The organism is Deltaproteobacteria bacterium, assembly GCA_016208165.1.
Classification (GTDB): Bacteria; Desulfobacterota; Desulfarculia; order JACQYL01; family JACQYL01; genus JACQYL01.
Genome location: JACQYL010000118.1, coordinates 1 through 52862 on the forward strand (window position 1 = coordinate 1; position 52862 = coordinate 52862).

At 54.6% G+C, this 52862-nt stretch carries 46 protein-coding genes and 1 pseudogene; 24 read left to right on the forward strand and 23 right to left on the reverse strand.

Going from position 1 to position 52862, the window contains the following annotated elements; genetic code table 11:
• Window positions 1-582: DegT/DnrJ/EryC1/StrS family aminotransferase (locus HY788_20920; protein ID MBI4776606.1), on the forward strand; the 582-nt coding region annotated here is incomplete at its 5' end.
• Between the two features lie 484 nt (window positions 583-1066).
• Here HY788_20920 and HY788_20925 read toward each other — a convergent pair.
• Window positions 1067-1681, reverse strand: a complete 615-nt coding sequence (locus tag HY788_20925; protein MBI4776607.1) for an isochorismatase family protein — start codon at window positions 1679-1681, stop codon at window positions 1067-1069.
• A gap of 133 nt (window positions 1682-1814) precedes the next feature.
• Between HY788_20925 and HY788_20930 the strand changes: the two genes are divergently transcribed.
• Window positions 1815-2480: a hypothetical protein gene (locus HY788_20930; protein ID MBI4776608.1), complete on the forward strand. Its 666-nt coding sequence runs from the start codon at window positions 1815-1817 to the stop codon at window positions 2478-2480.
• Between the two features lie 77 nt (window positions 2481-2557).
• On the opposite strand, the gene HY788_20935 is transcribed toward HY788_20930, so the two are convergent.
• On the reverse strand, window positions 2558-3523 hold the full coding sequence (locus HY788_20935; protein MBI4776609.1) for a cation transporter: 966 nt from the start codon (window positions 3521-3523) through the stop codon (window positions 2558-2560).
• A gap of 32 nt (window positions 3524-3555) precedes the next feature.
• Complete coding sequence (locus HY788_20940) at window positions 3556-4167, reverse strand: cytidylate kinase-like family protein (protein ID MBI4776610.1); 612 nt, start codon at window positions 4165-4167, stop codon at window positions 3556-3558.
• Between the two features lie 431 nt (window positions 4168-4598).
• Here HY788_20940 and HY788_20945 point away from each other — a divergent pair, with 431 nt between their 5' ends.
• Window positions 4599-5309: a hypothetical protein gene (locus HY788_20945; GenBank protein ID MBI4776611.1), complete on the forward strand. Its 711-nt coding sequence runs from the start codon at window positions 4599-4601 to the stop codon at window positions 5307-5309.
• A gap of 128 nt (window positions 5310-5437) precedes the next feature.
• On the opposite strand, the gene HY788_20950 is transcribed toward HY788_20945, so the two are convergent.
• The 7 genes and pseudogenes from HY788_20950 to der form a co-directional block, all read right to left on the reverse strand.
• Window positions 5438-6673 carry a (Fe-S)-binding protein gene (locus tag HY788_20950; protein MBI4776612.1) on the reverse strand — a complete coding sequence of 412 codons (1236 nt, stop codon included), beginning with the start codon at window positions 6671-6673 and terminating at the stop codon, window positions 5438-5440.
• A 236-nt stretch (window positions 6674-6909) separates the two neighbouring features.
• Entirely contained in the window at window positions 6910-7686 is a 777-nt protein-coding gene (locus HY788_20955; protein ID MBI4776613.1) for a hypothetical protein, read from the reverse strand.
• Between the two features lie 104 nt (window positions 7687-7790).
• Window positions 7791-7874, reverse strand: a pseudogene (locus HY788_20960) (SEC-C domain-containing protein).
• A 559-nt stretch (window positions 7875-8433) separates the two neighbouring features.
• Window positions 8434-8946: an archaeosortase/exosortase family protein gene (locus HY788_20965; protein MBI4776614.1), complete on the reverse strand. Its 513-nt coding sequence runs from the start codon at window positions 8944-8946 to the stop codon at window positions 8434-8436.
• Between the two features lie 76 nt (window positions 8947-9022).
• Window positions 9023-10201, reverse strand: coding sequence for a DUF11 domain-containing protein (locus tag HY788_20970; protein MBI4776615.1), 1179 nt, complete (start codon window positions 10199-10201; stop codon window positions 9023-9025).
• 392 nt (window positions 10202-10593) lie between these two features.
• Window positions 10594-11256, reverse strand: a complete 663-nt coding sequence (locus HY788_20975; protein ID MBI4776616.1) for a methyltransferase domain-containing protein — start codon at window positions 11254-11256, stop codon at window positions 10594-10596.
• A gap of 7 nt (window positions 11257-11263) precedes the next feature.
• Window positions 11264-12613, reverse strand: coding sequence for a ribosome biogenesis GTPase Der (der, locus tag HY788_20980; GenBank protein MBI4776617.1), 1350 nt, complete (start codon window positions 12611-12613; stop codon window positions 11264-11266).
• Between the two features lie 136 nt (window positions 12614-12749).
• Between der and HY788_20985 the strand changes: the two genes are divergently transcribed.
• From HY788_20985 to HY788_21020, 8 genes are all read left to right on the forward strand, one after another.
• Complete coding sequence (locus tag HY788_20985) at window positions 12750-13091, forward strand: ferredoxin family protein (GenBank protein MBI4776618.1); 342 nt, start codon at window positions 12750-12752, stop codon at window positions 13089-13091.
• A gap of 28 nt (window positions 13092-13119) precedes the next feature.
• Window positions 13120-14235, forward strand: a complete 1116-nt coding sequence (locus HY788_20990) for a 2-oxoacid:acceptor oxidoreductase subunit alpha (GenBank protein MBI4776619.1) — start codon at window positions 13120-13122, stop codon at window positions 14233-14235.
• A gap of 8 nt (window positions 14236-14243) precedes the next feature.
• Window positions 14244-15125, forward strand: coding sequence for a 2-oxoacid:ferredoxin oxidoreductase subunit beta (locus HY788_20995; protein ID MBI4776620.1), 882 nt, complete (start codon window positions 14244-14246; stop codon window positions 15123-15125).
• 32 nt (window positions 15126-15157) lie between these two features.
• The gene (locus HY788_21000; protein ID MBI4776621.1) at window positions 15158-15682 is read left to right on the forward strand and encodes a 2-oxoacid:acceptor oxidoreductase family protein; all 525 of its coding nucleotides are present in this window, start codon (window positions 15158-15160) and stop codon (window positions 15680-15682) included.
• Between the two features lie 45 nt (window positions 15683-15727).
• Window positions 15728-18175, forward strand: a complete 2448-nt coding sequence (locus tag HY788_21005) for a hydrogenase iron-sulfur subunit (protein ID MBI4776622.1) — start codon at window positions 15728-15730, stop codon at window positions 18173-18175.
• 2 nt (window positions 18176-18177) lie between these two features.
• Complete coding sequence (locus HY788_21010) at window positions 18178-18438, forward strand: 4Fe-4S dicluster domain-containing protein (protein MBI4776623.1); 261 nt, start codon at window positions 18178-18180, stop codon at window positions 18436-18438.
• Window positions 18439-18677: 239 nt separating this feature from the next.
• Window positions 18678-19601, forward strand: coding sequence for a CoB--CoM heterodisulfide reductase subunit B (locus HY788_21015; protein MBI4776624.1), 924 nt, complete (start codon window positions 18678-18680; stop codon window positions 19599-19601).
• Between the two features lie 76 nt (window positions 19602-19677).
• Complete coding sequence (locus tag HY788_21020; GenBank protein MBI4776625.1) at window positions 19678-20229, forward strand: cob(I)yrinic acid a,c-diamide adenosyltransferase; 552 nt, start codon at window positions 19678-19680, stop codon at window positions 20227-20229.
• A gap of 110 nt (window positions 20230-20339) precedes the next feature.
• Here the strand turns inward: HY788_21020 and HY788_21025 are convergent, their stop codons facing one another.
• From HY788_21025 to HY788_21040, 4 genes are all read right to left on the reverse strand, one after another.
• Window positions 20340-20972, reverse strand: a complete 633-nt coding sequence (locus tag HY788_21025) for a hypothetical protein (protein MBI4776626.1) — start codon at window positions 20970-20972, stop codon at window positions 20340-20342.
• A gap of 180 nt (window positions 20973-21152) precedes the next feature.
• On the reverse strand, window positions 21153-21437 hold the full coding sequence (locus tag HY788_21030; protein ID MBI4776627.1) for a hypothetical protein: 285 nt from the start codon (window positions 21435-21437) through the stop codon (window positions 21153-21155).
• A gap of 119 nt (window positions 21438-21556) precedes the next feature.
• On the reverse strand, window positions 21557-22924 hold the full coding sequence (locus HY788_21035) for a TrpB-like pyridoxal phosphate-dependent enzyme (protein MBI4776628.1): 1368 nt from the start codon (window positions 22922-22924) through the stop codon (window positions 21557-21559).
• A gap of 688 nt (window positions 22925-23612) precedes the next feature.
• Window positions 23613-24677 carry a hypothetical protein gene (locus HY788_21040; GenBank protein MBI4776629.1) on the reverse strand — a complete coding sequence of 355 codons (1065 nt, stop codon included), beginning with the start codon at window positions 24675-24677 and terminating at the stop codon, window positions 23613-23615.
• Window positions 24678-25285: 608 nt separating this feature from the next.
• Here HY788_21040 and dnaA point away from each other — a divergent pair.
• From dnaA to HY788_21070, 6 genes are all read left to right on the forward strand, one after another.
• Entirely contained in the window at window positions 25286-26686 is a 1401-nt protein-coding gene (gene dnaA / locus HY788_21045) for a chromosomal replication initiator protein DnaA (GenBank protein MBI4776630.1), read from the forward strand.
• A 256-nt stretch (window positions 26687-26942) separates the two neighbouring features.
• Window positions 26943-28373 (forward strand): FAD-binding protein, encoded by a 1431-nt coding sequence (locus HY788_21050; protein ID MBI4776631.1) that lies wholly within the window; start codon window positions 26943-26945, stop codon window positions 28371-28373.
• A 25-nt stretch (window positions 28374-28398) separates the two neighbouring features.
• A complete protein-coding gene (locus HY788_21055; protein MBI4776632.1) occupies window positions 28399-30426 on the forward strand; it encodes a tetratricopeptide repeat protein in 2028 nt (675 codons plus the stop codon).
• A 33-nt stretch (window positions 30427-30459) separates the two neighbouring features.
• The gene (locus HY788_21060; GenBank protein ID MBI4776633.1) at window positions 30460-31884 is read left to right on the forward strand and encodes an adenylosuccinate lyase; all 1425 of its coding nucleotides are present in this window, start codon (window positions 30460-30462) and stop codon (window positions 31882-31884) included.
• 84 nt (window positions 31885-31968) lie between these two features.
• Window positions 31969-32394 (forward strand): hypothetical protein, encoded by a 426-nt coding sequence (locus HY788_21065; protein ID MBI4776634.1) that lies wholly within the window; start codon window positions 31969-31971, stop codon window positions 32392-32394.
• 245 nt (window positions 32395-32639) lie between these two features.
• On the forward strand, window positions 32640-33731 hold the full coding sequence (locus HY788_21070; protein ID MBI4776635.1) for an SH3 domain-containing protein: 1092 nt from the start codon (window positions 32640-32642) through the stop codon (window positions 33729-33731).
• A 165-nt stretch (window positions 33732-33896) separates the two neighbouring features.
• Here the strand turns inward: HY788_21070 and HY788_21075 are convergent, their stop codons facing one another.
• The 9 genes from HY788_21075 to HY788_21115 form a co-directional block, all read right to left on the reverse strand.
• A complete protein-coding gene (locus tag HY788_21075; protein MBI4776636.1) occupies window positions 33897-34496 on the reverse strand; it encodes a Crp/Fnr family transcriptional regulator in 600 nt (199 codons plus the stop codon).
• On the reverse strand, window positions 34493-35434 hold the full coding sequence (locus tag HY788_21080; protein MBI4776637.1) for a YihY/virulence factor BrkB family protein: 942 nt from the start codon (window positions 35432-35434) through the stop codon (window positions 34493-34495). Before HY788_21080 ends, HY788_21075 begins: the two co-directional genes overlap by 4 nt.
• 129 nt (window positions 35435-35563) lie before the next feature.
• Entirely contained in the window at window positions 35564-36487 is a 924-nt protein-coding gene (locus tag HY788_21085; GenBank protein MBI4776638.1) for a tetratricopeptide repeat protein, read from the reverse strand.
• On the reverse strand, window positions 36484-37476 hold the full coding sequence (locus HY788_21090; GenBank protein MBI4776639.1) for an MCE family protein: 993 nt from the start codon (window positions 37474-37476) through the stop codon (window positions 36484-36486). Before HY788_21090 ends, HY788_21085 begins: the two co-directional genes overlap by 4 nt.
• The gene (locus HY788_21095) at window positions 37473-38168 is read right to left on the reverse strand and encodes a hypothetical protein (protein MBI4776640.1); all 696 of its coding nucleotides are present in this window, start codon (window positions 38166-38168) and stop codon (window positions 37473-37475) included. The genes HY788_21090 and HY788_21095 overlap by 4 nt, the downstream gene beginning before the upstream one ends.
• Window positions 38169-38194: 26 nt before the next feature.
• The gene (locus HY788_21100) at window positions 38195-38998 is read right to left on the reverse strand and encodes an ABC transporter permease (GenBank protein ID MBI4776641.1); all 804 of its coding nucleotides are present in this window, start codon (window positions 38996-38998) and stop codon (window positions 38195-38197) included.
• 79 nt (window positions 38999-39077) lie between these two features.
• Window positions 39078-40241, reverse strand: coding sequence for a hypothetical protein (locus tag HY788_21105; GenBank protein MBI4776642.1), 1164 nt, complete (start codon window positions 40239-40241; stop codon window positions 39078-39080).
• Window positions 40242-40373: 132 nt separating this feature from the next.
• Complete coding sequence (locus tag HY788_21110; GenBank protein MBI4776643.1) at window positions 40374-42119, reverse strand: hypothetical protein; 1746 nt, start codon at window positions 42117-42119, stop codon at window positions 40374-40376.
• Window positions 42120-42158: 39 nt separating this feature from the next.
• The gene (locus HY788_21115) at window positions 42159-42776 is read right to left on the reverse strand and encodes a penicillin-binding protein activator LpoB (GenBank protein MBI4776644.1); all 618 of its coding nucleotides are present in this window, start codon (window positions 42774-42776) and stop codon (window positions 42159-42161) included.
• Window positions 42777-43023: 247 nt separating this feature from the next.
• Here HY788_21115 and HY788_21120 point away from each other — a divergent pair, with 247 nt between their 5' ends.
• From HY788_21120 to HY788_21150, 7 genes are all read left to right on the forward strand, one after another.
• Window positions 43024-45279, forward strand: coding sequence for an adenylate/guanylate cyclase domain-containing protein (locus HY788_21120; GenBank protein ID MBI4776645.1), 2256 nt, complete (start codon window positions 43024-43026; stop codon window positions 45277-45279).
• A gap of 14 nt (window positions 45280-45293) precedes the next feature.
• A complete protein-coding gene (locus HY788_21125) occupies window positions 45294-46991 on the forward strand; it encodes a SpoIID/LytB domain-containing protein (GenBank protein ID MBI4776646.1) in 1698 nt (565 codons plus the stop codon).
• Between the two features lie 33 nt (window positions 46992-47024).
• Window positions 47025-49829: a DUF799 family lipoprotein gene (locus tag HY788_21130; GenBank protein MBI4776647.1), complete on the forward strand. Its 2805-nt coding sequence runs from the start codon at window positions 47025-47027 to the stop codon at window positions 49827-49829.
• Window positions 49830-49836: 7 nt separating this feature from the next.
• Window positions 49837-50157 carry a tetratricopeptide repeat protein gene (locus tag HY788_21135; GenBank protein MBI4776648.1) on the forward strand — a complete coding sequence of 107 codons (321 nt, stop codon included), beginning with the start codon at window positions 49837-49839 and terminating at the stop codon, window positions 50155-50157.
• Window positions 50129-50848: an N-acetylmuramoyl-L-alanine amidase gene (locus HY788_21140; GenBank protein MBI4776649.1), complete on the forward strand. Its 720-nt coding sequence runs from the start codon at window positions 50129-50131 to the stop codon at window positions 50846-50848. The genes HY788_21135 and HY788_21140 overlap by 29 nt, the downstream gene beginning before the upstream one ends.
• Window positions 50841-51704, forward strand: coding sequence for a tetratricopeptide repeat protein (locus HY788_21145; protein ID MBI4776650.1), 864 nt, complete (start codon window positions 50841-50843; stop codon window positions 51702-51704). Before HY788_21140 ends, HY788_21145 begins: the two co-directional genes overlap by 8 nt.
• A gap of 82 nt (window positions 51705-51786) precedes the next feature.
• Window positions 51787-52737, forward strand: coding sequence for an LPP20 family lipoprotein (locus HY788_21150; GenBank protein ID MBI4776651.1), 951 nt, complete (start codon window positions 51787-51789; stop codon window positions 52735-52737).
• Window positions 52738-52862: the final 125 nt, after the last annotated feature.

The window sequence follows — 52862 nt, forward strand, 5'->3', positions numbered from 1 at the left end:
AGATACGCGCGCACGGTTCCCTCAACCTGGATCAAAACACTACGCCGGCTGGTGTATCTCTTGACCAGCGTACCGGCGGTATACACTCGGCTGCATGGCATTGTGGGATGGCTGTCCGGCTGGAGAGCGCTCGAGGCCAAGCTGCTGGAAGAGGACGAAACGGTTCTCCATATGCCGCCGGATTATCTCACGGCCCTGTCCGGGCTCGAAGCCCGAGTGGGTGTGGCGAACCTGGCTCGGCTCGACCGAGCGCCGCGAAACTATGTTGATTCGGCCGGGTATTACTTCAGGCATATTCCGAAGCGGAGCGGTGTGAGGCTTCCTCCGGAAATGCCCGGCGCCACGTATTCGCACTTCGTCCTGAGGGTAAGGAACCGGGACGAATGGGTACTACATGGTCTCCGAGCGGGAATCCAACTTGGAACCCTGTACGAATACAGCATGCCGGAGTTGCCCGATTATGGGAGTTCTTCCCCCGACGCCTTTCCGGAGGCCGGAAAGCTCGCAAGACACACCCTGCATCTTCCGGTATGGGGAGGGGCGCGCCTGGCTTCCGAGGTCGTCGGGAGGCTGTTTCTGTAATCCGCGTGTGTGGCGGTCAACCCGGAAATCTTCTGAACGGCGGATCATTATGATTTCTAAACCGCCCGTGCGGCGGTCAACCCACGTAGGGGCGGTTCGCGAACCGCCCCCCACCGCGTGCGCGGCGGTCGGCTGGGAACGCCGAGCCCCGGCTCGGCCCATCTGTTTCTATGCCGCGTGTGCGGCCCTCTGTGTCGATGAGAGTGAGATCCCGGTAGGGGCGAATCATCGTTCGCCCGCCGTTTCACCTCCACTGTGCGTCGGTGAAACGTAGGGGCGGGTTTAAAACCCGCCCGCGATCTTTCTAAATCGCCTGTGCGGCGGTCAATTCACCGGACAAGGAACCTATTTTTCGAGTTGGTTCCGTGGCTCCGGCCATTTCCATGTGTTTACCCGCCGCGAATCGAAGCTGTTGTTTCGTAAAGACTGAGGAATTTCAAAGTCTTCGAAGAAGCGGATGTGGTTGATCGGGTCGGGTTCCTCGTCATCGGGAAGTCGGCTCACGATGAGACCCCGAAAGGTGATTTTCGAGTTCCTCCGAGGATATGACATGGGCGAAGCCATACGCCAGGTTGATCAAGCTGGCTGTGTGCAGTTCCTCATCGGCCGCGGCCGTGGCGTCGGCAACGAAGAATATGCGGTAATCGAGCATGAAACCGTCCCTGGCCGTGGTCTCGCAGCAACAGTTGGTCAGGACCCCGGTAATGACGAGGTCTTCGATGCCTAAAGCGCGCAACCGCCCGTCCAAATCGGTTCCGTGAAAGGCGCTGTAGCGGTTCTTTTCTATGATGGTTTCGTCGGGTCGGGGCTGTATGTCGTCCAGAAAACGCCACGGATCGGAACCATACTCGAGCAGATGCCCCCACCAGCGCTCGATCATGCCGCCGTCCCGTTCCGGATGTTGGTGTCCGTGACGGGAAAAAATTACGGGGATTTCACGCTTACGACAAGTGTCGACGATACGGCGTACGGCGCGTACAATATCCCCCGCGGCCCACGCGAAGTTCTTTTGCATATCGATCACCAGCAGGGCGGTCTTCTTCGCATCCGGCAGCGCCCTGCGAATGTTGTATTTCCGTATCTTGTCCATGGCGTCCATGCGGGCTCCTCCTTGATTCCCGAGTCGGTTCGATAGCCGCCCCTCCCGTCTTCAAGTGCTTCGGCGTCAACGGCTTCATAGTAGCCTAAACCATCCACGAATGAAAACCGCTTGTACGTCTCAGGCTCGATGCATGCGTACGCGCCGCGCCCCCAACTCCTTTCTCAGAGAAAACGCAGGGGCCTGCAGGGCCGCCTCGGCCGCCATAACCTGTTTTGGAGGGGCGTGCGTGAGTGTGGGGAGTTCGTACATGAAAAGCGGCAAGGCTGAAATGGGTTTCCAAGGCCGGCCGTCCTATGATATGAATAAATGGAAATCTGCCGATTTGGAGTTACAGGTGGAAACAGGTCACGGGGAAACGATCTGCGAGGAGATTGACGGGCGGCGGGTCCTGAAAGATCGTCGGAGGAAGCCCACCAATCCCTTCGGGCCCTGGGCGTTTAAAGGACGGCGTAGAACGGTGCGGCGTCTGGAAGATCGCCGTCGCACACCTTGTGTGGATCAGTATGACCTGCGTCTGTTCCTGGTGTCCATTCTTATCGTGCTTTTATGTACAGCCGACGGACTGTACACAATTCTCCATGTTTCCAATGGCGCGGTGGAGGTGAATCCATTCATGGATTCGCTCCTTCGGATGGGTCCCGAATACTTTTTCTACATGAAATACATGCTGACCGCTCTGTGCGTCTTCCTGTTGGTGTTATACAGATACCACCCGGTTGCACGCATCATGATGATGGGCGTCGTTACGCTGTACGGTTTGCTCCTTTCCTATCATATCCTGTTGCTGGTCTGTTAACCGACGTCGGCGGATTCCAGAAGATCTCTCCTCATACGCCGTGAATGGATACGAAAAGTGATCGTTTGTCGTACGGTTCAGGAACGCCTGGAAGGCTCCGGAGGATAGGGCGGGGCTTCCTTTCCGTCGGGTTTGTGAGGATCCACATGCACGATCACGGCCTCGATCTGTTTGATTTCTCGAAGCAGACATTCCTCGACGCTTTTAGCTATGGAATGTCCTCCGGCGACGGTGATCTTCGGATCCACTTCAATGTGGATCTCCATCTGGATTTTTCCGGCCGAGGTCCTCGCTTTGATATCGTGCACGTCTTTGACGCCCTGACTTTCCCGCGCGCAGCTTCGGATCACCGAAATAATCTCATCGTTGGGAGCCGTGTCCGTAATTTCTTTGGCGGCGTCCCAGCAGATGGAAGCACCCACGTAAGCGATCATGATGGCGACCACCGCGGCGGCGACGGGGTCCAGAAAGGCCAGGGATTTGTGCAAATGGCCTGCCCCCGCGCCGATCACGACGGCTATGGAAGATAAGGCGTCCGACCGATGGTGCCATGCGTTACCGTGGATTACCGGACTTTGGATGCGTTTCCCAATGACGATGGTATAACGGTAAAGCCATTCCTTGGTCACAATGGAAAGGAACGCCACCCCGGCCGCATATATGCTGGGAACGGTTCTAACGCCGGAAATCCCACTTATAATGGCGGCTACAAGAATGTAGAGACCGGTTCCCGTCAGCACGACCCCTATGATCAGAGAAAAAAACGTCTCTATGCGGCCGTGACCAAAGGGGTGGCCGGTATCGGTAGGGCTTCTTCCCCACTTGAGCCCTACGATCGTGACGATGTCGGTCAACAGATCTGAAATCGTGTGGACACCGTCGGCTATCAGAGCTTGGCTTTGGGCAAGAACCCCTACCGATACTTTGATGACGGCCAATATCAGGTTGACGAACAGCCCAACGAACGTGACTCTCAGGCCACTTTTAAGCTCCGTTTTGCCTCGATTTTCGGGAGCAGGGTATTGGGCGGTAAATCCGGGCATGGAAGATGGGAAGATCCTTTTGTGAGTTTCGGTTACACGTTCAGAAGTTTGACGATCAGTTCTTCGGTCTTGCTCATTCCCAGGCGACCGGTGTTGATCACCAGGTCGTACAGCAGGGGTGCATCGTGGTTTTCTGTCGAAAAGCAGTTCAGAAAAAGGGTTCTCTGCCGATCTTCCCGGGCTATGGCCTGTGCTGCCACTCTTTCCGTAACCCTATATTTCTCTATCAGGAACTGCTCTCTGTGTTTTCTGTCGGCAACGAGCAGAACGTGCAGCGTATTCGGCTGGTTCTGCAAGATATACTGACCGCCTCTTCCAAGAATGATCACATCACCTTGTTTGTGCAGTTCCAGAATGACTTCCCTGACAACGCCCACGTAGCGGTCCGCGTCGATGTAGCCGCGTTCTTCCGAAAGCACCCGGTCGATAAACTTCTTGCTGATGAGGCTGTCCAGGAATTTCATCAGTTTTGAACCGCCGGATTTCTCAAAAGACAATACCCCTTCCGGAGAGACTTTCGCCTTGGAAGCCACCTGTTCCAGCATGTCTTCGTCCACAAGGCGATATCCGATTCTTTTTGCCAGTCTTTCTCCCAGGTCCCTTCCACCGGCTCCAAATTGTCGACTAATGGTAATTACAGCCATCTTGTTCTCCTTACAAAGACAGAATTAGCTCAACACAGTTCCATCCCTATATGTGGTCGATAATGTTTCTGAATCATTTTGGCGTTAGTTTATCAAAAAATCCGCTGTCTGGGTAAAGTTTTTGGTGGCGGAAATTCCGAAACGTCGGATTTGGACGATGTGGAGAAGAACAACGCGCATCGCGGGCGCGCCTCGGCGCCGGCTGTTCCGGGCCGGAGCCCGATAGTGAAAAAAAGGCAGAAAAAACTCGATATTTGTCTTTATACCAGGTTGTTCCTATGATGGATGAGAATACAGTGGCTCTGCCTGGAATTTCGGGTAACAGCGGCACTATCAGCCGTTGATTCACACGACGTAAATCTGTATGATCGGTCAACATTGGTAGAGTGTCGAAAGATCAGGCAGAGATTGTTACTGGCAGAGGTTGGCGTATGAAGAAGCTGGCAGTCCTGACGATCGTTTTGTTTGCGGTTCTGAGCGCGCCTGCATCCCACGCAGCATTTCCACCCGTTCCCGAGGATGCGGCAATCTATCCCGTTGAGCATTTCACCCAGGTGGCGCTCATGTATTCCTGGGCCGAAGGCGGCGAATTGTACGTCCACTTCAGACTGCTTTCAGAGCGGTTTTTTGTGTGCGACGTTGGTTTTTCGATTCTACAAAACGGCAGCGAGCTGGGGAACCTCTCGCTTCTTGATGAAGACCAAGCTCCATTCTGCGGCTATTTCGATACCGATCGGACGTTCATGATCGAAGATCCTTTCTCACGCCTCAAAGCGACGGAGCCTTTTACTCTGGAGCTTAGCGCCAACCGGATTTATACCCTCGATATAATGCCCATGAGCCCGCAGGCCGATATGCCTGAAAACGGAATATGGCGGGAGGCGAATGGTAAGATCAGCTTCTACCTGCAGAAATACGAAAATAAGTCAGCGGCTGTCGTGGCGACGACCGACGGCTGTGATAACATCATATTCATCGATCCCGACTATACGGACGGACTCACCGTTTCGAACGATCTGGGAAAGAATGGCTACAGTTTCAACTTGATTCTGGTGACGCGCACCAGCGGGATCGCCGTGGCAAGGATGCCCAAAGGCACGATTATCGAGAATGTGTCCGTGGCATTCTTGGAGGCAAACTGAGTAACGCCTATCTGTGGACGACCATGACGGCCCGAACCTCGAGGTTCGGGTTTTTTGTTCCTTGCGCTAAGTATTCAACTCCCGCCCCAAAATGCGCACGGGGATAGGTCGGTTGGAAATCCGCTCGATCAAACGAGTTCTAAGGGATGGACAACTCGAATGTGACGGTTGGCAGGGAAGTTGGACAGGGCCATACGGCACGAAGGGCAGGGTGTAGCCACCAGGTCCGCTTCCGTTTCCAGAATCGAGGCGATCTTCTTCGCCGTGATGGATTGTGATATTTGAGGTTCGTCAAACTGGAAGGAACCTCCCCCTCCGCAGCATGCATCCGCCTTCCTCATCTCCCGGAACTCAAGGCCTTCTATGGACTGAATCAATTTCCTCGGTTGTTCCTGTATTCCCTGCCCCTTGGCCAGATGGCAAGGGTCATGATAGGTTACCACCAGACGGTGCGAGGCTTTTGTCGAGGAAGAAGGCGCCAGGATAGGGTGGTCGGATAGGAACTCGTGAATATCACGTGTTTTCCCGGAGAGAATTCGGGCCTCCTCGACAGGCAATCCCAGGTGATCAAGCAGGTAGGGAATCTCCTTCTTGAAGGCGGAACCGCACGTGGGACAGTCGACGATAACGGCATCCACGTCCAGACGACTGAACAGCCGCACGTTCCGCCGAATGTTATGCAAAGCCTGATCGTAGGCCCCCGCCGTGATCATAGGCATGCCGCAACACATTTGTTCGCGCGGAATCACTAGTTCCATTCCGGCGCCGGTAAGAGCCCTTGTCGTGGCCTCTCCTACTTCACCGAAAAAGAAGTGCGTGGCGCATCCATAGAAGTAAGCCACCCGGCCGCGGCGTTTCCCGATAGCCGGCGTAACAACGGGGCTGTGTTCGCCAAAAAACGTTCGGCTGAACGCCGGTAGCGAAACCGAGCGGCCTTCCGATTTCCAGGAAGGCATACCGCCGGCCATTTCAGAGCCGAACCTCGCGAATCGGGCCACTCCGCGCATAAGAGACGGATGCTCCATGATCTTGAACAATAGGGCCTTACGCCAGTCCATTCCCCGATGGAGAAGGGACGCTCGTCTCAGGTCCGTGTAGAGGTGAGCGCCGTGCACGCCGGCCGGGCAGGCTTGCACACATCGGCCGCAAAGAAGACACATCGAAACCATTTCCGCTGCCCGGTGCGATAATTCGAACTCCTTCGATTGAATTCTGGCTGCCAGTTCTATCTTTCCGCGAGGAGAAAAAGGTTCGGTTCGAAGCTCGTCATAGACCGGGCACACGCCAAGGCACGTGCCGCAGCGGTTGCACAGGTCAAGAGGGTTCCTCGAGATTGTCGATATGGACTTAGGGTTTACCGGCATTACGGGGCCTTGCCGCCGTTCGTAGTTAACTCGACGATAACGAGTCGATGCATGTGCAATCGGGCTTTCCCTGACTCTAGTAACACCGATACAACCGGGATTCAAGTGCGGGCGCGGAGTGGGCCGGCAGAGCGCCGATCCTGTCGGGATCATCGAGGACTATGGAACGCGCGGTTAAAGTGGACAGGGTCCGGTGAATATCCGGAACCCTGCCGCAAATCCGTTCAGATACCTGGTCAGAAAACCACTTCAATGGCCGGAGCCTGGAAATATTTGTAGATGTCTCCGGTCACTGGTATCTCACCCGGGGGTGTGAAAGCAAAGCTGCCTTCCTTGGCTGAAATCCCTATGGAAGAAGGCATTACGATCGCCTGGACGTCCGTGCTTACCGGAGCAAACGTTAGCCCGAGATGAGCTTCGGCTTTCAAAAGGTCGAATTCCGAGAAGCCGTCTTCCACGTCGGAGTCGAGAAAGGCGAAAAACGAAGCGCCACTATCGTCCGTCACGATGGCGATGGCGGACGTGGGAGTCACATTGTGGTAGGTCTGAAAATAGAGATTGAACAGGGGTGTGGCTCCCATGGGCGGCTGGTCCTTGTAAATGCCGTTCAAATCGGTAAATACCGTGTCCGGCGCTTCGGTCCACCGATAGATACTGAACGCGGCGATAACGCCTCCGGCGGTGAATACAGCCTCCGCCGTGGTGTCGCCTGAAAACGGCGACAAAGTGAGATGGGCGTCCGCGCCCCCGATTTCGTCTTCATCGAGACCGGCTGTGTACTCGGAGCCTAGAAAGGCGTAAAGCCGCTGTCCCGCATTGTGCGCACCTCCGGAATTGTCGAGAAGTACGGCTATGATGGCCTGAGACTCGTAGGTCTGCACGTAAAGCGCGTACTTGACATCCTCGGGATTACCGGAAGGAGCGACATCCTTGTAAACGCCGTCAGGCACGGCCCAAGCCATGCCGGATAGCAGAAAGAAGAAGCATACGGTCAGTAGGACCTTGTTGTTCATGGACTTCCCTCCCTTTAGACGAAGGCCCTCCGGGCGTTTCGCCTCTGAAGGCGTGTGATGTTTGGGGTTCGCTTCGGATTATGGAAGCAAGGTCGAGCGGGGCCCTATGCTCCGCAGCACAGTTTATATTTCTTGCCACTGCCGCAAGGACAGGGGTCGTTTCGCCCCACGGACTTGGATCGGCCGACCTTGGCCACGCCTTTAGCCAATCCTAGAATTTCCTTCTGGCAAAACAAGAACCAGATCAAAAAGGGAACGATAAACATACCCATGTGGGCGTAAAAGCGGTTGACCTCAAACAGAAGGGATCGTGTGGCATCGGAGTAGGGGATCAGCTTGGGATCGGGAGAGAGAGAGATGCCGGCGTAGGCGAGATCAACAAATGATTCCGCGCAGTGAACGCCGACCATGATCAGGAGAGCCCATAAGGATTTCTTGATTCTGCTCAAGAGCACAACGTCGGGAGTCGCTACGATCAGTGCGAGAGTGATGACCAGATTCATATAAACGAAATAGGCGTCGTAACGAATGGCCTGAACTTTCTCGACGCCCTTAAACAGGAAGCCGGCAAAGGAGATTCCGGGGCGGGTAGATATTTGAAGGAGATTCTCATTCGTCATAAGCACCAGACTCTTGGCCGGAGCCAAAATGATCAAGGCGTACAAAGGAAAGAGAAAATGGTAGAGCGCAAAGCAAACCACTATGCCGAGGACGAACCTCGCCAGAAAGCGGACGACGGGTGTCTGATTACTTAGGCTGACGGACATAGATCAATAGCCACGCAACGAAAACCGCAAAGGTGACGATGACCATGGCCGGCTGCAAGATCTGCACGTGCATGGTCTGAAAAGAGTCCGGAAAATTCAGTTTGGTCAGGGCCAGGATCAGGATGCGCAAATAATTGAACCCGAGTATTACCGGTATGCCGATCGCCAGCCCTAGGATCTTGCGTCCGATGCTCACCGGAAAGGGGATAATAGCGGCAACAAGGAGGATCAGCGAAGTCAGCCCGTCGCATCCGCGCGTGATCTCAAAGGCGAAACCGGGATGCCGCAGGATGTTTCCCTCCCACGAGAATCCCTGATAGAAGACGCTCATCACCGCATACACCGCGTGGGTCAAGAGAGCGAAGTAAGGCAGGAGAGAATCAAAATTGGTAACGAAGAGGTAATAGAGCACCGAGAAGATCAGCAGGAACAGGAGAATATATTTGGGAATCCAGTACCTTCTGGAGAAGGCATCCGGCTTTTCAGTGGGCATGTTAAAGGCCTGTGGGCGAACGCAAAAAAGGCGAACCGAAATTCGCCTTTTTTGCGCTACGGTAATTTACGTTTGATTAGCTGTTATGCGCGTGGCGACGACGGATGAAGTACAGGGTGGCCAGAATCATCAGAATTCCGGTCAAAGCCATGGTGAAATCCGTCATACCGGGCACCGGCTGTTCTTGCACGATGGGCCGGGTTACGCAGGCCAGGCACGGACCTGCCGACACGCCGGGGAAGTCGACGGAGTTTACGAACACGTTGTTACAGATCGTTTGGCCTTCCTCGAGGGCGTCTATGATAATTCTATACGTGATCACCCTGTTTCCGCCCGCGGCCAGCGTCAATCCGCTCCATGTCAGCGTCTGACCGGCTACGGTGGGTTCGCCCGCGCTGGAAGAGCCGGCGACATAGGAGAATCCCACATCCAGGGTATCGACAATATTGATGATGGTATCGGACTCACCGCTGTTGGTGGCCGTTACCGTAGCCGTGATTTCCTGTCCGGGCTCACCGGAGGAAGCGTTGAAAGACTTCTGACAGCTCAAAGCCGGGGGAGACGGCGGACTCACGATGGTGCCCGCTTCATCCTCGCCGGGACCGTCAATTTCGGAACCGGCTTTGACCTGGATTCCCCACTGGCTGCGGAAATCGAGACCCGCGACGGCAACTCCGTGGATGGTTATAGTAAACTGACGGATCCAGTTGGCGGCGTTGGTCATGTCGATGTTGGTCGGAGTGACGGTGACACCCGCCGTGTTGGAAAATACGTTATTTCCACTCGTATTGGCCGGCTGGAAAATGATCTCGACGAGGGCGCCGTTGCTGCATCCAATAACGGCCGCACCCGGCTGACAAATGTTAATGGTGTACGCCTCTTGTGTCGGGCCTCCGTTTCCGGGTGCATCATCGTATTGGCATGGATCCGGACCCGCCGGGGGTTCACCGCAATCCTGCTGCGGATCGTTGTCCACACACCAACCCGCCGGCGGCAGAATCGTGGAGCCGGCGTCTGCGTTTCCATTCCCTACGATGCCGTCCAACACGATGGTGACGTTGATCGCATCGTTGTCTTCGCTAGCGATTCCGGATACCTGGGAAATATCGAACCCGTTGGTGAAAGGACACTGGGTCGAGGCATTTTCCCCAACGCTATCCGAAAAGCTGAACGGGTAATCCTGAATACTCCATGCCGCCGGGCCATATAAGCACATCGTGGCGACTAAGAAGGTTAACAATAGAAGCTTCTTCATTTCTACTTCCTCCCCTGTTCTGTTAAAAGATACTAACTCCTATTTCTTTTCTCCTGGCGGCTAGACCACTTAAATGCACACCTTTTATAGACCAGATTTGAGCAAAAAGCAAGCTATTTGTGAATCACGTGCCGGAGAGCCGTATACGGACCGTCCGCCGTCGTATGCACTTAATGGCTCCGGCGCAAGGCGAGCGAAAGTGCTACCCGACCAAAGTAGATATATAGTGGATCCTTACGCAAGAATCAAGCACGGTCGCTTTATTCCGTTCCGGGCATGAGGCGCCGGCCTTACGGAAAGCGGCGATCACCAAGGCGGAATCAGGAACGGGAAGCACGGCTCGTCTATCCGTGGCCGATGGCCTGACCGATCCCGCAACCGGCGATCCCCCTTCAATCGTTCGATGCCGTCCCCTGCTCCGCAGCGCCGGAAGTCCGCAGGGCGCTCACCAGAAAAAGAAGGGGCTCGTCCACATAGGAGAGTAATTGAAATCCGTGGCCGGCAAGCAGGCCTTCGGCTTCTTCCTTGCCCGGGAGGGGATCCAGGGGGAACGGGGCTCGCTCGATCAAATCAAGTACAAAGGCGCGTCCCATGGGGTGGCTGATCAGCAGTCTTCCCCCGGAATTCATCATCCTGTGAACGTTATCGAGGGCCGACGCCTTATCCGCGATGTTGGAGAAGCAGGCGTTGATATACACCACATCCAGAATTCCATCCGGCAAATCCAGCGTGCTCACATCGGACAGGTGAGGTTCAATGTCCGGATTGTGGGTCCGGTTTCGCTCCATCATCTTTTGCGACAAGTCACACGCAATGATCCTGCCGGGGCCTTGCGCCCGAATCATTGGAATCAACGTGCCCGGCCCGCTGCCCACATCGAGCACGGTTTCCCCCGGTTGTATGGCGCCGGCGGCAACGATGCGTTTCAATCGTTCCGGAACACCGGGTGGATACGGCGGTTCGAATACGTCCACCATCGCATCGAACACTTCCCTCTGCAGCCGGTTGATTCGCTCGAGTTCCTCGTTCGTAGAATCGTTCCCGTACTCGGACATGTGGCGCCTATGTGCGCTTTCGTCTGCGGCGTCGGGAAGGTTCCGACCGGGCTCTGAAAACAAGTCTCACCGGCGTCATTTCCAGATGGAAGCGGGCTTTGATCTGATTGGCCAGAAAACGCTCGTACGAAAAATGAACACCTTCGGGAGCGTTTGCGAAAATCAGGAAACTGGGGGGGCGGATTCCGGTCTGAGTGGCGTAATAGAATTTCACCGGACGGTTTCGGAATCGGGGCGGCGAATGCTTCGATACGGCCGATTGGATCAGATCGTTCAACTCCGGAGTGGCCACTCGGGTGGTATATTCCCGGTATAAGTCCAAGATGATATCGAACAGTCGGTGCAGGCCTTTACCCGTAAGAGCGGAAATAGGCAATATCGGAGCGTATGAAAGGTATTTCAGCTTACGTTCTAGTTCCTGCTTGTGCCGGTTCAGGTCCTTCGCTTCGCTTTCAAGAAGGTCCCATTTGTTCAGCAACAGGATGACCGCCATGCCTCGTTCGTAGGCGTAGCCGGAGATTCTCACGTCCTGCTCGGACACGCCTTCCGTGGCGTCGATCAGCAGGAGTGCAATGTGGCATTCCTCCATGGATTTCAGCGACTTCATTACGCTGTATTTTTCCAGACGAAGCCCCACCCGAGATTTCCGCCGGATACCGGCGGTGTCTTTGAACAGGAATCGGTGACCGTCTTTCTCCACGATGGTGTCTATGGCGTCTCTGGTGGTCCCCGGAATGTCCGTCACCAGCAGGCGCGGTTCGCCGAGAATGGAGTTGATCAGTGAAGACTTTCCCACGTTGGGCCGACCGACAACAGCCACTGAAATAGCCGCGGTTTCCTGTTCGATGGTTTGCGTTCGCTCGGGAAGCAACGTGACCAGATGATCCATCAACGAAGAAACGCCGTATCCGTGGGAGGAAGAGATCGGAAATATACTCTCCGCTCCCAGGCCAAAAAAATCATCCGCCAACCGTTCGTGTTCCGGACCGTCGACTTTATTGGCGCACACGATCAGCGGTTTTTCGGAGCGTGAAAGACGGAGGTAAATGTCCCTGTCGTCGTGGGTAAGGCCGGCGTTTGCATCCACAAGAAACAGAATGACGTCCGCTTCCTCGACCGCCAGCAGCGTCTGTTCGCGCATCTGCACGGACAGGGCGTCCTCGGAAACCGGCTCAAACCCTCCTGTATCCACGATGGTAAATTCATGGTCGTTCCAACGGGCCGGAGAATAGTTTCGGTCCCGGGTCACGCCGGGGGCGCGATCCACAATGGCTTTTCGAGACCGGCACAACCGGTTAAAAAGTGTCGACTTCCCTACGTTGGGACGTCCTACGATGGCAACTAGTGACGAGATCATAAACACGACCCTAACGACGGCCGACGGGATTGTCAATCGTGTTTTTGCCTGCCCCTGAACCGTAGCCGGGGGCAAAGGACTTGACAGGTCAATCTGCAAACCGGTAGTCTCACACGCTCGTTCATGAGGTGATACTATGCGATTTTGGCGACTTCCACTGGACGCAAAAGATCATTCCGTCCCAGTCGGAGAACTCCACATCATTGCGGATCGTTGCAAGGGTTGCGGGTTCTGTATTGAATTCTGCCCCAATAAAGTCCTCTTTGAATCCAAGATATTCAATGTAAAGGGATACCATCCTCCGGAGACGTTGCCCGGCCGGGAGCTCGAGTGCGTGAATTGCAACTTGTGTCAGGTCATCTGTCCCGAGTTCGCCATTTACAGCACGCTGAAGCTTTCCAAGGAGCTGAGCAAAGAAGACATCATGCGATACAACGAGCTGATGAAGACACGGAGGAGAGACTATGTCCGTGAATGAACGGGCGGTGCTCACGGGCGAGCATTTCATGAATGGGGACGAGGCCAGCGCCGAGGGGGCGCTGGCGGCGGGCTGCGGTTTCTTTGCCGGATACCCGATCACTCCTGCCACGGAGGTGGCCGAGCGAATGTCCAACCGCCTCCCCGAGATTGGAGGCGTCTTCATACAGATGGAAGATGAAATCGCTTCCATGGCGGCTCTCCTGGGCGCGTCCTGGGGCGGCGTAAAGGCGATGACGTCTACATCCGGCCCCGGCTTTTCTCTGATGATGGAGAACATCGGACTCGGTATGATGACGGAAACGCCGTGCGTGGTGGTGAACATCCAACGGGCGGGACCGTCTACGGGTTTGCCCACGTTGGTCGGGCAGGCGGATGTGATGCAGTGCCGATGGGGCTCCCATGGAGATTACGGGGTGATCGCCTTGGCGCCGGGATCCGCTCAAGAGATGTTTGATCTCACCATTGAAGCCTTTAATCTTTCGGAAACGTATCGGCAGCCCGTATTCATCATGTCCGATGAAATCGTAGGCCATATGTTTGAAAAGGTAGTGATCCCGCCCGCGGACCACATTCGATTGGTTCCCAGGCGTAAGCCTACAACAGAGCCGTGGGCCTGCATCCCGTTTCAGGCCGAAGATGGATTGGTGCCTCCCATGGCCTGTGCGGGAGAAGGATTCAGGGTGCATGTTACCGGGTTGACGCACGACGAGATGGGCTATCCACACATCGTTCCTCCCACTCAGGAACGCCTTGTAAGGCGCCTGGTGGACAAGATCCGGCTGAATGCGCGGGATATTATCCGGTTGGAGTCCCATTTTCTTGAAGACGCGGAGACGGTGGTGGTCGCATACGGATGCGTGGCCCGGAGCGCGCGGGAGTCCGTTCAGCGGGCTCGTTCCAAAGGGCTCAAGGTGGGCATACTGCGACTGATCACGCTCTGGCCCTTTCCTACCGCTCTGATCCGGGAGCTGTCCAAAACAGTGCGAACGTTTGTGGTTCCGGAAATCAATTATGGGCAGATGGCCTACGAAGTGGAGCGATGTGCGGGGGATCGCGCTCAGACCGTACTGGTAGGAATGATGGGGGGAACCATGCACACGCCCACTGCAATTCTTGAAGTGATCGAGGAGTTTTCCAGATGATTCGGCGTATGTCGGCCCTGGAGACGTTTGAAGCGTCGTGCCATCTCTCGCGGGACACGGAAAGGCATGGCGTCCATCCGGACGACGAATACCTGAAGCGCGGCCGAATTCCGCACATCTGGTGTTCGGGGTGCGGACTCGGAGTGGTGCTGAACGCGTTTATCCAAGCGCTCAAGGTGCGGGAGATTCCTCCTGACAAGGCGCCAGTAGTATCAGGGATCGGATGTTCGGGGCGCGCCGCCGGTTATCTCAATCTTGATACGTATCACACGACCCATGGACGGGGGATTCCGTTCGCCACCGGGTTGGCTCTGGCAAGGCCGGATCTCACGGTGACGGTTTTCAGCGGGGATGGGGACCTCTTTGCCATTGGGGGCAATCACCTTATCCACGCGGCCCGGCGAAACGTCGACGTAAAAGTCATCTGTGTGAACAATTTCAATTACGGCATGACCGGCGGTCAATCGGCTCCAACCACTCCGCTCGAATCTCGGACGTCCACCACACCGTATGGAAACGTCGAATATCCGTTCAACCTGGTAGGATTGGCGGGTGCGGCCGGCGCCGTATATGTGGCTCGTTGGACCACTTTTCATGTGCGTTTTCTGGTGGACAGCATTTCCGAAGCCCTTGCGAAGCCGGGTTTTACATTTATCGAGGTACTTGCGCCATGCCCGACCGGATACAACCGTCGCAATAAGTTGGGCCAGGGGTTGGATACCATGAAATTGTACCGCGAGAATAGTGTGATCCAGCATGGGATACCGCCTCAACAGGCGGAATTGGATCTGCGGAGGCGCATCGTGGTGGGAAAGTTCGTTGACATGGAAAAGCCCACGTTCCGGCGAGAGTACGAAAATCTGGTCCAGCAGAAAGCGAGGAAGTCGTGACCGAGAAGAACGACGGTAAGCTTGAACTGCGCATGGCCGGGTTTGGCGGGCAGGGCATCGTCCTGGCCGGAAACATTTTGGGGAAAGCCGCGGCTCTGTACGAGGGCCTCAACGCGGTGTTCACTCAAAGTTACGGACCGGAAGCCCGTGGAGGCTCTTGCAGTGCGGATGTCATCATTTCGACCGAAGCCATTTACTATCCCAGAGTCGCACAGCCTAAGGTGCTGGTGCTGATGAGCGAGGACGCCAAGAATACCTACGGTCCGAATACGGCCGAGAACGGGAGCATCCTGATCGACGAAGACCTGGTTCAGCTTGAACAGCCGCCCAAAAACACCAGGTTGTACAAAATACCTTCCACTCGGATTGCCGAAAATCTGGGCCGAAAGATCGTGGCCAACATCGTTATGTTGGGCTTCATCACCGCCGTCACGGGTATCATTGGTTACGAGTCCATGAAGAAAGCGATCCTGGCCAGCATTCCACCGGGAACGGAAAAGCTCAATCTGAGCGCCTTCGATGAAGGCTATAACTACGGTAATAGCAAGTATCCTTGATGCATATCTGAACGGGAGTCAGAGGTCTAGGGTCTTCGGTTCCACATGAGAAGGAGATGGTGCGAGTTGCACGTAACACATGGTAAATTGAAAGAAAAGCCGAAAATTGGCGTCTTTGTATGTCATTGCGGACTGAACATCGGCGGCGTGGTGGATGTACAGAAAGTGGCCGATTTCGCCGCGACACTTCCGGATGTGGCATTCGCTTCCGCAAATCTCTACACGTGCTCTCAGCCGGGCCAGGAGGAGATAAAAAAGGCCATTCGGGAAAAGGATCTCAATCGGGTGGTGGTTGCCTCGTGCACACCCCGTCTTCACGAACCCACTTTCAGGGCGGCGTGTGAGCAAAGCGGATTGAATCCCTATCTGTTCGAGATGGCCAACATCCGGGAACACTGCTCGTGGGTGCACCTCTACGACAAAGAGGGCGCGACTCAAAAGGCCATGGACCTGGTTCAGATGGCCGTGACGCGATCGAGGCTTCTGGAGCCACAGGTCGAAAGCTCCGTTCCCGTAATCGATCGGGCGCTGGTGATCGGCGGTGGAGTTGCCGGCATTCAGGCCGCCCTGGATTTGGCGGACTCCGGGTTCAAGGTCTACCTCGTGGAACGCACTGCGAGCATCGGCGGCCGTATGGCCCAGATCGACAAGACGTTTCCCACCATGGACTGTTCTATTTGTATACTCGCCCCGAAAATGGCGGAGGTGGGTCGGCATCCCAACATTGAATTGCTTACCATGAGTGAAGTGGAGAAGGTGGAAGGGTATGTAGGCAATTTTAGAGTGAAAGTAAGACGTAAAGCCCGTTACGTGACGGATGACTGCACCTCTTGCGGGGATTGCGTCAAGGAATGCCCCCAACTTGCTCCCGATGAATTTAACGAGGGTCTCTCGACACGTCGCGCCATTTTCATCCCTTTCGCTCAGGCCGTGCCCTCGTCGTATGTGATCGACATGGATCTATGCCTGAATAAAGAAGGGATCGTGGCGTGCGACAAGTGTTTTCACGCCTGCAAAGCCCGTTGTATTGACTTCTCCCAAAAGGAGGAAGAACTCGAACTGGACGTCGGCGCCATCATCGTGGCCACCGGGGTGGATGTGTATGATCCTTCTCCCCTCACGGAAATCGGGTACCGCAGGTTTCCCAATGTCATTACCAGTCTTGAGTTCGAACGACTCATCAATGCCGGCGGTCCCTCTCAGGGAAATTTGATCCGGCCTTCGGACCAGACGGCGCCCAAAAGGGTGGCCTTTCTTCAGTGCATCGGCTCCCGATCCACTCGCGCCAACAAATATTGCAGCAATATCTGCTGCATGAACACCATCAAAGATTCCCTGTTGATCAAAGAGCACTGGCCCGAAACGGAGATCAAAGTTTTCTATATCGATATACGCGCGTTCGGAAAGGGCTTCGAAGACCTGTTTCGACGGGCAAGGCGGGAGGGCGTCGAATTCATTCGCGGCATTCCCGGAGAGATCATCGAGGACCCGGAAACCCACGACCTCACTCTTATCGGTGAAAATATGCTCCTGGGCGAGTGGTATAAGTACCAGGTGGATATGGCGATCCTGAGCGTAGGCATCGAACCCCGGAGGGACAGTAAGCATCTCCAGCAAATCTTGAATCTTTCGACGGGGAAAGACGGCTTCTTTCTTGAAGCTCATCCCAAACTCAGACCGGTGGACACGGCCACGAGCGGCATCTTTTTGGCCGGCGGCGCGGAAGGACCGAAGGACATTAAGGACAGCGTCACTCAGGCCAGCGCGGCCGCCAGCCGGGCGGGCATTCTCATGACTCGGGGCGAGGTGAAGGTCGAGGCCATTACCGCTCGCGCGGACCCCGAGAAGTGCACCGGTTGCGGGATGTGCGTCGAAGTGTGCCCGTATAAGGCGATTCGTAAGGACGACGAAACGGGAGTCATCCATATTATTGAAGCCTCGTGCGCCGGGTGCGGAACGTGCGCCGCCGAATGCCGATTCGGGGCCATCAAAATGCGTCACTACAGCGACGAGCAAATCTATGCTCAGATCGCTTCCGTAACCCGACAAGCCTCGGAAAAGAAAATCGTGGCTTTCTGTTGCAACTGGTGCTCGTATGCCGGCGCTGACTTTGCCGGGGTGAGCCGAATTCAATATCCTTCCCAGGTGCGCATTATTCGAACCATGTGCTCGGGAAGGGTCAGCATGGATTTCATCCGGTTTGCCTTTGCCCGGGGAGCCGGCGCGGTGCTGGTCAGTGGCTGCCACCCGGCGGATTGCCACTATATCAACGCCAACATGCAGACGGAAAAGCGGGTAAAGCGGCTCTGGAAGGAGATGCAGAAAAAAGGGCTCGACGTTGATCGTTTACAGCTGGCTTGGATCAGCGCAGCCGAGGGGCGCCGTTTTGCGGGGGTCATCCAAAAGATGGCGGATCACCTCGAGCAGGTTTCCGGGAAAGAGCTTCAAAAGACCCGTGCTGCATACGAGAAGTTTCTCGGGAAGGAGCCTTGATTATGTCCGTCAAAAAGGTATGGACCATATTCGATCGAAGCCAGCTTTATGAATGCTATGAGTGTTCCAGATGCAGTGGAAGCTGTCCGGCTACTCTGGCCCACCATGGCTTGGGACCGCGGAAAATCTTGCTCAAATGCCTTCAGCAGGGCCAGGAGGCCGTCATCGAAGACCCCGCCATCTGGTACTGTACCACTTGTATGGTGTGCCAAGATCGGTGTCCGCAGGAAATCAACATACCGGAACTGTTGACCGGGCTCTGAAACATCGGCGCACAAAAAGGCAATGTTCCGGAAAAGGTAAAATTCGCCGTCGAGAAAATCGCCAAGACGGGAAGATCCCTGCTCACGTTCCGGGTCGAGCGTGAACGCGAACGTTACGGCTTGCCGCCTTTGCAGGAGATCGACACCGATGAAGTCTCCAGGATTCTCACGGAGACGGGATTTTTCAAAGATCTGAAAATAGTTCTCTAACCTGCCAATTCGTATACGGAACCCGTAAGATGTCATTAAAATACGCCTTTTTTCCCGGTTGCGTCATTCCGACAAAATATCCGCATTTTGAACGTGCTACAAGGGCTGTGGCCGAGATCTTGAATGTAGAGCTCGTGGACTTGCCTTTCAGCTGCTGTCCGCCCACTTCCAACATGAAACTCGTGCATTACGATTCATGGTTGGCCCTGGCGGTGCGTAACCTCTGTATAGCCGAAGAGCAGGGTTTGAATATCTTGACGACGTGCACCGGCTGCGTCAGCACGCTCAAAGAGGCGAACCATATTATGCAGGAAAGGCCGAATCGGCGTCGCAAGGTGAACCGCATACTCAAGAAGGTTGGAAAACAGTACGAAGGCACCATACAAATCAAACACTTGCTGGACGCGCTCTATGACGACGTCGGTCTGGACGCCATTGCCGAAAAGTGCGTGTACAACTTGAATATGAAGATCGCGTGCCACTATGGCTGCCACCTGTTTCGACCCTCCTACATCCTTTATCCGGAATTCCTGTCTCCCGCGCACAGCTATGTACCCACCTCGATGGAAGAGATCATCGAGGTTTTAGGCGGGGAGCCCGTAGATTTCATGCGGAGGTTCTTGTGTTGCGGGTATCCTCTGGGTGCAAACGTGGACGAAGACGGTTCGTACGACATCCTTCGCGAGAAACTGCACTACATCAACGCCTCGAGCGCGGAACTCATTTCGGTTGCGTGCGCATCGTGCTTCGAGCAGTTCGAATTGGGCCAGGTGATGATCAAAAAGAAGTACAAAGAGAGCTATGAATTTCCCACGTTGTATATTTCTCAGCTGATAGGCCTGGCCATGGGGTTGGGGCACAAAGAGCTGGGGCTCAAAGAACACATCCATAAAGTCAAAAGACTTCTCCCCAAGCTGGAAGAACGGGGCGACGAGAAACGAGCCTCCATATAGACGGGGTGCCGTCCAAGACGTGGTGAGGTCGACGGCGGGGCGGGGCCTTTGATATCCTTCAGGAGTACAATTTGCCGTGTACGAAAATCAGAAATACGAACCCGGTAAGAGACGCAGGAAAGGCTTGGTCCACTCTGTCTTCGGAACAGGACCCGGCAAAACAAGCCGGGCCGTGGGTCTGGCCGTGCGAATGGTTGGCGCCGGCGGCAAGGTCACGTTCGTTCAATTCATGAAATCCGGGGATTCGGCGGAGGTGGGGGTCCTGAAACAACTGCCGGGGATGCAATACCTCTGTCCCGGGACGATGCCTTTCATTTTGCCCAAAGGACCCAAGGCGGAACACTACAATCATGCTCAGAAAGCGATGGCCTGGTCATATGAACACTCGCGGAACGAGTGTGACCTTCTGATCTGCGACGAGATTCTAGATGCTTTGTACTTCAATCTGGTGAAACCGGATCAGCTGAAGGAACTGATTGTGGGGAAACGGGAGGAAACGGAGCTGGTTCTCACTGGAGCCTTTTTGCCGCAGGAGGTCGCGGCGCTTTCGGACTATGTAACTCAATTGATCCAGATCAAGCATCCCTATTACACAGGCGTCGACGCGCGAAAGGGGATTGAGTATTAGCCGCGCGGTATGGCGTGCGCTTGTTGTGCGGTCGGGCGTGTCCGAATAGGACAGCGGAACACGAAAAGGCGAACCTCGGTTCGCCTTTTCGTTGGTGCTACGCCTGATTATCAAAGGCCGTGGGTATGGCGGCGCCGGATAAAGAGGACTGCGGCTACAATCAATAGAATGCCTGCAGCCGCCAGACCGCCTCCGGTCATTCCGGGGACCTGTTCCGGGTTGCCTCCACCATCCTCGGGGATCGTTCGGGAGAACACTCGGACCCGGTCTTCCTCATCCACGACACACGGTTGTTGATTTTCATCTACCTCGGGGGTGCCGATGGTTAGGAAGGCCGTGTTGTCTATGCTTCCGGTACTGTTAATCGTCCGCTTCCACGTGAACTGGATCGGAGGATCTCCAGGCTGAGGCACGGGAGGGTACCCGTCTTGAGGGAAAGCAGCCGACTGACTGCCCGTGGCGGGCCACCTGAGTCCGCTTTGGGGATCCGAGACGATATAATACGTCCAATCCCCACCCCCATCGGGAGGGTTTTCCACCGTCAGACAGTACGTTACCTCGGTGCCGGGTTCCACGATGAGATAGTGTTCCGTTCCGCACTCGTCGCCCAACCCCACCGTTTTTTCAAACCTGAGGTTCGGTACCACCGTGCAGTTGCTTGTCGCGCCGTACACAATGCAAGGCAAAATCAAAAGATATAGAAAAGCAGAAAGAAACACCCATTTGTGAAGGCCTTTCATCATAACGCTTCTCCTTTCTTCATGAGGAAGGCGCTCTTAACTTCTTTCTCTTGTTGCTCTATCGTTGCACAATCTTTTTAACAAATCAAGATACTTCTTAGTATCTGGCGACATGCCAAGAAAAAGAAACTTTTGGTCCGAAGACCTAAAGCCTTTGCGGGATATAAAGAAGGGAGTTGTCCGCTATTCCTTATCCGTGTTTTTTGAAGCGGCAGTGTTGTTAAGGGCGGTGTCGATGAGTTCAAGCAAAGAGGTGAGCTTGGGTTTGGCGGGAGCATCAAACTGCTTTTTCCATTCCACCTCGGTCAGAATCTCTTTTAGAAAAGATTCCACCGGAAATCGATCTCTCCAGCAAGCGAGGGCGCGGGTGCACGGCAGTCCCGAAACCTCAATCCGGCAATAAGCGAACGTAATCAAGGCGCCGAGTTTGGGACATCGGATTAGAAGTTCGTCATGTTGCTGATGCAAGGTCGATGATGACAAGAATCCCTCGTTACAAGAATGTATGACAAAAAGTATGAAAAAGGGTTGATTCGGGAGAGTATCGTTCTCCCGAATCGGTTACTAAGCATAGTGTAGATAACAACCTATTCAGCCGGTGGGAAACCCTTGATCGCTTCCAACGCCCGTTGAATCTCTTCGTCTGGAAGCTTGTAGTCGGTCAGTTTTCCGGAGAAGTATGCATCGTACGCCATCAGATCCACAATGCCGTGTCCGCTCCAGTTGGCCAGAATGACCTTTTCCTTGCCCTCTTCTTTTGCCTGCCTGGCTACGTCCAGGATACAAGCCAGGGCGTGGTTGGTCTCGGGGGCCGGTATGAAGCCTTCCGTTCTTGCCCATTGAACACCGGCTTCAAACGTTTTCAGGTTATCGTATGCTCTCGCTTCCACCAGACCTTCGTGAACCAGATGGCTGATGATGGGAGCCATGCCGTGGTAGCGAAGACCTCCGGCATGAATCGGAGCCGGGATAAAGTCGTGCCCCAGGGTGTACATGGCCAGGAGCGGGGTGGTTTGGAGCGTGTCGCCGAAGTCGTAAGCGAAAGGCCCTCGGGTCATGGTTGGACAGCTTGTGGGCTCGGCTCCAATAATCTGGATCTGTTTCCCACCGATCTTGTCCCGGACGTACGGCAGGCAGAGGCCTGCAAAATTGCTCCCCCCTCCGGCGCATCCGATCACCACGTCCGGATATTCGTTCAACATGCGCATCTGTTTTTGGGCTTCCAATCCGATGATGGTCTGGTGCAGAAGGACATGATTCAACACGCTGCCCAAAGAGTATTTGGATGCTCCTCCGCTCGATACGGCGTCTTCAATCGCTTCACTGATCGCAATGCCCAGGCTTCCCGGCGAATCCGGGTTTTGTTGCAGAATCTTTCGTCCGGCATTGGTATCCGAACTGGGGCTCGCGACGCAATTCGCTCCCCAGGTCTCCATCATCAGGCGGCGGTACGGTTTCTGGTGGTAGCTGACTTTTACCATGTATACCCGGCATTCGATGCCGAAAAAATTACAGGCAAACGCAAGCGCGCTTCCCCACTGACCGGCTCCGGTCTCGGTGGCAATCCGTTTTGTTCCGGCCATCTTGTTGTAATAGGCCTGAGCAACGGCCGTGTTAGGCTTGTGTGATCCCGGAGGGCTGACTCCTTCGTTCTTATAATAGATACGAACCGGGGCTTTCAGCACCTTCTCCAAACGGCGCGCCCTGTACAAGGGGGTGGGGCGCCAAATCTTATAGATGCCAAGCACTTCTTCAGGAATGTCAATCCAACGCTCGGAGCTGACCTCCTGTTCAATTAATTTCATCGGAAAAATGGGGGCCAGATCGTCAGGACCCACCGGCTGACCAGTGCCCGGGTGCAATGGCGGCTTCATGGGAGTCGGCATATCCGCCAATATGTTGTACCATTGCGTGGGCATGTCAGCTTCATTGAGAAACACCTTTACCTGTTCCATGAACACTCCTTCCCTATGGCCTCAGTGGTTATGTCGAATTAACCTCAGACTCACGTAACTCGTAACAAGTCCTTAAACCGGCTTTCACCCTCAAATCCCTCAGGGTGTCTTTTCACACTATGGGGGTCCGGAACAACGACGATCTCCGGCGCCGTCTCTGACCTTTTCCGTAATGGATTTCATCGCCGGATTTCCACAACGTTCGTTTTCAATCACTTGACAGCTCGTAGAGCCATGGGAACAGCGAATCAGGATTCATCGAACTTTTGCATCAACCATGGTTTGTTGTCAAGCAACTGAGACGAATAGAGCGGATATTTAACGTCAGGATGCCGTTCAGGGCGTCATTATCCGCGGTCCCGGAAGGTTCAGAATACACCCGGAAACGCGACCCATTTCAAGGGCCGTACACCGCGAAACGATTGCACACAATACCCCCGAGGAGATCGCTGTTTCGAGCCATCCCGGCGTAGCAAGCGTATGTCCCGATTTGCGGTCTCCCGCGGCGCCGCCAGGGATCCGGAATCCTATGGGTTCATTGAATTTTTTTGGATTCCGGATCTCACCACGTTCGTCCGGAATGAGGTCTCTGGAATTGCGACCCTGTCCCGTATCGCGGCGATTCCGCGATTCGAGGTACGGGACAGGGAAAATGAGTGTTTAGATCGTAGCAGGTGCGATACCCGGTTCAGGTTTCCACAGTGAAGACGGCGGCCCATCCATCCGCTTCGATCCGGGATTCAGCTCCTTCATTTCCTTCGAGCTTTCCGAACAGCCATTGATCGAGACCCCGGTTTTGCACCAGCATGACCCTCACGGACAGGTCCTTGTCCGTATTCAATGGGAAACCGCCTTCCCCGGCCGCGGAAATAATGGATTGGGAGGCCTCGGTGAAACGAACCGAGAGTATGTCCAGATCCCCGGCATTCAATTCAGCAAAAGAAGCTAGTCGAGCCAATTCATCGAAACACGAATGGAGTTGGCCAAGCAGCGGTTTCTCAATCTCTTCAAACGCATCTTCGAGTTGCGCCGGCCCATACCCTTCAAACAGAGGCAGCCTGAAACGAACCACTTCGACGGATTCGAGATGGGCGGAAAGGTGGCGCGACAGAAATTGATTGTCTGTTACATAATGGGCAGCCGGCGGTCGCACGGGCCCATAGAAGTGCCCCCATGCCCTTAGCTGCCGTTTTAGAACCGCGTCGAAATCGACGGTGGCCTCGAAATCGAGGTTGGTCGAGAAGAGTTGCTCTGAGTCCGAGGCGTCGATAATGTCCTTTAGGGCGTCTTCCTTTGATCTTACCTCATGAAGTATGTCGCTGCATTCGCGCTCTGTCTTCCAGAGTCGGCGCGCGAGATGCAGAAGCAGCGTCCGGTTCTCGACCCGTTGACCGGCTCCGGAGGTTGTGTCAGAGCCAAATCGTCTGATTTCCTTCATTAAACTCGGCAGGTTCTGAGATTCGACGGAACGGACCTCGTCAAGCGCCTTGAGGGCGTTCCAGTCCATGGCCTCGTGGTCTCGAGCCCATCGTTCCCAGTCCCTAAGCAGCCTTCGGACCTCTTCCTCCGGCGCTCCTTCAGCGCGATGCACTCTAAGAAAAGAGTGTGTTTCAAATTCTTGAATTCGAGGGAAGGGCAACGGTCCCGGAGGAACAAAAATGAGTATCGGACGACAGTAGAAGGACCATCCGCAAACCGGTTGCTCTTCAAGAGGACAATCCACAATGTAAACAAAAGGGCGTGTTGAATTCATTTTCGTAGGTTCGTTCTCCCGTTCGAGAGTGGGAAACTATTCTTCAGTTTGTTTAACAGAGAGCCGCCGTGAAGGCAAAAGAATTCCTGTGACATTGAAAGTTCCGAAGGATTTCAGGATGTAACATTCCTGCAACATTATTGCCAGATATATTTTCCCGGCCCAAGTTTGGGGGAGATCTCTTTTATCAAACATTATAGACGGTTGCACGATGCGTCGCGCCTGAGATCTGAAAAAAGGCGGAAAAAGATGTTACACGGAGGAAATGGGAGGATTTGAACAATGACAAAGTTCTTAACATTTGGGTCCGTGTATCGAAATCCCTTGGTAACTCTACGGAAGTAAGAGACCGTAAAATCCCCCGCAGTTCAAGGAGAAACGGAGGAGCTTCAATTTTTAGCTTGGTAATTCAATATGTTACATTATGTGCGATTCCGTGGTCCGGGATTGGCGCTGATCACGATTAACCCTATTTGACAGGAATCGAAGCTTACTCTATTCATGATACATCTTCTTTCGGGCAACCCAATCTTACAGACAGTTACTCTTCTTAGGCGTCCATTAATCGTTTAATCGTTGGCTTCAACCGACTTATGGAAGGCGATGTCATGGAACAGCTGTGGACTCAGCTAAAGGGATCGTTGAAGAGCCAGATGCCCCCGCACAGGTACCAGCTCTGGATCGAACCCATCAAATTTGTGGACGGTTCAGACGGAAAACTGACGATCGGATGCCCTAACAGGTTTTTTATTAATTGGATTCGGGACAATTACCTGCCTGTCTTTCAGGAGGAGCTGTCCAGGGCCGTTGTAGCGCCTCCGGAGATACGCCTCGAGGTGTTAAAGCCGAAGGATATAAGACCTCGGAAGGACTCGGCGGAACCGTCAAGCCGAACAAACGGCTGCCAACTGATTCTGCCCGCCATGTCGGAACCGATTTCCTGCAGGCCGCTTCTGAATCCGGCATTCACGTTCGACCGGTTCGTGACCGGAGCGAGCAATCATTTTGCTTACAATGCGGCAAAAAACGTTTCGGAAGGCATGGATCAAGGGGTGAGTCTGGTCTACTTATTATCCTCCACAGGTTTGGGCAAGAGTCACCTGTGTCAAGCCATCAGCAGAGAAATTCTCAGCCGGGAGCCCCAAAGCCGTGTGCATTATCTGACTACGGAAGACTTCATTAATGAAATGATTTTGTCGTTGAAACTGAAACGAATGGATACCTTCAAAGAGAAGTATCGACGCTGTTGTGATGTCTTGCTGCTCGAGGAAATCCATTTCTTGGGCGGAAAGAGTAAAACCCAAGATGAATTTGCGTTTACTTTGGATGCACTTATCAATTCGAACAAAAAGGTCGTGCTTACGAGTTCCAAGCTTCCGAAAGACATCAGCGACATGCATGACGGGTTACGCTCGAGGCTAAACTCCGGGCTGATGGTCCGGATAGGTTCACCCGACTTTGAAACGAGGGTAAGGATTCTGGACAAGAAGGCAAGAACGTTCAAAGTCCCAACGCCCAGGGAAATACTGGAGTTTGTAGCTGAACATATCCGGGACGATGTCCGGGAGCTGGAAAGCAGCCTGATCTGTCTGAATGCCAAGTCTTCTCTGGAAGGCCGACCTATCAACCTGGAACTGGCCCAGGAGGTAGTGCAAGGCTTTGTGGAAAACAAGAAGTCGGTAAGTGCGGAAACCATTCAGGAATTTGTGGCCGGGCAGTTCAACCTGGACGTCGAGGATTTGAAATCCAAATCAAGAAAGGCAAATATTGTCTTTCCTCGCTCCGTAGCCATGCATCTCTGTCGGAAATACACGAACTTCACTCTGGATGCGATTGGAAAAAGTTTCAACCGGAACCATGCCAGCGTACTTTATGCATTGAACTCCCTGCAGAAAAAGATGCGGAAGAACTACAAAACCAAACATCAGGTCAATCTTCTGGAGCGAAAGTTGAAAGACCTGTTTTTGGCGGAGACGCTCAGAGTCGGTAAGAATACCAGGGTCCACTGACGATCCTGTCCTCTCCTTTTTTCTGTCGGCGCGGCCGTTCAACCTTCTCGCCGCGCGCTTCAGCCCAGCCAGTCCGTTTGCCGCTTTCCATCGAATGTTTCGATATGGTATGGTGGATCTGTTAGCCCGTAGGTCGTGGTCTGTGGAGCATCGGAGCGCAGGGCGCCGAGCCCGATTCTATTCATAACAGCCGGCGAACGAGTACCCGGGGAGCCCGGCTTCCGTTATTTTCTTCCGCCAATGGTTATTCGAACGTATGAAATCCTCAACGAGTGACATCAAACGAGAACTCGTCTCATTGCTGGGTGAAGACCGCGTATTGATCCGGAAAGAAGACCTGGCTGTATATGGATACGATGCCAGCGGACTCAGATTCATGCCCTGGGGCGTTGCCTTTCCGGACACGGCGGAACACGTCGGCGCCATAATGCGCATGGCGAATGAAAGACGTTTCTACGTAATTCCCCGGGGTTCGGGAACGGGCATGACGGGAGGCTCTTTACCGGTGAAGTCCGGCCTGATCTTAGCCCTGTCGCGCATGAATCGAATCCTGCGACTGGACGAAGAAAACATGGTCGCTATTGTGGAGCCGGGCGTGATTACCGGCCACCTTCAGGAACAGGCTGAGAGGTGCGGCCTGTTCTATCCTCCGGATCCGGCCAGTCTTCACGTTTCGACGATCGGAGGAAATGTCGCCGAGTGCGCGGGAGGGGCGCGGGCCGTCAAGTATGGGGTAACGCGCGACTACGTGCTGGGTCTGGAAGCAGTCCTGCCGACAGGGGAACGGATCAAAACCGGTGTCGAGACGGCCAAGGGGGTGGTCGGCTACGATCTGACCCGCCTCTTGATCGGTTCGGAAGGTACGTTGGCCGTAATCACCAAAATCGCTCTTAAATTGATTCCGTTGCCCCCTCACAGGAAAACGCTGGCAGCGTCTTTCCGGCGTCTGGACCAAGCCGCTTCCGCTGTTCGGGATATCATGATGTCCAGAATCGTGCCGTCCGTGCTCGAATTCATGGACAGGGCAACGGTGCACTGTGTGGAGGAACGCCTGAATCTCGGGTTGTACAAAGGCGCCGGAGCCGTGATTTTCGCCGAAGTCGACGGTCAGCAGGAAGACGTCAAACTTCAGGCCGCGAAACTCGAGGAAATTGCGATTCGCAACGAGGCCCATACAATTCGCATAGCGAGAGACCGATCGGAGGAAGAGGAAATGTGGCGGTTTCGGCGTTCCATTTCCCCGGCCCTCTTTCACTATGCCCCTCACAAAGTCAACGAAGACATCGTGGTGCCCAGAAGCCGCGTCCCGGAAATGGTGCTCAAAATCGAAGAGATTGGAAAAGAGGAGGATTTGTTGATCACCACGTTCGGGCACGCCGGAGACGGCAATCTCCATATCAATATCATGCTGGACAAGCGGGATCCGGAGCAATCCAGGCGTGCGAGCAACATGGCCGATCGGATTTTTCGTGAAACCATTCGACTCGGAGGGACGTTGTCAGGAGAACACGGCGTCGGGATTACAAAAGCTCCTTTCCTGAGCATGGAGATCGACGACCTGGGTCAAGACGTCATGAAGCGCATTAAGAAGGCCTTCGATCCGAACGGGATTCTCAATCCGGGCAAGATCTTCCTCGAAGGCCGCAAAGAGGAGATGGTCTGGAAACTTTTCCATCTGGACGACTAGAACTCTCGGATCTTGATTTGGCGATATGATGAAGTCGGAGACAAAACCGAAGAAGAAGCAAAAGAAACAGACGCGAGGGAGGCTTTCCGTCGAAGAAACGGCAAACCGTACGTCGTTGCAGGCGCCGGCGTCCGTCGGAGGGGCGGAGAAGAAGGCCGTGTCCGCATCCGCGGTCGGGGTTTCGCGGTGGCGCCGCTTCGTCTGGATGTTACCGGTGTTGCTGGGGTTCCTTCTGTACAGCGGCATTTACGGCAATCAACTGGTACATTGGGACGACGTGAGCATGATCGAATGGGCCCAGAACGATCCCTTATCGTTGAGTTATGTCTGGGAGGTTATGACGAAGATCGGACGAACCTATCAGCCGTTAAGGGACATCTCCTATTCGATCGACGTAAGGCTTTTCGGGACGGACCTCTGGGGCTATTTCCTCCACAACGTGCTGCTCTACTGCCTGAACATCTGGCTGGTGTACGCCATCGTCAGACGCCTGTTTCAGAGATTCGGCTCGACCCAAAACGCCCTGCGGCAAGGCCCGCTCGAGAACTCGAGCAGGGATCCGTTGTCCCCGGAAGGGGGCGTATTCGCTCCCCGGCTTGTGGCGGCGTTGACGGCCTGCCTGTTTGCGGCCCACCCTCTTCATGTGGAGTCCGTGGCCTGGCTGGCCGCGCGCAAGGAGGTTCTTTGCGGTCTTTTCTTCTTTCTCAGTTTCTGGTTTTTTCTCCGGATAGACGCATGGACAGGATCGAAACGATATCTCGGCCTTGGAGCGAGCTTTGTTTCATACCTTCTGGCCTCGTTAAGCAAGCCCACCGCGGCATCGCTTCCGTTGGTGATCCTGGCGACCGATCTGATCCTTGTGCGGCCTTCCCTGGAGCAGTGGAAGAAACGAATCTGGATTCACATACCGTTTTGGGTCCCGGCCGTGGGAGCGGCGTTGTATTTCAGTTTTATCGCCGGAACCACGAAGACGATTCTGGCCGATTTACCCCTGCTGCAAAGGCTTATCGACGTAAATGTAGTCCTGTCGCACTATCTTAAAACGCTTGTTGCGCCCGTAGGGCTCTCCGCGAGGTATGCCTTTGACTGGAGCATACCGGTTACGGATCCGTCCGTCCTGATCGGCGCCGTTTTCCAACTGATTTTGGCGGCATGTTTTGTTCTGTTCCTACGTCGGAACCGGCTTGTGGCTTTCTGGATCGCGTGGTTCTATATCAACTTCTTGCCGACTTCCGGGATCATTCCGATTTCCATACAAGCGGCGGATCGATATATCTTCATATCCTCCCTGGCCTTCTGCTGTGTGGTAACCATGGCCGCCCTGAAGGTGAGCGATAAGGCCTTTGCCCGCTCAAAGGCGGTGGGCCGGAATGTGGGCCCGGCCTTTCTGGTGTGTGTGATTGCGATCTTTTCCGTGCTCTCGGTCAGACAATCCGGAATATGGCGCGATGACATGACCCTGTGGACGCATACGGCGGCGGTGAGCCCTTCGGATCTGTCCTATTACAGCCTTGGAGAAGCGTACCGGAGGAGAAACGACCTGGAACAGGCCAAACACTATTATCAGACGTCTTTGAACGCCAACCCCAGGTTTTTACAGGCTTTGAACGGACTTGGGAACATCATGCTATTAGAGAAAGATATCCGCAAAGCCGAATCCCTTTACCTCAAAGCCCTGGAAGTGGATCCCGAATACCGTCATGCGCACCGACATCTGGCCATCGTGTATATTACCTTAAGGGACTTCGACCGGGCCCTGGTCCATGCGGAGCAAGCCTTTCGCGCTTACGAACATGACTCGGTTCTCCTGGACATGTTGTGCCTGCTCTATCTCAGGAAAGGCGATTCATATAAGCTGAGAGAGATGGCCACCAGACTGAATGCCTACGAGTCGGACCGGGTAAACGCCCTGATTTACCTGTTCCGTGCGTACCAAGGAATAGGTGACACGCAAGGCGCGATGAAATTCAGGTCCGAGGCGTATGAGTTGGACCCCGAGAAAGCACGAAAAACAGAGAGAATCACCGCTGCTGCGATGAAAGGTTATCGCTAGCCTATCTGCGTCCAAGATGGATTGGGAGGTTTCATGACGGAACAGTTGTTCAAGAAGCATCGCTTCAAATGTGTATCTCCGTTGGATTATCGCTACTACGGCGGAGACGATACGATTTTTGACCGGCTTTCGCCGTATCTGTCGGAAGAAGCCAACATTTGTTACATCTTCAAAGTGGAACGCGCTCTGGCGCGATCCCTATCCAAGCGGGGTCTTGCGCCTGCGGAACTCCCGGGTAAAATCGACTTGGTTACGAAGGAAATCGATCCTGAGGAGGTCTACGAGGAGGATAAACGAGTTCATCATTACCTGAAAGCCGCGGTCAATGTGTTGAAAGCGCATCTTCCGGAATCGATGAGAGAGTATATACACTTGGGCGCCACGTCCTTCGACGTAGTGGATACCGCCAATGCGGCCAGATTGCGCGACTGCTACCTGGACGCCGTTCGGCCTGCGGCGCTCGCGTTCGAAACTGCTTTGATCGTTTTGGCCCGTAAACAAAAGGATACGGTTCAAGTTGGACGGACGCACGGCCGATTTGCTTCTCCCGTGACGTTCGGGTACTTCATTGCAGGGTACGTCGATCGTTTTGGCAAGAGTGTTCTAAAGATGGATGACGCGGCCCTGAATCTCGCGGGCAAGTTCTCCGGAGCTGTCGGTTCCTACAATGCCTTGTCACTTATGGTGGACGATCCGGCGGAAGTGGAGCGGGAAGTTCTGGGCGACCTGGGATTGGAACCCGCCATGCATTCCACTCAAATCGTGCAGCCCGAATACGCCGCGTACTTCGGCTGCTCAGTGGCGGTTTCGTTTGGAGTTCTGGCCAATCTGGCGGACGATCTGCGGCATTTGCACCGCTCGGAAATCAACGAAGTCTACGAACCGTTCGGGGCGGCTCAGGTGGGCTCGTCGACCATGCCGCACAAAAGAAACCCATGGAATCTCGAGCACGTCAAAAGCCAGTACAAAGCCTTCATGCCGAGGGTCGTAACCATCCTGTTGGATCAGATCTCCGAGCATCAGAGGGACCTCACCAACAGCGCATCCGGCCGTTATATGCCCGAGATGCTGGTGGGATACTTTGATGCGCTGTCCAGGATGATCTGGGTTGTGGACGGACTGGACGTAAACCTTTCCGCCATCGAGAAGAACCTCGAAGCGGCCATGATGGAGATCAGCTCCGAACCTCTGTACATTTCCCTGTCTTTGGCCGGACTGGATGACGCACATGAATGGGTGCGGAAGGCGAGTCACGGACGAAGTCCGAACGAAACCGTTTTCCAGACGCTCGAACGCAACGAGGAGCTTCGAGAATACTTTAAGAAAGCTCCGAGCAAAGCGCTGGAAGCGGCTCGTGACCCAAGAACCTACACCGGACTGGCTAAGTCTCGCACGGCGGACATTTGCGATGCGTGGGAAAAACGCATGTTAAGCGAATGCGGCGAAGGAGAATCGTAACTGAGTCCGGATACCCGTTTTCATGCGTTGCCGGCTGCGCCGGCTCGATTGTTCCTGCAAAGGTCAGGTAGGGAGTGACATTTGATGAAATCGAGATTGGAATTATCCGTGAGGGAAATCGCGACGGATGGCTCGCTTGGCTTGGGAATTCAAGTGACCGCGATGGAGAAGGGCCTCGAAAGGAAAGTTCCTTTGATCCGGGAATGCGGTACTTACGAGGAACTGAAGCAAGGGGTCGAGGAGTGCAAAAGCGCTCTGGATCAGCTCCTTGCCGAGGCGGAAGCCGTCCTCCGGGAGCATACGGCCACCGAGGGAGGAACTATTGAGGAAGCGTGGGGAGCTTTACAGAAATCCCAGGATGAGGACACCTTTGTTTGCCGCTTCAACGCCTTAGGTGAGAATACGCGTATCGAGCTTGCCGAGTACGTGCTTACAACTCAAAATATGTTTAAAGGATTTGCGTCCGTTTTTTCTAAACGGTATGACGAACAGACCCACGCGTTGTCGTAGAGAGGGTCTATAATCAGCAATTTTGGCAATATCGGATACCGAACGGACGCGGCCGCAGGCGGATTTCCTCATGGGGCGATAAACGCGAACGGATTCAGGCATTGGGCGTCATTTAGAATGAGTTCCGTGAGCCTCAAGTTCTTTTGGGCGCTTTTTTATCGAAACTTTGTTTATTACCGGGAAGTATGTTAGAGTATGTATTACCAACCCATCTAGGAACCCCCAAATACTGAGGAGTCCAAGACATGGCTTCATTTGCTCCACGGTCTTTGAGTCTTGTTGCGTCTTTATTTTTTTCCATACTCATGGTTACCTCAGCGGTAGCCGAAACCCAGATGTTCAAAGCTTACGGGCGTGTCGAGAATCTCGAGGTAAATCGCTGGACACGGAAAGGGTACCTGAAGGTCTACGTTTTCGAGTCAAGCAGGACCACCAATTTCACCGTTGGCTTCAAGACCGAATACCAGCCGGACAGACCCCAAAACGGAGACACCGTCGAAATCGTCTATTTCAAGAAAAGCGGACAACTGGTCGCGCGTGAGGTGAAAGTTCGAAGCGATTATACGCCTCCACCTCCTTCCGCGGCAAGAGAGCAGAGTTCTCCACCGCCTGCATCCGAACGGGCCTCTTTGGGACCCGTTCTCACTGCGGACCGGCCTATGAGCGGCACCGTGAAGGTCACCTCGAACTCATCGAATACCCGATCGGGACCCGGAACGCAGTATGGGATCGTACAGATCGTCTACAGGGGTACGGAATTGTCGATCGAGGGCGCCACGGGCGACTGGTACCTGGTAGCTTTGCCGGACGGACAGCGCTCGTGGGTTCACAATTCCCTGGTCAGCGGCGCAGGGTCTTCAGAGCCTGAGCCTGAGGCTAAGCCTGAGATGAGCACGAAGTCCATTCCCAAAGAGGAACAGGTGACCATTGGGGTCCTGGAATTCCAGAGTTTGAATGAAGAGGCCAAGAAGGACCAGTTGGGCAGAATGATTTCGGAGATATTCACCACCTCGCTGGTAGATTCACGGGCGTTCAAGATTATCGAGCGCGAACAGTTGGACAAAGTGGTTCGGGAGCTCGAACTCAAGCAAACAGGGATGGTCGAGACGGCAGCCCAGGCTGGAAAGCTTCTCGGCGCCAATGCGGTGATTACCGGAAGCGTGATGAAAATCGGCAACATCCTTCGTATCGACGCCCGCATCATCGATACGACTTCAGCCCTGGTGATCAGTGCGGAAACCAACACCGGGGGCTACGACCTTGTGGAAATAGGACGGATGGCAGACAAAATCGTTCGTGAATTGGTGCAAGGATACTATTTCGAGGGCAAAAGCTGATTCCGAGCGATCGCTGAAGCTGAAGCGATGCTCACCGCAGGCCGGGACTCGAGCGGACATTTCGGGAAATGGGCAACGGGTCTCGGATCACGGGGTGAGCGCCCCCGGCCTGTCGGGTTGTGATCGCGGACGAGAACGGTCTTCCGGAAATAGGGCTTTCCTGCGTCATCCTATCCGAATGAGCGGGCGTACCCGTTCTTTTTTGAATTCCGTTATGGAGCCGTCCCGCATTTCAAGAATGCCCTGTTCCGCCAATCCCTCGAGAACGCTTCGTATTTCCTCCGGATCTTTTCCAATAGCTCCCGCCAGCTCACTTATGGGTTCTCGATCCGGCGGTAGGGGCCACTCTTCCATGAGATACAGAACGATCCCGAGCCTGAATCGGGCTTGGGCGGTCTCCTCGAGAGCCAGGTTCGTCTGTTTGAGCCTTTCGGCCAATTCCTTCAGCATCAGCAGGGAGACCTCTTCGCTCTCCCGAAGAAGACTCCGAAACGTCTCGGCCTGGATCACGGCAATGTTGCTGTCCTCCAGTACACGGACCGAGGCGGTCCGCCTGTCGCTGATCAATGTCGCCATCTCGCCGAAGCATTCCCCCGGTCCCATCTCCGCCAGTACTTTTGTGACCCGGCCGACCCGCTTCAAGACCAGCGCCTTCCCGGAAAGGATGTAATACATTTCCGTTGAGGCATCGCCCTCCCTGAAAATATAAGTGCCTTTGGGATACAGCCTTCCAAAACGACGGAACAAGCGCTCGTCCAGGATCATTTGCGACCTCCGGAGTGGATCAGAGCTTTTTCCAGAAGAATGAGATCCCGTTTCTGGTAGGAGGAGATGAGTTCGGCGCAGAAAAGAAGGATCAGCGATACGTAAAACACCCAGATCACCAGGACAACCACGGTTTCCAAGGATCCGTATACGATGTTGTATTTGGCGCTCCTGGAGATGTACCAGGTGAATACATGTTTCGTAACCTCCATCAGCCCCGAAAAGAGTGCGCTGCCCGCAAGCGCGCTGGTCATCGGGACTTTGGTCGTAGGAATCACTTTGTATACAAATGTAAAGAACGCCACAAGCACGAGGTAGGGGAGCAAATAGCGAAAAATGCCGCTGTGGAAAATCGTCCGGAGGAGCCATCCACCCTCGACTACAAGAGAAGAATGTTCGAGTATGGAAGCCGTGTACGTGATGACCACATTGGCAATCGCGATCCCCCAGCCGATGGGGATCATGGATAGGGCGAGCAATTTGCCTACGAAGTAGTTCTGTTTCCTCTGGGAACGGAAAATGATTCCAAGGGCGGTTTGCAGGGAATTGAAGATGAGGGAGGAGGACCAGATCAAGCCGATGATTCCGATCCAGCCCAACACTTTGCTCTTTTCTTCGATTTCTCCCAGTCGGCCTATCAGGTCTCCGGTGAAATACGGATGGAATTCGTGGATTACGCGGAAGAGTTCCGCCTGGATGGTCGGGTTCGAGCCGAAGACGATCCCGGCGGCCAGCAGCGTCACGATGAGCAGCGGAATGGCGGATAGTATGGCATAGAAAGCAATGGAAGCCGCCAGGTTCACATCGCCGTTGTTCTGAAAGTTCTTGACGGCATTGATCAGAACATCCCAGGCCGAGGCGCAGGAGAGCAACAGGGAACGAAACGTGGCCCGGTAATTTCGGGAAGATCTGATGGCGCCCACCATGTTGGCAAACAAATGAATTCAGTTCCGGACTCGAGGTCGTGTCCATCTGTCCCGGAAGCCGATCTCTTATAGCCGGCGAGTCTGATCGTGCCTCGATCCGACGGCTCCCACCGACCCGCGAACACTACTCCGGTTTTTCGATCAGGGACAGTAGGCCCGAAACCCTTCGCGTTCACCCTTCTTCAAATAGACATCCAATCGCTTCACTCGAGAGTCGTCCTTCAGGCGCTCGAGCGTATTCAGCAATTCGCGAACTTTGTCTTCGTGCCCCAGGTAGTAGTGAACATAGAAGGCGCGTTCGGCGAAATCCGCCGCCTGATCGAGCCTGCCCGACTGCTCGGCGAGAAGAGACAACAGCACCAGGTCTTCACCGATGCCGGGGGCGTAGGCGACCTTTTTGTCAAGTTCGAGAGCGCGTTGCGCACGTTCCAACGCGTCTTCGAGGCGACCCGTGGCTTGGAAGGCCCGGGCCATATGGAGTTCCAAAGCGGCGGACGCTCTCGGCGACACCTCCGGGCGTGAGCGTTTCTCCGCTTCCTCGAGTTCGCGAATCGCATCGTCGATCCGACCTTGTTCCAGATGCCAGTAGCCTTTGAGCGCGTACCACGAGGAGAGTTCTTCGTCTGTGAGGGGGCTCAATAGACGGGCTTCCTCCAGCGCCTTCACGGCCGCTTCCCACTGGCGGGTCTTGATGTAAATCCGACCCCGGTTCAAGAGATTCGCAAACAGCGCCGAAACGTGGTTCCCCCTTTTGTTGATGTACTCGGCCTGGTCCAGTGACTTAAGGGCTTCCTCGGTGCGCCCCTGGGCGGCGTACAACACCGACAGACGGTTCAGATCCTGCCCTGTCCTCTCACGGTCATCCAATGAGCGATTAACCTCCAGAGAGGCCAAAAAGAGGCCTTCGGCTTCATCGATGCACCCGTTTCGAAAAGCGGCTAATCCCTTTTCCGCATAGGTTGCCGCTTCCTCGAGACGGGGGGGCAGGGGCTGCGGCCCGCTCCCGCAAGCGGCCAACAACAGGCTGACGGCCGACACGGCGATAGCTGTCTTCCATCGCCTCACGGTTCAACTCCTCTAAGGTCCAGTTCCATCGGTCGCTCCACTTCCTGCGCCGGTAAATTCATTCGAATCAGCCGGTTGTTTTTCAGGGATTTCACTACGGCTTCGGTATCCTTGAGCGTTCCTCGGGCTCCGCGCAGCACAGGCGACACTTCGGCCACGGTGTCACGGACCTCCTGAATCAGAAGAGGGAGGGCCTTTGTTGTGGCGTCCACATTAGCCATGATCTGCGGGAGGCTGCTCGCTGTTTCTTCGAGGTCGGCCAGCATTCTCTCGACCTGTGCGGACACGGTCACCAGGCGTTGGGATGTCCGGTCGAAGTTGGACAGAACGGGCTTGACCTCCTCGATCCGCTCGTTGATGCTCAAGTACAGCCGGTCGTCCTTAAGGAGTTTGCCGGCCGTTCCCTCGCCATTCCTAAGTCCGGACACGGTCGATCTGACTTCGCTGAGAAGGCCGAACAGGGGGCCGTCGGGGTCCTTTAATTGATGGGTGATCTCGGAAATGTCCGCGAGAATTCTCGTGAGCGTGGCGAATTTTTCTTCCAACGCCAAAGAACTCAGGTAGTCGAGATAGTCCTGGAGGGATTTTTTGTCTTCGGAAGGAATACGGCTTTGTATGGGTAGTACGTTGCCGGACGGCGTTCCCGGTGTGAGCGATAGATACGAGCTGCCTAGTATGGGAGTGCCTTCCACCGCTAAAAGGGAGTCGGTCTTGATCTTGGGTCCCACCTCCTCCACAATCTTCAGGGTGAGCCGAACTTGATTGGACTCATCAATGTCTATGGACTTCACCCTGCCTACTTCGATTTCAAGCATCTTCACTTTAGAACCAGGCTGGAGACCGTATCCTTCTTTGAAAACAGCGTAGTAGGTATCGTACCGTTTGAACCACGCTTTCCCTCTCCCTATGGTCACTACGGAGACGACCACGAGAATCAGGATAAAGACCAGGAATGCGCCGACAATCTGATCCAGAAACCTGTACTTCACGGCCGCACCTCCGTCGTCTCCGAGGATCCTGTGGCGATGTCCTTCAAGATGCGCCCCTCACTCACCTCAATCCGCCGCTCGCATATGGAACGCACCAAAGATTCGTCATCTTCGGAAATAAGAAAGGTTAACGTACCGTCCCGTTTTTTTTCGATCAGAAAATCACAAAGGTCCTTCAGGTCTTGCACGGATAAGTCCCTGCGTAACTTTTCGAAAACCACGAGAAAACAATCTTTCAGGAATTCCCGAACGATTACCGTTTTTCTACGGTGCTGGGCCTCGACCTCGGCCGGTCGGTAGTCCAGATACGGTACGAGGTCGAAGCGTTCCAAAAGAGGCATGGCCCGATGCACGGCCTCATCCGGTTTTCGGTTGTTGTGATACCGGTCAAACAGGGTTACGTTGTCTCTCAGGGTCAGATTGCTGATCAGGGCGCTTGTATGGGGTATATAGGCCACGCTTTTCCGGAGGGCCAGCAGGTTCCGTACGCGTCCAAAATCCACTTTCAGGCCCCGGACATAGACATCTCCTGAAGCAGGCGGCGCGATCAATGCAAAAAGGCGCAGCAGAAAGCTGTCGGAAAGGTCCTCCGCTTCAATGACACCCACGGATTCTCCGGCATGCAGGCCGAGAGTAATCCCGTCCAACACCGGCCGTCCCTGATGCAGAACCACAACGTCCCGGCATTCCATGATCAAATCGTCTGTCCAGGATGACATCATGCCATATAAAGCAAAGCTGTAATCGTCAGGTTCCAGATGAAACAGAGCAACAGGCAATAGACCGCTGCCTTACTGGTTTGAGGAGGAATCTGAGTAACCCCGGTTGTAGCTTGCAGTCCCAGGTTAAGACTCACCGAGGCGATAATCAATCCAAATCCAAGGCCCTTGACGAGCCCCGCCAGGAGATCCGTGCCGCCGACGGCGGCAGGCAATGTATTGACCATGTTGGAAAAAGGGATATCGGCGAGAAGCCAACCAAAGAAATATCCACCGATCATAGCACAGATGTCAAAATAGATGAACAGACACAAAACCGACACGGTCATTCCGATGAGGCGTGGAACGGCGAGATAGTGCAGCGGGTGAATTCCATCCGACGACAACGCCTCGATTTCCTTCAAAACGGACATATAGCCCGTTTCGACGGTAATGGCGACACCGGATCGGAGAATCACAAAAAACGCCGTCATAATCGGTCCGATTTCACGGATGATGATGATGACGAGGAAACTGTTCAGTAGTTCGGCGCCTCCGACTCTTGCCAGATTCTCGAAGCCCTGGATGACAATCAGGCCCCCCAGGAGCACGGCGAGAAATCCCAGGATGGTCACGGACTGAACGGCGGTAAAATAAATCTGCTGCCGAATGATCTTTCGGATCACTCGCGTTCCCGTCCGCCGATACTGGAACGCCGTACGCCAGCAGTCATAAAAAAAGGCAAAACCGTTCAACGTGTTCGATAGAGCCCGGCCGACAGAGTGACCGAAAAAGCCGAAAAAATTCATGATTCGATCGGACATGTCTTGGCCTTTGGCAGGGCTTGCCCACCGATGATTGGATGGTCGGAAAACCTTCCGGAAGAGCGTTTTTGACGAAAACTTACATGGTCTTGGGCGAAATGGCTATCTTCAACCGATTTTGAGAGGCCTCCAGAATCCGGATGTTAAACGTTTCGAACTCCTTTAAAGCCAATTCATCCGCCAACTCCTGGGCCGTTCCCTGGAAGTCTACTTCCAGTTTGGCCGTTCCTTCCTGGAAACTTCTCTGATACACGTTCGACACGCCTCGGACCTGATCCTTCAGGATCCCTTTCAGCTTCACGAAATCAGCATAGCGGCCCACGTCCGTGATGTCCAGGGTGATTAGAGCAGAGCCCGAGATCTGCTGCGCCCAGGCGGCGACGATTTGGTCCGCCAACTTCTTGGAGAGAGCATCGGAGGCTTTCTGCAGGGCCTCGTTTCCTCCCGTCATGGGGTCGATGTGCGCCGCCGCGGCGCGGGCGCTCTCAGCCGCCAACACGTGCCCGTTATCCACCTGAATGGCCCGGGCGGATATTTCAGCACGACAGGAGTGCAGGTTGAAGTTGGCGATTTTGCCGCCATCCTTTGCTATCGCTCGTCCCACGATCACCACCTCCGCGTCATAGTCACGACCCAGAGCGGCTGCTTCGCTGTCGGACGGACTGGGAGACAATTTGCGGCGGGGATTTTTCAAGGAATGATCGACGACAACAAAGCTCTTGCTCAGGAAATACTGCTGCAAGGAAGCGTCCACGATGAATTGGCCCATACCCGAGGTTCCCTGCCACCAGGCGACAGGGGCTCCGCCGCTGACGTCCTGCTCGGCGATCATGAATAAAACTCGGGGCTTTCCCACGCGCACGATCACCCGATCGAGGTCTTCTTTTAAGGGCCCCATCCTTACCGTCGCTTGAAGAGACACTCGTACCATCCCCTCATCTTTCGACTCTCCCAGCACTTTATAGTCCTGGATATAGCCCACGGACCGGGCATAAATTTCGTCCCGAATTACGCTGTAATTCTGGGTGATGGTTTCGGAGTCGATCAGAACTCCTACGCTCAGCTCAACAGCCTTGCGCTGCGCGTCCTTGATGGCCCGATCCCGGGCCAGAGCCTCGTCTCCGGCCAGGATGGCGCCTACGCCTTCGGCCGTTACCGTCCGTACCTCGACCGCATTCGCCCAGGCCGGGAGGCACCAGATAAAAGCGATGCAAACGAGCAGACACTTTTTGAATCCTTTCATGAGTTCCTCCCATGTCCGACGACTGATTTCCTGATGTTCACACCGGAAGAATTTCTCAACATTACATCCGAATTGTTCAGCACGATCCCGGGGTCCTGTCTTGATCGAAAAAGCCGCCGCCCCTGTCGACGCTTACTTGACAGTGGTAAACGTGAAGAAACGGTGCTCACCCGGCTTGGTGGTGACCGTACCGAGGTCGATGTTCTCCAGGATGTTTCCGGCGGAATCCGTGCAATTCACCTGAAGTGAATAAAGCCCCGGTGGAACCGCCAGTTTAGCCACACGGATCTCCGACGGCAACCCTTGCCAGAAGCGCAGGTCCGCCTTTTCGGAAAGAACCGCGTAGACGTTTCCGAGGGCTCCGATCACCCAACCCCAGGTATCTCCCCACTGATTTCGAGCCTGCTGCTCCGCAATCTTGGTGGCTGCATATTTCGCCGCTGCACGGGCGATGGCTTTAGCCATTATGCGGGTCTTGCGGTTCTCGAGATTAGCCTTTGCTATACGGCCTACAGGATCTCCCAACTCGGTATTTGCGGTCAGTATTTTCTCGCCGGCCGTGGGGCGGGCCACGATTTGGGAGCCCGCGATACGGCTCGTCCGATCCTGGTATACCGGGAAAGCCAATTTTACGATATGTCCATCCGGAAGAGGACTGATGATACTGCGCTCCACTTTCACCGGAGATTTTCCGCTGAAATGAATGAACGTCAACTCCGATAACTTCTTTTTCTGGTCCACTGAAAGGTAAGGCACCTTGCCGTATTTTCGTGTGGCCTCTTTGAATTCGGCCGTTCCCATCCATTTGGCGACGGTGAGATAACTCGATTTGAGCAAATCGGGAGGCCCAACGAGGTAATCGTTTCCATAGTCGGTTTCGTAAACGTCCAATGCTTTCCGGTAGGCGATGAACGCATCGTTCAGGTTGGCCGAGGTGGGATCGGTTTCGTACAACATCCCCACAAGCCATCGAGCAAATGCATCCTCTTTGTAGACGTTCTTCTTGTCTTCCGGATACTGGCTGTTGATGGCGGTCAGTTTGGAGTCCACTTTCCGGGCTTCCACTAGGGCGTCCTCGATACCGCCGCTCTTGACGTAGCCCAGGGCCCGGAACAGGTTGATCATGACCGATTCGAAATCTTCTCCACGATAAGGCGCCGCCAAATCGTTTACAATAAACGTGGACGCCTGGACGGTGAGTGATTTGGTGTACAGATCCTGCTCCAGACTTTCCGCTTCGGCGAGAATGGCTTGTCCGGTTTCGAAATCTCCGGCATAGAGATACGTCAGCCCGCTCTCGAGGAGGAAGAGCAGACGGTCTTTATCCCCGAATTGGGATTCGTTGAGCTTTAAAGCGGCGCAGGCTCCGCTATAATCGCCGCGTTCCATCAGAGGCACAACCTGGTTGTATACCGGAAGGTGGAACGTGTGGGGATCTTGTGCGACCGTTTCCTCGTATTGGGAAGAGGAAGGGGCCTGTTCCTCCGTCTTCCGCTTCGCCTCTCCGCGGCTGCTCGAGCCGCGTTCAGCGGAAAAGGGGTCTTCCCTTCCGGTGCGGGGCGGCTCGACTCGCGCTTGCCGGCCCGGTTCCTTGCTTCCGGCACGATCCGTACCCGGCTCCATGGAAAAGGAGTCCGAGCGGGACGCTCCCTTCCGGATGGCGCTTCGGCTCTGCTCCGCGGGCCGGTCCTCCCGGGCTTTCGGGGCTCTTTGGGTCCCTTCTTGAGAAAAGGAATCTTTTCGCTCCGGCCTGGGTTGAGCCGTACATCCCGCGAAACAAGGGTAAACGATCGCCGCTAGTAAAACGGCAAATAAGCCAAAGCTCTCGAAGAAGGTCTTTCTGAAAAAATGAGGGCCTATCTTGAGCCTGTTGCCCATATGAAACGACTCCGGGATGAGAGGCGAGGCATCGGTGTCCTACAATTTGTATTTTGACCGTTTGACGTATTTCTTTATCTGTTTCTCTCCGATCCAGGCCTTCTTGTTGGATTCAAGGTGGATGAGTTCCAGATTCACCTGGTACAGGATGACGTACTGCCCTTCGATTTGATCCTTGATGGAATTCACCGATCCGGTGAGCATATAGTCCGCTCCCGCTTCCTCACTGAGGGATTTCGCCGTATCGGAACTGGTAAAACCCTGCTGCATATCGGCCTTTTCTTCACGCAGTTCCCTGCGCTCGTCCTTGGAGGCCACGAAATCGACCCGTCCGGAGTTAATGAGAGCCCGTTCGAGGTTTTTCACGAAGACCTGGGTATTGATATGTTCGTGGCTGCGGTTCAGCACCGTTCCGACAATGACAGTGGGGTTTTTGCCACTGTGACCCGACTTGAACGAATCCAGCCAGGGTCGGCCCAAACAATCCAGAATCATCTCGTCCGCGACGAGCTGTGAATCGGAATCGTTCCACTTTCCGCTCAGATCGATGGTCTCTCCCACGTCGGTCCTGCGAACTTCAGGAGCTGAACTGCATCCCACGATCAGGAAAAGCCCCAGACAAAAGAAAAGCGCCTGTGTAGAAACCGACTGCTTCATATTGATTTCCTCCCCTGCTTCCATTGAAAAACTTTTGTTTCACAAAAAGATAGCACGCTCTATAATACATATGCAATGCAAACATAAGGTGAACTGGAACCCTCGCCGGGACGGAGAGGGGAGAGGTCGTCTCCTTGGTGATCGAGTAAGGTGCGATCGGCCGAACGTCACGATTTTATTTGACTTTTTCTCTGTAATCAACTATAAGCCGAAATTCTTGAGAGCTCCACGACTCCGGGGAACTCACATGCGACGATTGCTCCTCAATACATCATGGTTGCAACTCCTTACCATCAGTCTGATCATTACTTCTCTGATCCTGGTTCTCTATTTTATCAAACCCGCGTTCACCGAAATTCTGGAATCGAAAACGCTTGACCTTCGTTTCTTGTACAGGGGACCGGTGGCGACCACGGGAACGGTGGTCTTGGCCAAGATCGATGAAAAAAGCCTGGATACCATAGGGAAATGGCCGTGGCCGAGAACTACGTTCGTCGGTCTGATCGAAAAGCTCGAGCAGGCCGGGGCCAGTGTCATGGCATTGGATGTGGGTTTTTTTGAACCCGATGAAGGCGCCGCTTTGGAAGTATTGAGGGATCTGGGGATGGAATTGGCATCCAAAGACCTGCTTTCCACCGAGATCATGAACGTACTGGAGAAGCGCGCCGAGGTACTGGGTCCGGATTTCCAGTTTGCCGAGGCCGTCAAAAAGTCAAAGACCAAGGTCGTGTTGGGCTATTTCTTCCATCCGACGCCCGCCGGAATTTCCCACCTCGAGGAGGGCTCCGTCCAGGAAAAGCTCAAGCTTATCAGATCGTCGGCTTACCGTATGATTCGGTACCGTTCCGAGGAGGCCAAATCCGTTCCTCTGATCGCCATGTATATGCCTGAAGCCAACCTTCCGGTGCTTTCTGAAGCGACCCGGTTCTCAGGATACTTTAATATCTTTCCCGACCCGGATGGGGTAGTCCGGTGGATGCCTCTGGTGCTTCGTTGTGAACGGTACCTGTTTCCTTCTCTCAGCGTGAGAGCCATCGAGGCCCACCATGGGGGAGGACCGTCCCGCCTCACGCTGTCTTCTTATGGCGTAGAATCGCTTCGAGTGGGCGAAACGGAAATACCGACGGACGAACTTGGACGCATGATGATTCCCTACCCCGGCCCGCAAGGAGCGTTTGCCTCCTTTTCCGTTTCGGATATTTTGGAGGGCAAAGTGCCGAGGGAGCAACTCGAGAACAAAATCGTCGTCGTGGGCGCCACCGCGGTGGGTCTCTACGACCTTCGAGTCACTCCCTTCAGCTCTACGATGCCCGGGCTGGAGATACATGCGGCCGTGATGGACAGTGTCCTCAGTAATCGTTTCCTGGTGCGGCCCCAATGGCTTTCCCTGTTCGATATCGCATTGATCGTTTTTGTGGGAGTGGGTTTGGGAACCTTGCTGTCGCGTCTCAGGGCCGTCGGAGGCGCGTTGTGCAGCGGAGCCTTTCTGATAGGCTATTCCGTTTTCGCCCAATTCATGTTCTCTTCCAGGGGTGTATGGATCAGTGTGGTATATCCGTGTCTGAATCTCATCCTGATCTATTCCTCGGTGACGGCGGTGCGTTACCTTAAGGAAGAGAAGGAACGGCAGAAGGTAAAGCACGCCTTCAATCATTATCTTACCGCTTCAGTAGTCAACGAAATTCTCAGAGATCCGGAAAAGCTGAAACTGGGAGGAGACAAGAAGACGCTTACCGTTCTCTTTTCCGACATACGGGGATTCACCAGCATCAGCGAACGGTTGACTCCGGAAGACCTGGTCCGCCTGCTGAATCGTTACTTGACCTTGATGACCGATATCGTCTTCAAGTACGAGGGGACGCTGGACAAATACATCGGAGATGCGGTAATGGCCATCTGGGGGGCGCCTTTGTGGCAGACTGATCACGCTTCCCGCGCCTGCGATGCGGCGGTGGACATGATAATAGCTCTGAATCAGTTGCAGCCCCTTCTGGACGAGATGCAGATTCCCCAGTTCAGGATCGGCATCGGCATCAACACCGGCGATATGGTGGTGGGCAATATGGGATCGGACGAGCGCTTTGACTATACGGTCATGGGAGACAGCGTGAACCTGGGATCCCGTCTCGAAGGTACGAACAAAGAATATGGGACTAGTGTCATTATCAGCGGGAGTACGTACCAGAATGTGAAAGACCTTTTTCTTTGCAGAGAGCTGGATTGCATCCGGGTGAAAGGGAAAACGGAACCCATCACGATTTACGAGCTTCTCGGGAGGTTGAGGGAAGGGTCGACCGAGCGGGATCTGGCGGACCGATTTCATGTGGCGCTTTCCCTCTACAAAACCCGAAATTTCAAAGAATCCGCGGAAAAATTCGAAGATATCATGAAAGCGTATCCGCAAGATAACCCGTCGAAGCTATACCTGGAAAGATGCCGGCAATACCTGCTTCAGCCTCCTCCGGAGGATTGGGACGGCGTTTTTACAATGACTCATAAGTAGCACGGAGAAAGATATTGGAATTGAAACGTAACGCGCGGTTGTTTGGCCGCGTGATTGCCGCGTTCAGTATGTGCTTATTGCTATGGGCGGCGCAAGCGAGTCCTGTCGATCCGGCGGACGAAGATGCGACAAGCCTGCGTGACGCCCTCGATCTGTTAAACCAGGGTGGATTTCTGGAATCAATAGGGGCCCTTAAAGATCTCTCCCAGCGAGCGGGGGATCCCGAGACCAAGGCTCAGTCCCTCGTCCACGTAGGCGATATATACAGCTACTTTCTGGACGATTACGATCAGGCGATGGCTGCGTATACTACCGCCATCGAGCAGTATGGAGGATTGGAAGAGACGGCCAATGCCTATTTCAACATGGGAATGATCCTTTTTGAACGAAAGCGTCCCAAAGACGCCATCGAGTATTTCGAAGCTTATTTGAAACACTTTCCGCAGGGAAGCCGTAGCCCGACAGCCGCGTTCATGTTGGAAGAGTGCAAGGCCGAGCCTTCGGAACCTCTTACGCCCGAGCCGGAGCCGGAGAAGACCGGCCCTGCTCCTCCCGCAACTCCTCCGGAAATCGCATCCGCTCCCAAACAGGCCCCGGTGCAGCCGCCTGAGGAGGTATACTCGAAGATCCCAACCGCAGAGAAAGAACCGTCTGTTCGCGTACTCGTTGAAGAAGGAGGGTCCTCGGTCACCGTATCGTCAAGCCGACCGCTATTGTTGTCAGACGACCGGGATCGTGATCGAAGCGTGCAACGCCCACCAGGATCGAAGACGCGCCTGACTGTTGGTAAACGGGGAGTGAAAATGGCGGACAACGGGTTCGAAGCGGAGCGGATTCGGGTGACCTCTCCGGACCCGAATGGCCGTGTCCGGTGCGCCGATCGAGAGTTCAGGGGCGACTTGCTGATGTACAAGAACTCCGGAAACGGAACCCTGGCCGTGGTAAACGTCCTCCCGCTGGAGCAATACCTGTACGGTGTCCTGCCTAAAGAAATTCCGGCGGGATGGCCGGAAGAGGCGTTGAAGGCTCAAGCCGTCGCGGCTCGTTCCTATGCCCTTTTCATGATCCGGAAGCGAGAGAATCAGCCGTATGACGTGGTCGCAACAGTCATGAGTCAAGTCTATGGAGGCGCTACGGCGGAACGACTCGAGACCAACCAGGCCGTTGACGCCACAAGGGGTCAGATTCTTGTGTATGGAGGAAACCCCATAATGGCCTATTTTCATTCCAACAGCGGGGGGCAGACCACAAGCGCAGGAGCTGTCTGGTCCGCCGACGTTCCTTATCTGAACGGAGTGACGGATCCATTCAGTAGGAGGGCGCCCAATAATAGCTGGAAGGATCGACTGACTCTGGACATGGTGCAGAAAAAGCTTTCGAAAGGCGGATATGATGTGGGCGCTATTTCCTCTCTCGAGGTGGCGGCATGGGATGCGTCCGGCCGGGCAAAGGAAATCCGAATTCATCATTCACGGGGCATAACGGTTCTGTCCGGAAACCAGTTTCGTCTGAAAGTGGGGGCCGAAAAGGTCAGGAGCACGCTTTTCAGACTGAGCCGAAACGCTTCCGAACTTGTGTTCGAGGGCAAGGGATTCGGGCACGGTGTGGGCATGAGCCAATGGGGCGCATACCAGATGGCTCTGGAAGGACATACGTACGATTCGATTCTGCGGCACTATTATGGCACGGCTGATTTGTCGCGCAAGTTGTAATTCTCAATCGGGCTCCCGCAGAAAGGAGGCCTCATGGTAACCTGCAGGAAAGTAATACTGGTCTCGCTCCCGCTGATCCTTTGCCTGTTTTGCGCGTCTTGCGTGGTCAGCACAAGTCAGACGGGAACAATGGTTGTTCAGAAGACCGAGGTACTGTTGAGTGGCGAATACCAGACCACCGAAGCGTACGAGAAACGGAAGCCAAAGACCGTAGCGGTGCTGCCGTTTCTGAACGAAACCGGTAAGGAGGAAGCGCCGGAGGTGGTTCGCAGGTGTTTCTATAATCATTTCAGCTCGCTTCCTTATCTGGACATGGAATTGTTTCGAGTGGACTCGCTGCTTCGATCCAAAGGAGTGACGGATCCCACCAATGTCCAGAAGATGACTCCGCAGCAGCTGGGCGCCATATTGAACGTCGATGCCGTGATCTATGGCACCATAACCCACTATAACCGCATCTACGCGGTGCTGGTATCGGACGTGGCCGTCGGCGCCATTCTCCGGATGGCGGACACGAAAACCGGGGAGGATCTCTGGACCGGCAAACACGTGGCCCACACACCCTCGGGCGGAATCGCCACCACCCCGGTAGGCCTCATTCTGACGGCGCTTTCAACGGCGTATAACCTGCGTGCGATCAACCTGTACCGAACGAGCGACGATCTGTTTAGAGAGATGGTCAAGGCCGTACCCAAGCCGACGCTGGCGGAGGCGGAAGCTCCTCCGAATATCATCATGCTCGCGCAGGATGGCGCGTTTTCCATCAAGAAGGCCGGGGATGTCATCAAAGTGGCCATGGAAGGCGACGCCGGAATGAGGGCGACTTTTGATATCGGAGATTTCAAAAAGGGATTGTTCATGAAGGAGGTGTCTCCGGGCAACTATGTGGGCGAATACCGTATCGTGCCGGGGGATAACGTGAAGGACGCTCTCGTTACGGGACATCTGCTGAATGAAGCCGGCGTCGCCGCCGAGTGGATCGATGCCCTGGGCAACGTGAACATCGATACGACCCCGCCCAAACCTCCTGCCCAACTGACGGAAAGCAGCCGGGACAAAGCGGTCTATTTGAGCTGGGAACCGAATTCGGAGAGGGATCTGGCCAAGTATCGCGTTTACCGGAGCGATACGCCGTTGACCGGGTATCAACTCCACAAGGAGCTGGAGAATACGGACTTCCTGGACAGCGATCTGACCAATTTCAAGCAGTTGCATTATAAGTTAACCGCCGTCGATGCGGCCGGCAATGAAAGCGAAACGAGTTCCATGGTTCAGGGCATGGGGGTGCCAAAAGGGCCGACGCCGGTGAGAGGCGAACTCAAGGAAAACACCAGTTGGTACGCAGCGGCCAGCCCTTACATCATCGAGACACCCGTTATCGTGCCGGACAAGATGCGCCTGGTCATCGAAGCGGGTACGACCGTGGTCAGCAAAGGCGCCGGCATCCGGATCTACGGAGGACTGACGGCGAAAGGATCGGAAAAACGGATCATCGCGTTCACAACGGACGTACCCCTTGCGTGGGACGGGCTGTTGTTCGAAAATAAGGGTGCAAGTGAATTCGAGTTTTGCAGCGTACAGGGAGCGAAAATCGGGGCCCTGATCCGATCCGGGTCACTGGCTGTTCGCGACTCGGAGTTTACCGGATGCACGGTGGCCTTGAAGGTCGAAGGCACGCACTCCAAGCCCGTCATCGAACGCAACAAGATCATCAACAATATTGGGAACGCCGTAGAGGTCTCCTCCGGAGCGGAGCCTGTGCTCAATGGCAACCAGATATCGAACAACGGAGGAAAAGCACTGGATGTTGTGGCCGCCTCCCCGAAGTTGTCCAAAAACGAAATTATCCACAACAAGGGCGGAGGGCTCTTTTTCTTGAAGGCCGGTCCCATTATCCAAGAAAACGTTGTCCACGACAATGGGTCCGTTGATCTACTCAATCATCCGGGAAGCCAGACCATCGAAGCCGAGAGGAATTTCTGGGGTTCGAAATCCGGAGAAAAGATCATAGGACGCATCAGCGGCCGTGTGAATTTCAGCCCCGTACTGGATGCCGCACCACCCGACGGCAAGCCGCTCAAGTTGTCGATAATGGAGAGCAATCTCCAGGGGAACATCACGCAGGATTCGTATCTGATACTGAGCAAAAGCCCCTATTCCGTGACCGGGGAGGCCGTTGTTGACGGGGGAGCCGTTCTGTATATCGAACCGGGAGTGGTCCTGAAATACATGGCGCGGGAATCGGTGATCGAGGTGAAGGATGGAGGCGTTCATGCCCGAGGACGAGCGGACGCTCCCATACTGTTCGTGTCCGGAAGTTCTTCGCCGGGGCCGGGCGACTATGCTGCGGCGGTTCGCTTTCAGGAGATCAAGAAGAAAGGGCAGGGCGTCGGCGAGAGAATCGCGGATAAGGTCAAAAGCATTTTGGGCGACCAGGAAGAAAGCTTTTTTGCTTACTGCGTGTTCGCCCACGCCGACACGCCGTTGGACGTATACTATGGGAGGCCGGACATTACTTACAGTTTCATCGGATTCAACCGTCAGAGCGGCATCATTTGCCGCAACGATTCAAGGCCCAATATCGTGAGCAACACCTTGTACAACAACCTGGGAACAGCGGCTATCGAGTGTTACGGCATGACGAATCCCAGAATCAAGAATAACAATATCTTGGAGAACCCCTTTGCAGTGCAGAGTTTTTCCACCATAACGCTGGATGCTCGTTCGAACTGGTGGGGCGCCGCACCGCCCAATGCGAACCTGTTTCTGGGCAATCTGGAGTATCAGCCGTACTTGACGGAACCGAATCCCGAGGCTTTCAATTATAGCTTCAAGTAGACTTTCCATGGACCGAAGAGCATTTTTGCACAGGATGAGCCGATGGGGTTTGGCCGGGCTGGCGGGTATTGCCTATCCGGACACATTGGCTCGTCTGGTCTGGGCGGAGGATCCGTTCAGTATGGGGGAGCGGGGACAGAACCTGATTGCGGCCGGGAAGTACCGGGAAGCCATATCTATACTTCAACGGGCCGTGGCGCTGGATCCGGGCAGCGATCTCCCTCAAGCCCGTGGAAAAACAAAAGGAAGAAAAGCCCATGAGCCCCCTCGAGAAACAGGCGCAGCAAGAGGAAAAGGAAATGTTGCGCAAACTTCGGGACCGAACTGACGCTCTTTCTTTCCAAGTGGAACGGATCGTTCTGGATCCCGGACACGGTGGATTCGACTCGGGGGCTGTCGGAAAAAACGGTCTTAAAGAGAAGGACGTGACCTTGGCCCTGGCCAATGGGCTTTTCGATAAACTAAAAAGAAAGAATCAGTTTCAAGTATTCAGCACCAGAGACGACGACTACTACGTGCCTCTGGGTGAAAGGACGGCCACGGCAAATCAACGAAAAGCGGACCTGTTCGTGAGCTTCCACATTAACGCGGCGGAAAACCGAAAGGCTAGCGGGTCCGAGACCTATTACTGTTCCGAAACGGCCAGCAATGAAGAGGCCGCCAGACTGGCGGCGTTCGAGAATTCGGTGCTGAGATTCGACGAGGAAGCGGCCAAGAAACCGGGTTTTTTGGACATCGAAGGGATATTGTTCGAGTTCGAGCGGAAGTTGTACTGGGGGGACAGTAAGCAATTTGCTCACAAGTTCCAGGGACGCTTCGGGACACAGCTAGAATTGAAGGATCGCGGGGTGCAGTTAGCCAATTTTTATGTATTGAGGCAGGCCAAGATGCCGGCCCTGCTTCTGGAAACGGGTTTCATTTCAAATCCGGATGAAGAGGAGTTGTTGGGACAGGAGCGATTTCGCGAAAAAATCGTAGATGGGGCTTTCGGAGCTATCCTGGAGATGTCCGGTGCGTAAGTATCGCCAAAGAACTGCTCGTATCTTGAGTGCGGTTCTCGCCTGCGGTCTTTTGGCGCTAGGGCTTTCCTCCTTCGCTCGGGATCTCAACGACCTCCTGTTCGAGGGAGTGGATTTTGACTACCGGGGGGAAGTGGAAAAAGCCACGGCCAGCTTCGAGCAAGCTCTTGCCGTGGATCCCAAGAACGAATACGCGCTGACCAAACTGGGCATACTTTACTTCAAGCAGAAGATGATCGAGAAATCGATGGACGCTTTCACTAAAGCGGTTGACGTGGACCCGAGGAATGTGGAGGCCCAAATCTGGGTCGGCATTCTTCACATGAAAAACGATGAGCTGGAGAAAGCCCATCAAGCGTTCGAGGGAGTCATTCGCATCGATCCGAACAACGCTGCGGCGTATTACTATCTCGGAACCCTCTATAACTTTCGGCGGAACCGGGTTAAGGCTATAGAATTATTAAAAAAATCCAGCGATGCCGACTCGATGGAGCCGGACACGCATTTCCGGCTGGCTCAAGCGTTCGATCTCGCGGGCATGGTCCATAACGCCCTGTTGGAGTATGAGCGTGCGTTGGATCTGAACCCGCGGCATACGAAAGCATTGAACGCCATGGGATGGATTCACTATAATCAAGGAGAGGTGGCGAAAGCCATCGAACTCTGGAAGAGGTCACTGTCCGAGAATGCCGCGGACCGGGATGCGGCGCTGAATCTGGCCAAGGCCTATAACTCTCTGGCCAAACAGGAACTGGATGCGGGCCGCAAGGACGCTGCGCGGACCTACTGGCAGAAGACCCTTGAGGTCGATGAAGGAAATAAAGCGGCAAAATACTATTTGAAGCGATACAATTAATGAAAGGAGGAAAATTCGTTTCACTTACGTTTAACCAATTGAACTTCTTTCGTGTTTAACTTCAAGACAAGGAGAAAAAGACATGATTCGAAACGTCTTCATAGGTTTTTGTGCGCTGGTCTTGGCGTGTTCGCTCGCGTTCACTGCGCCGACTCAAGCAGAGTGGCAGTGGGGGTATGTGCAGGAATCGCCGACCGGAAGTGTCAATTGGGGGGATGGCAACATTACGGTGAAGGGCATAGGCGCTCCGCCGGAAAAATACATGGGAAAACCGGCCGCGCGGCCGATGGCCATTCGCGCCGCCACCTTGGATGGATACCGTAACCTTTTGGAGATCGTGAAAGGGGTCCAGGTGGACGGCAACACCACGGTCGAGGACTTCATGACCAAAAGCGACGTGATCAACGCCACGGTCAAAGGCATGGTGAAGGGCGCCCGGATCACTGATACCAAGTACTTGGAGGACGGCACGGTTGAAATAGTCATGTTGATGAACATGTACGGCCGCTTCACCGACTCGATGCTCGGCGCAGCCGCTCCTTCAGCGCCGGCTCAACCTGTTCAGCCGTCCCAACCGGCTCAGCCTGCCGCTCAACCGGCGCAGCCCGCCGTCCAACCGGCCCAGCCTGCGGCTCAGCCGGCTCAGCCCGCTGCTCAACCCGCCCAGGCGGAGCCCGTAGCCCAACCCGGAGTGGTGTACACGGGACTGGTTATCGATGCCCGGGGATTGGGAGTCCGTCCGTGCATGAGTCCCCGGCTGTTGGACGAGGATGGAAAAGAGGTCTACGGTTCCGCTTTTGTGGATCGTCAATGGGCGGTTCAGTATGGCATGGTCGGCTACTCCAAAGACTTGAACGCAGCTCAAAGCAACGAGCGCGTGACCAACAATCCGTTGACCATCAAGGGAACGAAGGCCACCGGCGCGGCCAAGACGAATGTGATCATCAGCAACGAGGCCGCGGATTCTCTGCGTTCGGCTTCGGACAAGTTGTCCTTTTTAAAGCAGTGCCGCGCGATGTTCGTTCTGGATTAATGAACCCGGACGTTTAAAAGACCTTTGGAGGGTACCGTCATGAGGGGAACTAAGAGATCGTGGGTCGGCGCTCTATTGGTGGTGCCGGCTCTGTTTTTGGTCGTGTCTTGCGCCAAAGAGCCACA

What these genes read in the sequence shown, in the direction of transcription:
- HY788_20925 (MBI4776607.1), bottom strand. Translation starts at nt 1,681, where the DNA reads ATGGACGCCATGGACAAGATACGGAAATACAACATTCGCAGGGCGCTG.
- HY788_20930 (MBI4776608.1), top strand. Translation starts at nt 1,815, where the DNA reads ATGCGTACGCGCCGCGCCCCCAACTCCTTTCTCAGAGAAAACGCAGGG.
- HY788_20935 (MBI4776609.1), bottom strand. Translation starts at nt 3,523, where the DNA reads ATGCCCGGATTTACCGCCCAATACCCTGCTCCCGAAAATCGAGGCAAA.
- HY788_20940 (MBI4776610.1), bottom strand. Translation starts at nt 4,167, where the DNA reads ATGGCTGTAATTACCATTAGTCGACAATTTGGAGCCGGTGGAAGGGAC.
- HY788_20945 (MBI4776611.1), top strand. Translation starts at nt 4,599, where the DNA reads ATGAAGAAGCTGGCAGTCCTGACGATCGTTTTGTTTGCGGTTCTGAGC.
- HY788_20950 (MBI4776612.1), bottom strand. Translation starts at nt 6,673, where the DNA reads ATGCCGGTAAACCCTAAGTCCATATCGACAATCTCGAGGAACCCTCTT.
- HY788_20955 (MBI4776613.1), bottom strand. Translation starts at nt 7,686, where the DNA reads ATGAACAACAAGGTCCTACTGACCGTATGCTTCTTCTTTCTGCTATCC.
- HY788_20965 (MBI4776614.1), bottom strand. Translation starts at nt 8,946, where the DNA reads ATGCCCACTGAAAAGCCGGATGCCTTCTCCAGAAGGTACTGGATTCCC.
- HY788_20970 (MBI4776615.1), bottom strand. Translation starts at nt 10,201, where the DNA reads ATGAAGAAGCTTCTATTGTTAACCTTCTTAGTCGCCACGATGTGCTTA.
- HY788_20975 (MBI4776616.1), bottom strand. Translation starts at nt 11,256, where the DNA reads ATGTCCGAGTACGGGAACGATTCTACGAACGAGGAACTCGAGCGAATC.
- der (MBI4776617.1), bottom strand. Translation starts at nt 12,613, where the DNA reads ATGATCTCGTCACTAGTTGCCATCGTAGGACGTCCCAACGTAGGGAAG.
- HY788_20985 (MBI4776618.1), top strand. Translation starts at nt 12,750, where the DNA reads ATGCGATTTTGGCGACTTCCACTGGACGCAAAAGATCATTCCGTCCCA.
- HY788_20990 (MBI4776619.1), top strand. Translation starts at nt 13,120, where the DNA reads ATGAATGGGGACGAGGCCAGCGCCGAGGGGGCGCTGGCGGCGGGCTGC.
- HY788_20995 (MBI4776620.1), top strand. Translation starts at nt 14,244, where the DNA reads ATGTCGGCCCTGGAGACGTTTGAAGCGTCGTGCCATCTCTCGCGGGAC.
- HY788_21000 (MBI4776621.1), top strand. Translation starts at nt 15,158, where the DNA reads ATGGCCGGGTTTGGCGGGCAGGGCATCGTCCTGGCCGGAAACATTTTG.
- HY788_21005 (MBI4776622.1), top strand. Translation starts at nt 15,728, where the DNA reads ATGAGAAGGAGATGGTGCGAGTTGCACGTAACACATGGTAAATTGAAA.
- HY788_21010 (MBI4776623.1), top strand. Translation starts at nt 18,178, where the DNA reads ATGTCCGTCAAAAAGGTATGGACCATATTCGATCGAAGCCAGCTTTAT.
- HY788_21015 (MBI4776624.1), top strand. Translation starts at nt 18,678, where the DNA reads ATGTCATTAAAATACGCCTTTTTTCCCGGTTGCGTCATTCCGACAAAA.
- HY788_21025 (MBI4776626.1), bottom strand. Translation starts at nt 20,972, where the DNA reads ATGATGAAAGGCCTTCACAAATGGGTGTTTCTTTCTGCTTTTCTATAT.
- HY788_21035 (MBI4776628.1), bottom strand. Translation starts at nt 22,924, where the DNA reads ATGGAACAGGTAAAGGTGTTTCTCAATGAAGCTGACATGCCCACGCAA.
- HY788_21040 (MBI4776629.1), bottom strand. Translation starts at nt 24,677, where the DNA reads ATGAATTCAACACGCCCTTTTGTTTACATTGTGGATTGTCCTCTTGAA.
- dnaA (MBI4776630.1), top strand. Translation starts at nt 25,286, where the DNA reads ATGGAACAGCTGTGGACTCAGCTAAAGGGATCGTTGAAGAGCCAGATG.
- HY788_21050 (MBI4776631.1), top strand. Translation starts at nt 26,943, where the DNA reads ATGAAATCCTCAACGAGTGACATCAAACGAGAACTCGTCTCATTGCTG.
- HY788_21055 (MBI4776632.1), top strand. Translation starts at nt 28,399, where the DNA reads ATGATGAAGTCGGAGACAAAACCGAAGAAGAAGCAAAAGAAACAGACG.
- HY788_21060 (MBI4776633.1), top strand. Translation starts at nt 30,460, where the DNA reads ATGACGGAACAGTTGTTCAAGAAGCATCGCTTCAAATGTGTATCTCCG.
- HY788_21065 (MBI4776634.1), top strand. Translation starts at nt 31,969, where the DNA reads ATGAAATCGAGATTGGAATTATCCGTGAGGGAAATCGCGACGGATGGC.
- HY788_21070 (MBI4776635.1), top strand. Translation starts at nt 32,640, where the DNA reads ATGGCTTCATTTGCTCCACGGTCTTTGAGTCTTGTTGCGTCTTTATTT.
- HY788_21075 (MBI4776636.1), bottom strand. Translation starts at nt 34,496, where the DNA reads ATGATCCTGGACGAGCGCTTGTTCCGTCGTTTTGGAAGGCTGTATCCC.
- HY788_21095 (MBI4776640.1), bottom strand. Translation starts at nt 38,168, where the DNA reads ATGGAATGCCGGGACGTTGTGGTTCTGCATCAGGGACGGCCGGTGTTG.
- HY788_21100 (MBI4776641.1), bottom strand. Translation starts at nt 38,998, where the DNA reads ATGTCCGATCGAATCATGAATTTTTTCGGCTTTTTCGGTCACTCTGTC.
- HY788_21105 (MBI4776642.1), bottom strand. Translation starts at nt 40,241, where the DNA reads ATGAAAGGATTCAAAAAGTGTCTGCTCGTTTGCATCGCTTTTATCTGG.
- HY788_21110 (MBI4776643.1), bottom strand. Translation starts at nt 42,119, where the DNA reads ATGGGCAACAGGCTCAAGATAGGCCCTCATTTTTTCAGAAAGACCTTC.
- HY788_21115 (MBI4776644.1), bottom strand. Translation starts at nt 42,776, where the DNA reads ATGAAGCAGTCGGTTTCTACACAGGCGCTTTTCTTTTGTCTGGGGCTT.
- HY788_21120 (MBI4776645.1), top strand. Translation starts at nt 43,024, where the DNA reads ATGCGACGATTGCTCCTCAATACATCATGGTTGCAACTCCTTACCATC.
- HY788_21130 (MBI4776647.1), top strand. Translation starts at nt 47,025, where the DNA reads ATGGTAACCTGCAGGAAAGTAATACTGGTCTCGCTCCCGCTGATCCTT.
- HY788_21135 (MBI4776648.1), top strand. Translation starts at nt 49,837, where the DNA reads ATGGACCGAAGAGCATTTTTGCACAGGATGAGCCGATGGGGTTTGGCC.
- HY788_21140 (MBI4776649.1), top strand. Translation starts at nt 50,129, where the DNA reads ATGTTGCGCAAACTTCGGGACCGAACTGACGCTCTTTCTTTCCAAGTG.
- HY788_21150 (MBI4776651.1), top strand. Translation starts at nt 51,787, where the DNA reads ATGATTCGAAACGTCTTCATAGGTTTTTGTGCGCTGGTCTTGGCGTGT.